Source organism: Microbacterium luticocti DSM 19459 (genome assembly GCF_000422405.1).
GTDB classification, from domain to species: Bacteria; Actinomycetota; Actinomycetes; order Actinomycetales; family Microbacteriaceae; genus Microbacterium; species Microbacterium luticocti.
The window spans coordinates 453,387-510,411 of record NZ_AULS01000001.1 but is presented as its reverse complement, the minus strand read 5'-3'; the positions used below and the strand labels follow the sequence as shown (position 1 = coordinate 510,411).

49 protein-coding genes, 2 tRNA genes and 2 pseudogenes (2 of these 53 only partly in view) are annotated in these 57,025 nt (G+C 71.6%); 38 read left to right on the top strand and 15 right to left on the bottom strand.

From position 1 onward, the window contains the following. Both H577_RS0102560 and H577_RS0102555 read right to left on the bottom strand, forming a co-directional pair. Nucleotides 1-300, bottom strand: partial view of an L-rhamnose mutarotase gene (locus H577_RS0102560; RefSeq protein WP_029144622.1) — the 5' portion only. 30 nt of this gene lie to the left of the window's left edge; only the first 300 of its 330 coding nucleotides appear in the window; the start codon lies at nucleotides 298-300; the stop codon falls past the left edge of the window. Then, nucleotides 297-986: a FadR/GntR family transcriptional regulator gene (locus H577_RS0102555; RefSeq protein ID WP_029144621.1), complete on the bottom strand. Its 690-nt coding sequence runs from the start codon at nucleotides 984-986 to the stop codon at nucleotides 297-299. The genes H577_RS0102560 and H577_RS0102555 overlap by 4 nt, the downstream gene beginning before the upstream one ends. 62 nt (nucleotides 987-1,048) lie before the next feature. On the opposite strand from H577_RS0102555, the gene metG reads away from it, so the two are divergent. Next, nucleotides 1,049-2,626: a methionine--tRNA ligase gene (gene metG / locus H577_RS0102550; protein ID WP_029144620.1), complete on the top strand. Its 1,578-nt coding sequence runs from the start codon at nucleotides 1,049-1,051 to the stop codon at nucleotides 2,624-2,626. After that, on the top strand, nucleotides 2,626-3,513 hold the full coding sequence (locus H577_RS0102545) for a TatD family hydrolase (protein ID WP_029144619.1): 888 nt from the start codon (nucleotides 2,626-2,628) through the stop codon (nucleotides 3,511-3,513). The genes metG and H577_RS0102545 overlap by 1 nt, the downstream gene beginning before the upstream one ends. On the opposite strand, the gene H577_RS0102540 is transcribed toward H577_RS0102545, so the two are convergent. Further along, entirely contained in the window at nucleotides 3,492-3,698 is a 207-nt protein-coding gene (locus H577_RS0102540) for a hypothetical protein (protein WP_029144618.1), read from the bottom strand. The genes H577_RS0102545 and H577_RS0102540 overlap by 22 nt on opposite strands. Before the next feature lie 52 nt (nucleotides 3,699-3,750). Here H577_RS0102540 and rsmA point away from each other — a divergent pair, with 52 nt between their 5' ends. Continuing rightward, the gene (gene rsmA, locus H577_RS14820) at nucleotides 3,751-4,734 is read left to right on the top strand and encodes a 16S rRNA (adenine(1518)-N(6)/adenine(1519)-N(6))-dimethyltransferase RsmA (protein WP_084515741.1); all 984 of its coding nucleotides are present in this window, start codon (nucleotides 3,751-3,753) and stop codon (nucleotides 4,732-4,734) included. Between the two features lie 377 nt (nucleotides 4,735-5,111). Here the strand turns inward: rsmA and H577_RS18030 are convergent. Further along, a pseudogene (locus H577_RS18030) lies at nucleotides 5,112-6,161 on the bottom strand (DUF222 domain-containing protein); the annotation flags it as partial. Between the two features lie 450 nt (nucleotides 6,162-6,611). On the opposite strand from H577_RS18030, the gene H577_RS0102525 reads away from it, so the two are divergent. From H577_RS0102525 to H577_RS17510, 9 genes are all read left to right on the top strand, one after another. Further along, nucleotides 6,612-7,673: an aldo/keto reductase gene (locus H577_RS0102525; RefSeq protein ID WP_029144616.1), complete on the top strand. Its 1,062-nt coding sequence runs from the start codon at nucleotides 6,612-6,614 to the stop codon at nucleotides 7,671-7,673. After that, entirely contained in the window at nucleotides 7,670-8,605 is a 936-nt protein-coding gene (locus tag H577_RS0102520) for a 4-(cytidine 5'-diphospho)-2-C-methyl-D-erythritol kinase (protein WP_029144615.1), read from the top strand. Before H577_RS0102525 ends, H577_RS0102520 begins: the two co-directional genes overlap by 4 nt. A 43-nt stretch (nucleotides 8,606-8,648) precedes the next feature. Next, nucleotides 8,649-9,962, top strand: coding sequence for a GNAT family N-acetyltransferase (locus H577_RS0102515; protein WP_029144614.1), 1,314 nt, complete (start codon nucleotides 8,649-8,651; stop codon nucleotides 9,960-9,962). Between the two features lie 65 nt (nucleotides 9,963-10,027). Next, nucleotides 10,028-10,330, top strand: a complete 303-nt coding sequence (locus H577_RS0102510; protein WP_029144613.1) for a DUF427 domain-containing protein — start codon at nucleotides 10,028-10,030, stop codon at nucleotides 10,328-10,330. A 28-nt stretch (nucleotides 10,331-10,358) separates the two neighbouring features. Further along, nucleotides 10,359-11,186 (top strand): ABC transporter ATP-binding protein, encoded by an 828-nt coding sequence (locus H577_RS0102505; protein WP_029144612.1) that lies wholly within the window; start codon nucleotides 10,359-10,361, stop codon nucleotides 11,184-11,186. After that, a complete protein-coding gene (locus tag H577_RS0102500) occupies nucleotides 11,183-11,860 on the top strand; it encodes an ABC transporter permease (protein ID WP_029144611.1) in 678 nt (225 codons plus the stop codon). Before H577_RS0102505 ends, H577_RS0102500 begins: the two co-directional genes overlap by 4 nt. After that, nucleotides 11,857-12,567, top strand: coding sequence for an ABC transporter permease (locus H577_RS0102495; RefSeq protein WP_029144610.1), 711 nt, complete (start codon nucleotides 11,857-11,859; stop codon nucleotides 12,565-12,567). Before H577_RS0102500 ends, H577_RS0102495 begins: the two co-directional genes overlap by 4 nt. 68 nt (nucleotides 12,568-12,635) lie before the next feature. Then, nucleotides 12,636-13,544: an ABC transporter substrate-binding protein gene (locus H577_RS0102490; protein WP_029144609.1), complete on the top strand. Its 909-nt coding sequence runs from the start codon at nucleotides 12,636-12,638 to the stop codon at nucleotides 13,542-13,544. 22 nt (nucleotides 13,545-13,566) lie between these two features. Then, nucleotides 13,567-13,722, top strand: coding sequence for a hypothetical protein (locus tag H577_RS17510; RefSeq protein ID WP_156876527.1), 156 nt, complete (start codon nucleotides 13,567-13,569; stop codon nucleotides 13,720-13,722). 61 nt (nucleotides 13,723-13,783) lie between these two features. On the opposite strand, the gene H577_RS0102480 is transcribed toward H577_RS17510, so the two are convergent. Together H577_RS0102480 and H577_RS14815 are read right to left on the bottom strand one after the other, a co-directional pair. Beyond that, nucleotides 13,784-15,619, bottom strand: coding sequence for an ABC-F family ATP-binding cassette domain-containing protein (locus tag H577_RS0102480; protein ID WP_029144608.1), 1,836 nt, complete (start codon nucleotides 15,617-15,619; stop codon nucleotides 13,784-13,786). Between the two features lie 22 nt (nucleotides 15,620-15,641). Continuing rightward, nucleotides 15,642-15,824 (bottom strand): hypothetical protein, encoded by a 183-nt coding sequence (locus H577_RS14815; protein WP_036283308.1) that lies wholly within the window; start codon nucleotides 15,822-15,824, stop codon nucleotides 15,642-15,644. A gap of 62 nt (nucleotides 15,825-15,886) precedes the next feature. Between H577_RS14815 and H577_RS14810 the strand changes: the two genes are divergently transcribed. Continuing rightward, entirely contained in the window at nucleotides 15,887-16,507 is a 621-nt protein-coding gene (locus H577_RS14810) for a flavin reductase family protein (RefSeq protein WP_051191624.1), read from the top strand. A gap of 73 nt (nucleotides 16,508-16,580) precedes the next feature. Here H577_RS14810 and H577_RS0102465 read toward each other — a convergent pair whose 3' ends face one another. Continuing rightward, nucleotides 16,581-17,078 (bottom strand): MarR family winged helix-turn-helix transcriptional regulator, encoded by a 498-nt coding sequence (locus H577_RS0102465; RefSeq protein ID WP_029144607.1) that lies wholly within the window; start codon nucleotides 17,076-17,078, stop codon nucleotides 16,581-16,583. Between the two features lie 70 nt (nucleotides 17,079-17,148). Here H577_RS0102465 and H577_RS0102460 point away from each other — a divergent pair. The 4 genes from H577_RS0102460 to H577_RS0102445 all read left to right on the top strand — a co-directional run bounded on the left by H577_RS0102460 (nucleotide 17,149) and on the right by H577_RS0102445 (nucleotide 21,263). Further along, a tRNA-Gln gene (locus H577_RS0102460) sits at nucleotides 17,149-17,220 on the top strand. Nucleotide 17,221: 1 nt separating this feature from the next. Next, complete coding sequence (gene glmU, locus H577_RS0102455) at nucleotides 17,222-18,682, top strand: bifunctional UDP-N-acetylglucosamine diphosphorylase/glucosamine-1-phosphate N-acetyltransferase GlmU (RefSeq protein WP_029144606.1); 1,461 nt, start codon at nucleotides 17,222-17,224, stop codon at nucleotides 18,680-18,682. After that, nucleotides 18,657-19,691 (top strand): ribose-phosphate diphosphokinase, encoded by a 1,035-nt coding sequence (locus H577_RS0102450; protein WP_029144605.1) that lies wholly within the window; start codon nucleotides 18,657-18,659, stop codon nucleotides 19,689-19,691. The genes glmU and H577_RS0102450 overlap by 26 nt, the downstream gene beginning before the upstream one ends. Nucleotides 19,692-19,697: 6 nt before the next feature. Continuing rightward, nucleotides 19,698-21,263, top strand: coding sequence for a flavodoxin reductase (locus H577_RS0102445; protein ID WP_029144604.1), 1,566 nt, complete (start codon nucleotides 19,698-19,700; stop codon nucleotides 21,261-21,263). Here the strand turns inward: H577_RS0102445 and H577_RS0102440 are convergent. The 3 genes from H577_RS0102440 to gndA form a co-directional block, all read right to left on the bottom strand. Continuing rightward, a complete protein-coding gene (locus H577_RS0102440) occupies nucleotides 21,257-22,771 on the bottom strand; it encodes an ATP-binding protein (RefSeq protein WP_036283305.1) in 1,515 nt (504 codons plus the stop codon). The genes H577_RS0102445 and H577_RS0102440 overlap by 7 nt on opposite strands. Next, the gene (locus tag H577_RS0102435; RefSeq protein ID WP_245570310.1) at nucleotides 22,768-23,502 is read right to left on the bottom strand and encodes a response regulator transcription factor; all 735 of its coding nucleotides are present in this window, start codon (nucleotides 23,500-23,502) and stop codon (nucleotides 22,768-22,770) included. Before H577_RS0102435 ends, H577_RS0102440 begins: the two co-directional genes overlap by 4 nt. 74 nt (nucleotides 23,503-23,576) lie before the next feature. Further along, nucleotides 23,577-25,043: an NADP-dependent phosphogluconate dehydrogenase gene (gene gndA / locus H577_RS0102430; protein WP_036283302.1), complete on the bottom strand. Its 1,467-nt coding sequence runs from the start codon at nucleotides 25,041-25,043 to the stop codon at nucleotides 23,577-23,579. A 143-nt stretch (nucleotides 25,044-25,186) separates the two neighbouring features. On the opposite strand from gndA, the gene H577_RS0102425 reads away from it, so the two are divergent. Next, the gene (locus H577_RS0102425; RefSeq protein WP_029144600.1) at nucleotides 25,187-26,251 is read left to right on the top strand and encodes a D-2-hydroxyacid dehydrogenase; all 1,065 of its coding nucleotides are present in this window, start codon (nucleotides 25,187-25,189) and stop codon (nucleotides 26,249-26,251) included. 62 nt (nucleotides 26,252-26,313) lie between these two features. Here the strand turns inward: H577_RS0102425 and H577_RS18160 are convergent, their stop codons facing one another. Beyond that, on the bottom strand, nucleotides 26,314-26,436 hold the full coding sequence (locus H577_RS18160) for a hypothetical protein (RefSeq protein ID WP_281166841.1): 123 nt from the start codon (nucleotides 26,434-26,436) through the stop codon (nucleotides 26,314-26,316). A gap of 232 nt (nucleotides 26,437-26,668) precedes the next feature. On the opposite strand from H577_RS18160, the gene H577_RS0102415 reads away from it, so the two are divergent. The 4 genes from H577_RS0102415 (at nucleotide 26,669) to H577_RS0102400 (ending at nucleotide 31,811) form a co-directional block, all read left to right on the top strand. Continuing rightward, on the top strand, nucleotides 26,669-27,277 hold the full coding sequence (locus H577_RS0102415) for a 50S ribosomal protein L25/general stress protein Ctc (protein ID WP_029144599.1): 609 nt from the start codon (nucleotides 26,669-26,671) through the stop codon (nucleotides 27,275-27,277). A gap of 64 nt (nucleotides 27,278-27,341) precedes the next feature. Beyond that, entirely contained in the window at nucleotides 27,342-27,926 is a 585-nt protein-coding gene (pth, locus tag H577_RS0102410; protein ID WP_029144598.1) for an aminoacyl-tRNA hydrolase, read from the top strand. 58 nt (nucleotides 27,927-27,984) lie between these two features. After that, on the top strand, nucleotides 27,985-31,590 hold the full coding sequence (gene mfd / locus H577_RS0102405; RefSeq protein ID WP_029144597.1) for a transcription-repair coupling factor: 3,606 nt from the start codon (nucleotides 27,985-27,987) through the stop codon (nucleotides 31,588-31,590). 35 nt (nucleotides 31,591-31,625) lie between these two features. Further along, nucleotides 31,626-31,811 carry a DUF1918 domain-containing protein gene (locus H577_RS0102400; RefSeq protein ID WP_029144596.1) on the top strand — a complete coding sequence of 62 codons (186 nt, stop codon included), beginning with the start codon at nucleotides 31,626-31,628 and terminating at the stop codon, nucleotides 31,809-31,811. Between the two features lie 71 nt (nucleotides 31,812-31,882). Here the strand turns inward: H577_RS0102400 and gdhA are convergent, their stop codons facing one another. Then, entirely contained in the window at nucleotides 31,883-33,220 is a 1,338-nt protein-coding gene (gene gdhA, locus H577_RS0102395; RefSeq protein ID WP_029144595.1) for an NADP-specific glutamate dehydrogenase, read from the bottom strand. Nucleotides 33,221-33,367: 147 nt separating this feature from the next. Here gdhA and H577_RS0102390 point away from each other — a divergent pair, with 147 nt between their 5' ends. Next, complete coding sequence (locus H577_RS0102390; protein WP_029144594.1) at nucleotides 33,368-33,967, top strand: gamma carbonic anhydrase family protein; 600 nt, start codon at nucleotides 33,368-33,370, stop codon at nucleotides 33,965-33,967. Nucleotides 33,968-33,970: 3 nt separating this feature from the next. Here H577_RS0102390 and H577_RS0102385 read toward each other — a convergent pair whose 3' ends face one another. Then, the gene (locus H577_RS0102385) at nucleotides 33,971-36,640 is read right to left on the bottom strand and encodes a phosphoenolpyruvate carboxylase (protein WP_029144593.1); all 2,670 of its coding nucleotides are present in this window, start codon (nucleotides 36,638-36,640) and stop codon (nucleotides 33,971-33,973) included. A gap of 145 nt (nucleotides 36,641-36,785) precedes the next feature. On the opposite strand from H577_RS0102385, the gene H577_RS0102380 reads away from it, so the two are divergent. The 11 genes and pseudogenes from H577_RS0102380 (at nucleotide 36,786) to H577_RS0102325 (ending at nucleotide 48,232) form a co-directional block, all read left to right on the top strand. Beyond that, the gene (locus tag H577_RS0102380) at nucleotides 36,786-37,928 is read left to right on the top strand and encodes a Na+/H+ antiporter NhaA (RefSeq protein ID WP_029144592.1); all 1,143 of its coding nucleotides are present in this window, start codon (nucleotides 36,786-36,788) and stop codon (nucleotides 37,926-37,928) included. Nucleotides 37,929-38,101: 173 nt separating this feature from the next. After that, nucleotides 38,102-38,761, top strand: a pseudogene (locus H577_RS18025) (MazG nucleotide pyrophosphohydrolase domain-containing protein); the annotation flags it as partial. A 215-nt stretch (nucleotides 38,762-38,976) separates the two neighbouring features. Then, complete coding sequence (locus tag H577_RS0102370) at nucleotides 38,977-40,221, top strand: histidine--tRNA ligase (protein ID WP_029144591.1); 1,245 nt, start codon at nucleotides 38,977-38,979, stop codon at nucleotides 40,219-40,221. 69 nt (nucleotides 40,222-40,290) lie between these two features. Next, nucleotides 40,291-40,641, top strand: a complete 351-nt coding sequence (locus H577_RS0102365; protein WP_029144590.1) for a GntR family transcriptional regulator — start codon at nucleotides 40,291-40,293, stop codon at nucleotides 40,639-40,641. Next, nucleotides 40,638-41,681: a DUF1648 domain-containing protein gene (locus H577_RS0102360; protein WP_029144589.1), complete on the top strand. Its 1,044-nt coding sequence runs from the start codon at nucleotides 40,638-40,640 to the stop codon at nucleotides 41,679-41,681. The genes H577_RS0102365 and H577_RS0102360 overlap by 4 nt, the downstream gene beginning before the upstream one ends. Beyond that, nucleotides 41,678-42,640 carry a CPBP family intramembrane glutamic endopeptidase gene (locus H577_RS14800; RefSeq protein WP_051191622.1) on the top strand — a complete coding sequence of 321 codons (963 nt, stop codon included), beginning with the start codon at nucleotides 41,678-41,680 and terminating at the stop codon, nucleotides 42,638-42,640. The genes H577_RS0102360 and H577_RS14800 overlap by 4 nt, the downstream gene beginning before the upstream one ends. Before the next feature lie 96 nt (nucleotides 42,641-42,736). Then, entirely contained in the window at nucleotides 42,737-44,017 is a 1,281-nt protein-coding gene (gene eno, locus H577_RS0102350; RefSeq protein ID WP_029144588.1) for a phosphopyruvate hydratase, read from the top strand. A gap of 53 nt (nucleotides 44,018-44,070) precedes the next feature. After that, entirely contained in the window at nucleotides 44,071-44,697 is a 627-nt protein-coding gene (locus H577_RS17790; RefSeq protein ID WP_084515738.1) for a septum formation initiator family protein, read from the top strand. A 205-nt stretch (nucleotides 44,698-44,902) separates the two neighbouring features. After that, on the top strand, nucleotides 44,903-45,430 hold the full coding sequence (locus H577_RS0102335) for a DUF501 domain-containing protein (protein ID WP_029144586.1): 528 nt from the start codon (nucleotides 44,903-44,905) through the stop codon (nucleotides 45,428-45,430). Continuing rightward, nucleotides 45,427-46,701 carry a S8 family serine peptidase gene (locus H577_RS0102330; RefSeq protein ID WP_036283298.1) on the top strand — a complete coding sequence of 425 codons (1,275 nt, stop codon included), beginning with the start codon at nucleotides 45,427-45,429 and terminating at the stop codon, nucleotides 46,699-46,701. The genes H577_RS0102335 and H577_RS0102330 overlap by 4 nt, the downstream gene beginning before the upstream one ends. A gap of 34 nt (nucleotides 46,702-46,735) precedes the next feature. Further along, nucleotides 46,736-48,232 (top strand): NAD(P)/FAD-dependent oxidoreductase, encoded by a 1,497-nt coding sequence (locus H577_RS0102325; RefSeq protein WP_156876525.1) that lies wholly within the window; start codon nucleotides 46,736-46,738, stop codon nucleotides 48,230-48,232. Nucleotides 48,233-48,396: 164 nt separating this feature from the next. Here H577_RS0102325 and H577_RS0102320 read toward each other — a convergent pair. Continuing rightward, a tRNA-Leu gene (locus tag H577_RS0102320) sits at nucleotides 48,397-48,469 on the bottom strand. A 129-nt stretch (nucleotides 48,470-48,598) separates the two neighbouring features. On the opposite strand from H577_RS0102320, the gene H577_RS0102315 reads away from it, so the two are divergent. Then, a complete protein-coding gene (locus tag H577_RS0102315; protein WP_029144583.1) occupies nucleotides 48,599-50,218 on the top strand; it encodes an acyl-CoA dehydrogenase family protein in 1,620 nt (539 codons plus the stop codon). 216 nt (nucleotides 50,219-50,434) lie between these two features. Here the strand turns inward: H577_RS0102315 and H577_RS16850 are convergent, their stop codons facing one another. Continuing rightward, nucleotides 50,435-52,063 (bottom strand): helix-turn-helix transcriptional regulator, encoded by a 1,629-nt coding sequence (locus H577_RS16850; RefSeq protein ID WP_051191619.1) that lies wholly within the window; start codon nucleotides 52,061-52,063, stop codon nucleotides 50,435-50,437. A 194-nt stretch (nucleotides 52,064-52,257) separates the two neighbouring features. Between H577_RS16850 and H577_RS14790 the strand changes: the two genes are divergently transcribed. The 3 genes from H577_RS14790 to H577_RS0102295 all read left to right on the top strand — a co-directional run. Next, a complete protein-coding gene (locus H577_RS14790) occupies nucleotides 52,258-54,639 on the top strand; it encodes a M4 family metallopeptidase (RefSeq protein ID WP_051191617.1) in 2,382 nt (793 codons plus the stop codon). Nucleotides 54,640-54,812: 173 nt separating this feature from the next. Next, a complete protein-coding gene (locus tag H577_RS0102300; RefSeq protein WP_029144582.1) occupies nucleotides 54,813-56,051 on the top strand; it encodes an alanine racemase in 1,239 nt (412 codons plus the stop codon). Next, nucleotides 56,048-57,025, top strand: the 5' portion of a protein-coding gene (locus H577_RS0102295) for a D-arabinono-1,4-lactone oxidase (protein WP_029144581.1). Its footprint extends 336 nt past the window's final position; the window shows 978 of its 1,314 coding nt (coding positions 1-978); its start codon is at nucleotides 56,048-56,050; the stop codon falls past the right edge of the window. The genes H577_RS0102300 and H577_RS0102295 overlap by 4 nt, the downstream gene beginning before the upstream one ends.

Genomic DNA, 57,025 nt, shown 5'->3' with positions numbered 1-57,025 from the left:
CACCGTCTCGAGCGGGGCGTACGCGTCCTCGCCGTCGGGGCCGCGGAACCCGGCGACGAAGCGGCCGATGTGCGCCTGCCAGCGCTCGTCGGCCGGGTCGCCTTGGACCACACGCATGGCGGCGTCCCAGTCGTCGCAGTCGACGAGGTGGAACAGCCGGTCACCGCTGCGCCAGATGGTCCAGTCGTGGATGCCGGCCCGCTCGAACAGCGCCGCCAGCTCGTCGGGCACGCGGGCGTGCTCGGTGCGGTAGTCGTCGACGGCACCGGGCGCGATCACCGAGTGCAGTGCGACTCTCATCGCTGCTGCCCGCTCTCGTACGCGTCGCGCAGCCACTGCTCGGTGCCGGCGATGTGGGTCAGCGCCAGCGCCTGGGCGAGATCGGCGTCGCGCAGGCGCAGCGCGTGCAGGATCTGCCGGTGCTCGTCGATGGTGCGGTCGGCGGCGCGGTGCTGGGTGAGACCGCGCCACACCCGCGCCCGCTGGGTGCCGGACTGCATCGACTCGATCAGCCGACTGAGGTACTCGTTGCCGGCCGCCTCGACGATGGCCTGATGGAACGCCAGGTCGTGCGCGACCAGGTCTTCGATGGGCCCGTCGATGTCGGTCTCGTCGACCAGCTGCCCGATGTGCTCGAGCTGTTCGTCACTGAGCCGACCGGCCGCCATGCCGGTGGCGGCGGGTTCCAGGATGCGGCGCACACCGAAGATCTCGAGCACCGAGCGGTCGGAGTGCAGGTCGACCACGAAGCTCAGCGCCTCCATCAACAGCCGCGGCTCCAGGCTCGTCACATACGTGCCGTCGCCGCGACGCACGTCGAGCACGCGGATCACCTCGAGCGCCTTGACCGCCTCCCGCAGCGAACTGCGCGAGACGCCCAGCCGCTCGCCGAGCTCCTTCTCGGGGGGAAGCCGGTCGCCGGGGCGCAGCTGCCCCGACACGATCATCTCTTTGATGCGCAGGATCGCATCGTCGGTCACTGCCATGTGCACATGGTAGCGACTGAAACGAAAGACATCCGACCTCTGGCGCAATCTAGACTCGGGGGGTGACTTCCGCCGGTTCCTTCTACATCACGACGCCGATCTATTACCCGAGTGATCTGCCGCACATCGGGCATGGGTACACCAGCGTCGCGGTCGACACCCTGGCCCGCTGGCACCGCCAGGCGGGGGATGACACCTGGATGCTCACCGGCACCGACGAGCACGGCCAGAAGATGCTGCGGGCGGCCGCGGCGAACAGCGTGACCCCGCAGCAGTGGGTCGACAAGCTGGTCACCGAGAGCTGGTTCCCGTTGCTGCGGACGCTGGATGTCGCCAACGACGACTTCATCCGCACCACGCAGGAGCGCCACGAGCACAACGTGCAGGTGTTCTTCCAGGCCCTGTACGACCGTGGTTACATCTACGCCGGTGAGTACGAGGCGCTGTACTGCGTGGGCTGTGAGGAGTTCAAGCCCGAGTCCGAGATCGTCGACGGCACCGGCCCGTTCGAGGGACTGAAGGTCTGCGCGATCCACTCCAAGCCGCTGGAGCTGCTGCAGGAGAAGAACTACTTCTTCAAGCTCAGCGAGTTCGGCGACCGGCTACTCGAGCTGTACAAGACGCAGCCCGACTTCGTGCGGCCCGAGTCGGCGCGCAACGAGGTCGTCTCGTTCGTCAAGCAGGGGCTGAAGGACCTGTCGATCTCACGGTCGACGTTCGACTGGGGCATCAAGGTGCCGTGGGACCAGTCGCACGTCATCTACGTGTGGGTGGATGCGCTGCTGAACTACATCACCGCGATCGGGTACGGCAGCGACGAAGAGACCTTCGCGCGGCGCTGGCCGGCGTACCACGTGGTGGGCAAGGACATCCTGCGCTTCCACGCCGTGATCTGGCCCGCGCTGCTGATGGCAGCCGGACTCGAGGTGCCGCGGGGCGTGTTCGCACACGGCTGGCTGCTGGTGGGCGGCGAGAAGATGTCGAAGTCGAAGCTGACCGGCATCGCCCCGACCGAGATCACCGACGTGTTCGGTTCGGACGCGTACCGGTTCTACTTCCTGTCGGCGATCCCGTTCGGCCACGACGGGTCGTTCTCGTGGGAGGACCTGTCGGCGCGCTACCAAGCAGAGTTGGCGAACGGGTTCGGCAACCTCGCATCGCGCACCACCGCGATGATCGAGCGGTACTTCGAGGGGATCGTGCCCGCTCCCGGCGAGGACACCGACCGGGATGTCGCGGTGCAGCGCACGGTGGCGGATGCCGCGGCCGCCGCGGACGCGGCCGTGGAGCGGTTCCGCATCGACGAGGCGATCGCGGCGATCTGGACCATCGTCGACGAGCTGAACGCGTACATCACCGACAATGAGCCGTGGGCGCTGGCCAAGGACGACGCGCAGCGGGAGCGGCTGGGCACCGTGCTGTACACGGCCGCGGAGGGGCTGCGGGCGCTGGCGGTGCTGCTGTCGCCGGTGATGCCGATCGCGACCGAGAAGCTGTGGGTGGCGCTGGGCGCCGCCGAGTCGCTCGGTCGACTCGTCGACCAGCCGATCCGCGACGCGGGGCGGTGGGGCATCCTGAAGCCCGGCACATCGGTGAACGGGCTCGCCCCGCTCTTTCCGCGCGTGGAGCAACCGGCCTGATGCCCGACGATCCGTCGACCTATGTCCGGCACCGCGAGAAGGGTTCGCGCGACGTGTCGTATCCGCCGGCGCCCGAGGCGCTGCCGGTGCCGGTGTACGACAATCACTGCCACCTCGAGATCGCGGACGGCGATGAGGGCGGGTTGACGCTTGATGAGCAGCTCGAGCGGGCGCTGGCCGTCGGTATCGCCGGAGTGGTGCAGGCCGGCGGCGACATCGAGTCGAGCAGATGGTCGGCCCAGGCGGCATCCGCTCACCCGCGCGTGCTGGCGGCGGTGGCGATCCACCCGAACGAGGCACCGGCGTATGCCGCCGCCGGCCGGCTCGACGAGGCGATCGCGGTGATCGACGAGCTGGCCGCGCAGCCCCGGGTGCGGGCGATCGGCGAGACCGGGTTGGACTTCTTCCGCACCGGGGAGGACGGCATCCCGGCCCAGATGCGGTCGTTCGAGGCGCACATCGCGCTGGCGAAGGCCCACGGCATCGCGATGCAGATCCACGACCGTGACGCGCATGAGGCGGTGCTGCAGACGCTGGAGCGGGTGGGTGCGCCCGAGCGCACGGTGTTCCACTGCTTCTCGGGCGACGCCGAGATGGCGCGGTACGCCGCCGACCGCGGGTACTACCTGTCGTTCGCGGGCAATGTCACGTTCCGCAACGCGCAGAACCTGCGCGACGCGCTGGCGGTGGCCCCGCCCGAGCGGATCCTCGTCGAGACCGACGCGCCGTTCCTGACACCGACCCCGTTCCGAGGCCGACCGAACGCGCCGTATCTGGTGCCGGTGACGGTGCGGTTCATGGCCGCCGAACTCGGTGTCGATCTCGACGAGCTGTGCGCACAGCTGGCCGCGAACACGCTCGCCGTCTACGGCGCGTTCGAAGACTGAGCGGTGCCGGGCTGGGCGGCCTTCGGCGGCCCGAAGAGCGTCTCGGTCTGATCGGGCTCCATGCCCTTGGTCTCGGGGATGCGCCACATCTCGGGGGTGGGGTTGCTGGTCCACGACGACGCCAGCAGCCAGCGGAAGTCCCGGCCCAGACGGCGGGGCGCGACCAGGTCGCCGAGTGAGGGCACCGGATGATCCTGGCGACCGGTCGGCACCGCACGCGGATGGGACAATGGCCCGATGACCGTCTCACTCCTGGGCGCCGCCGAGATCCGCGCCCTGGCCGCCGAGCTCGAGGTGACCCCGACCAAGAAGCTCGGGCAGAACTTCGTCGTCGACGCGAACACGGTGCGGCGCATCGTGCAGGTCGCAGGGGTGCGTGACGGCGAGCACGTGGTCGAGGTCGGTCCGGGACTGGGGTCGCTGACCCTGGCGATCCTGCAGGCGGGTGCCCGCGTCACCGCGGTGGAGATCGATCATCGCCTGGCGGCGCGGTTGCCCGGCACCGCGGCATCCCACGGTGTCGCCGACGGGGCACTCACGGTGATGGATGCCGACGCGCTGCGCGTGCGGTCGCTGCCGGGCGACCCGTCGGTGCTGGTGGCGAACCTGCCGTACAACGTGTCGGTGCCGGTGCTGCTGCACTTTCTCGAGACGTTCGATCACCTGCGCCGCGGTGTGGTCATGGTGCAGGCCGAGGTGGGGGAGCGGTTGGCGGCCGCGCCGGGGTCGAAGGTGTACGGCGCACCGAGCGTCAAGGCCGCCTGGTACGGTGCGTGGCGGCTGGCCGGGCACGTGTCACGGCAGGTGTTCTGGCCCGTGCCGAACGTCGACAGCGTGCTGGTCGGCTTCGTCCGCGATCCGCAGCCACGGGGCACCGCCGGCGAGCGACGTCGTGTGTTCGAGGTGGTCGATGCGGCGTTCGGTCAACGCCGCAAGATGCTCCGCCAGGCGCTCGCGCCGGTGCTAGGCGGCTCGTCGGCCACCGCGTCCGAGGTGCTCGAGCGTGCCGGCGTCGCGCCGACGCTGCGGGGGGAACAGCTCACCATCGACGACTTCATCGCGATCGCCCGTCAGAACGGCGGGTCGTCGTCGGCGGCGTCCGCAGAGGCGGGATCGTCAGCGGATGCCGGGCCGTCAGCGGATGCCGGGCCGTCAGCGGATGCGACGTTACCTCCGCCTCGCGTTGCCGACGCGACGTCGGGTCGTTCTGCCACGGGGTAGCCGGCGGCGCCGTCAGCGCATGCGGTGCCGTCAGCGGACGCCGTACCGCCCGTCTCCGCCGGCGCCTGACCATCACGCGCTTCGGCGCGGGCGAGCGCGGCCTGCACGCGCGCGTCGAGTCCGGCATCGGGGTTCACGGTGCCGTGCCCGGTGGGGAATTCGAGTCTGATGGTGCCGTCATCCCGTCGGTGATGTCGGATCAGCGTGACATCCTTCGGGGCATGATCGGGATCACAGAGCGGATCGAGGTTCGCCAAATCGGTCGCACCCCGGCCGGGGCCGTGGAAGGCGCAGTGGTGGTCGATGTCGGCGGTGATCGCCAGTCGGTCGCATCCGTCGCGTGCGCAGGTGCCGTGCACCAGGGTGAGCCAGGTGCGCTGTGCTTCGGTGGCCCGGCGGGAGCGGCGGTCCATGTCGAGGATCACTCCGGTGACCGGATCGGTGATCACCCGGGTGAACGAACCCGCCTCGAGCAGCAGTTGCCGGGCCGTCGCATCGTCGATCGGCCCCTCACCGGGGATGAGGCACTCGCGGTTGAGGTCGAGTCCGACCCGGCCCGACCGGTGCGGGCGCACACTCGCCTGCGCCTCGGGCGTGAGACGGTCGAGAGGAACGGTCACGAACACCTTGGTCGTGACGAAGCCGCCGAAGGCCGCGCCGGTGAGCAGATCGGCGGCCGCGTCGGCGCGGATCTGCTCGGCCGTGCGCCCGTCGCGCTCGGCCGTCGTCATCGCCTTTGCCGTCGCCGTCAGCGCGCGGTCGACGGCGTGCGCGCGATGTGAGGGCATCAACACATGCACCCACGACATCTGGTCGGGGACGTCTTCGACGTAGGCGATCCGCTGCGCGAAGGCTTCGGCGTGCCGCTGTGTGCGGGTGCGCGAGGTGAGTCGGTCGGCGACGGTACGGGCCCTGCGGCGCACCGACGACGCCGACGCGTGCAGAGCCACCTGCGTCATGATCCGGTCGAACTCGTCGACGAGATCCGGATGCTCGGCGAACGCACCGAGCTGCGCGAGCAGACCGTCGACGTGCGCGACCGAGAGGAGCCCCTCGCGCGCCGCCTGCCACGCCCGGGGGAGTTCGGCGCGGGCCCGCCGCGCTGTGCCGGCGAGCGAGCGCACCTGGTGCTCGGTCAGGCTCAGTCGCGACGCAGCCTCGGTCACCGCGCAGCGCACCGCCAGCTCGGCGTCGCCGCCGAGCGGAGGGATGCTGTACCGGCGGATCGGGGTGTCGGCATCGAGGTCGATGTTCACGTACACCTCGGGATGCCGCCGCGCATAGTCGAGCGCCTCGGCCAGCGCCTCGCACCGCCGGGCGTCGCGCCGGTTCGTCTCATACTGATCGGCCTCGGCATCCTGGAACAGGGCGTTCAGCACGAACGCGTCATCGACGCGTTCGGCGGGCTCGCCCTCGAGAAGTTCCATACCTCTAGACTAGCAGATAGATTCGAAAAGACAACCCCGAAGTGCGAAAATACGAGGAGAATCTTCTCTGTGCGACGTGAAGGGAGCAGGCAGAGCCGCCGCGAGCTGCGTACATTCGAACGAGGCAACCCAGCGTCGCACCTGCGTCCACGCCCGAGCGCTTCGCGCTGATCCACCGCCTGCTACTGCCGTCGTCCAGCCGAGCACCTGCGTTCACGCCCGAGCGCACCACCCTGATCCACGGCCTGCCGCCGCCGTCGTCCAGGCGAGCACCCGCGCCACTTCGCTCACCACCTGGTGGGCACGGCCCGCCACCGCAGTCGTGCAGGCGAGCACCCGCGTCACGTCCCCCACCACCTGGTGGGCACGGCCTGCCACTGCCGTCGGCCAGGCGAGCACCCGTGTCACGACCCTCACCACCTGGCGGGCACCGCCCGCTAGCCTGGAGGGGTGAGCGACCGTTTCCAGAGCGATCTCGACGACATCCACCGCCCCTACACCGCCGCAGCCGACCGATACACCGGAACCGAGTACCGGCAAGTGGGCACCTCCGGCCTCTACCTGCCGCCGATCTCGTTGGGGCTGTGGTGGAACTTCGGCGACAACATCCCCTTCGACCGGCAGCGGGAACTGCTGCGGCACGCGTTCGACGCGGGGATCACCCATTTCGACCTGGCGAACAACTACGGACCGCCGTACGGATCGGCCGAGACCAACTTCGGCCGCATGATGCGCGAGGACTTCCGGCCGTACCGCGACGAACTGATCATCTCGTCGAAGGCCGGCTGGGACATGTGGCCCGGCCCCTACGGCGACCTGGGCAGTCGCAAGTACATCCTGGCCAGCGCCGACCAGTCACTGCGGCGCATGGGACTGGACTACGTCGACATCTTCTACTCGCACCGTGTCGACCCGGTCACCCCCGTCGAGGAGACCATCGGGGCGCTGGACACCCTGGTGCGCCAGGGCAAAGCCCTGTATGTGGGCATCTCGTCGTACAGCGCCGAACGCACCGCCGCGGCCAAGGCGGTCGCCCGGAGCCTGGGCACCCCGCTGGTGATCCACCAGCCGGCGTACTCGATCCTGAACCGCTGGGTCGAGGACGGACTGACCGGCGTGCTGCGGCAGGAGGGGATGGGCGCGATCGCGTTCACCCCGCTCGCGCAGGGTCTGCTCACCTCGAAGTACCTCGGCGACGGCACCGCCGAGCGCGCCCAGCAGCGTTCGTCCCTGCCGGAAGGCCGGCTGTCGGAGAAGGCACTGGCCGCGCTGCGCGGCCTCGACGTGATCGCGAAGGAGCGCGGCCAGACCCTCGCGCAGATGGCGCTGCAGTGGGTGCTGCGTGAGCCGGTCGTCGCCTCGGCGCTGATCGGGGCGTCGCGCCCGGCTCAGCTCGACGAGAACCTCGGCGCGCTGAACGGTCCGGCCTTCGTCACCGAAGAGATCGAGCGCATCGACGCACTGAGCGACTCGATCGACGTCGACCTGTGGGCGGAGTCCTCGACACTGTGAGCGAAGCCGTCCTGCTCGAGCGCGTGCACGCGCGCGCGCCCGGCAAGATCAACGTCTTCTTCGAGGTGGGCCCGCCCGGTGCGGACGGGTACCACGAGGTCGCCTCCGCCTACCAGGCGGTGTCGGCCTATGAAGACGTCTGGGCCACCGCATCCGACGGATTCACCGTCGAGGTGACCGGTACCGTCGACGTCAGCGGCGTTCCACTCGACGACGGCAACCTGGCCGTGCGTGCGGCGCGGCTGCTGGCCGAGCACATCGGCTACGACGGCGGCGTGCACCTGCGCGTGCACAAGGGCGTGCCGGTCGCCGGCGGCATGGGCGGCGGGTCGGCGGATGCCGCAGCCGCACTCGTCGCCTGCGACGCGCTGTGGGGCGCCGGGCTGTCGACCCACGAGCTGCAACGGCTGGGAGCACGGTTGGGCGCCGACGTGCCGTTCGCCCTGCTGGGCGGCACCGCCGTCGGCACCGGACGCGGTGAGCAGTTGAGCCCGGCGCTGGCGCGCGGCCGGTTCGACTGGGTGCTGGTGATCAGCGACGAGGGGCTGTCGACCCCCGAGGTGTACGCCGAGCTCGACGAGTACCGTTCCGGCCCCGGGGCGCACGTGCCCCGCGCGCCTGCGCGGCCCGCGGTGTTCCCGCCGGTGCTGCAGGCGCTGCGCCAGGGCGACGCCCGCATGCTCGGCGCCACCGCGCACAACGATCTCACCGACGCGGCGCTGCGGCGCCGGCCCGAGCTGGACGACATCATCAACCTCGGCCTGGACGAGGGTGCCCTCACCGGCATCGTCTCCGGCTCGGGCCCCACCCTGGCGTTCCTCGCCGACGACGAACAGGCCGCGCTCGCCCTGCAGGTGACCTTCAGCGCAGCCGGCCACCAGACGCTGCACGTGCACGGTCCCGTGCCCGGCGCCCACCTGCTGACGAGCTGAATCCGCGCCCGCGCGGTTGCCGCATCCCACCCGGAAGGACCCCATGGACACCGATCCGATCCGCCACCACGACGGCCCGGTCGACCCGGCCGCCGCGGCAACCCTCGCCGCGACCGGACTGCAGCTGCGCACGGTCGCGAACGACGGCCCCGGGTTCGCCGGCTGGTCGCAGGCGGCCGCCCGGGGCTTTCTCGACCCGGAGCGCACGCCCGCGCAGGTGGATGCGTCCGCGGCATCCGGTCGGCACCGCCGGCTGATCGGCGTGTTCGACCCCGACAGCCCGCTCGAGGACGTGCCGGTCGGCACGTTCGCGACGTGGCTCACCGAACTGACCGTGCCCGGTGGCCGCACCGTGCCGATGCTGGCGGTCAGCGCGGTCACCGTCGCGCCCACCCACCGCGGTCGCGGCATCGCGCGCGCGATGATGGAGGGCGAGCTGCGCCACGCCGCCCGATCGGGCGTGCCGGTGGCGGGCCTGACCGCCAGCGAGTCGACCCTGTACGGGCGGTACGGGTTCGCCCCCGCCGCATGGGCGGCGACCTGGCGCATCGAGGCGCGCCGTGCCGGCTGGGTCGGGCCCGACGCGCCCGGCCGCGTCGACTTCGTCTCGCGCGAGGTCGCGCGCCACGTGCTGCCGCTGCTGCACGAGCGCATCCGGCCGCACCGGCCCGGTGAGATCGCGGTGCCGGACGGAGTCTGGGACCGGCTGGCGGGGGTGAACCCCGCAGCCGAGAACCCCGGCCGCATCCGCGCCGTGCAGTACACCGACGTCACCGGTCAGGCCCGCGGCATCCTGCTGTACACGGCGACCGAGAACGAGGACGACTACACGAAATCGTCGGTGCACGTGGTGTATCTGCTGGCCGAAGACCGCGACGCCTACGCCGCGCTGTGGCGGTACGTGCTCGAGTTGCCCCTGATCGGCACCGTGACCGCGCGCGAACTCGCCGTCGACGAGCCGCTGCTGTGGATGATCGCCGACCAGCGCGCCGCGCAGATCACGCTCGCCGACCACCACTGGATCCGGCTGCTCGACGTGCCCGCCGCTCTCGCGGCGCGGGGATACGACACGCCCGGCGCGCTCGCCGTCGACATCGACGATCCACTCGGGCTGACCGGCGGCCGGTGGCTGCTCGAGTCCGCCGGCGGCGAGGGGCGGGTACGTCCCGACGACGGCCCCGACGCCGGCGATGTGCCGCTCGTGCGCGCCGGTGTCGCGGAGTTGTCGGCCGTGTACCTCGGCGGCGTCTGCCCGGCCGCACTCGCCGCCGCCGGGCGGATCGAGGCGACGGATGCCACGGCCGCGGCACACCTGTTCGCCGCACGGGACGCACCCCGGCTCAGCATCTGGTACTGACCGGTGTCTCAGGGCTGGGCTACCCTCGAAGGCACGCGAAAAACGAGCGGCACGGAGGCACGACCATGAAGGCACGACTCGGTGAGACCACCATCGCCCAGGCGGACGAGGCCGATCTGATCCGCATCGAGGGCAATTGGTACTTCCCCCCGGAATCCGTCGACTTCGACCTGCTGCAGACCAGTGACACGCCGTACACCTGCCCGTGGAAGGGGGAGTGCCAGTACTACTCGGTGAAGGTCGGCAACGAGGTGCTGAAGGACCGGGCGTGGGCGTACCCGACGCCGTATCCCAGCGCCATCGACAAGGTGGGGCGGAATTTCTCCGGGTACGTCGCGTTCTGGAAAGAAGTCGAGGTCGTCGACTGAGCCCCGCACGCGACGGACGGAGAACCGGATGATCGAGTTCCGCGGCGTGCAGAAGCGCTTCGCCGACGGCACCGAGGCCGTCCGCGACTTCGATCTGGTCATCCCCGCGCACCGGACCACCGTGTTCGTCGGGTCGAGCGGCTGCGGCAAGACGACGCTGCTGCGCATGATCAACCGGATGGTCGATCCCACCGGCGGCGTGATCGAGATCGACGGCGACGACATCGCCTCGCGCCCCGCGGTCGCCCTGCGGCGCAGCATCGGCTACGTCATGCAGAACTCCGGGCTGCTGCCCCACCTGACCGTCGAAGACAACATCGCGATCGTGCCGGTGCTGCAGGGCACGAAGAAGAAGGATGCCCGGGCCCGGGCGCGCGAGCTGATGCACACCGTGGGCCTCGACGAGCAGATGGCGACCCGCTACCCGAGCCAGCTCTCGGGCGGCCAGCAGCAGCGGGTGGGCGTCGCGCGGGGGCTGGCCGCCGACCCGAACATCCTGCTGATGGACGAGCCGTTCGGCGCCGTCGACCCGATCGTGCGCGCCGAGTTGCAGCAGGAGCTGATGCGGCTGCAGAGCGAGATCGGCAAGACCATCGTGTTCGTCACGCACGACGTCGACGAGGCGTTCCTGCTCGGCGACCAGGTCGTGCTGCTGCAGGTCGGGGCCCAGATCGCCCAGGTCGGCACGCCCAGCGAGATCATCGAGGCGCCCGCGAGCGACTTCGTGTCGAGCTTCATCGGCGCCGAACGCGGCCGCCGGGCACTGCGCCTGAAGCAGACCTCGCGCGGCACCGTGGTCGTCGACGCGCAGGGGCGCACCCAGGGCGCCCTCGTCGAGGACGGAGACGGCGGGTGAGCTGGATCGCCGACAATCTCGGATCGATCCTCGACCTGTCGCTCGTGCACGTGCGGCAGAGCGCGATCCCGATCGTGCTCGCCTTCGTGATCTCGATCCCGCTCGGCTGGGCGGCGTGGCGGTACCGGCTGCTGCACGGCCCGATCCTCGTGGTCACCGGGCTGCTCTACACGATCCCGTCGCTGGCACTCCTGATCCTGCTGCCGCTGTTTCTCGGCATCAGCGTGCTCAGCGACGTGAACCTCATCGTCGCGCTGACCCTGTACGGCATCGCGCTCATGGTGCGGGCCGTCGCCGACGGACTCGCGTCGGTCGACGCCGACGTACGGCTCGCGTCGGTGGCGATGGGGTACGGGCCGCTGCGCCGGTTCTGGACGGTGGATCTGCCGTTGGCGGGTCCGGTGATCCTGGCCGGCCTGCGGGTGATGGCCTCGAGCACGATCGGGCTCGCCACCGTCGGGATCCTGGTCGGCGTCACGAACCTCGGCTACTTCTTCACGAACGGCCTGCAGCGGCGCATCCTCGTCGAAGTGTTCACCGGCATCGTGGCGGTGATCGTGATCGCCGTCGTCGTCGACCTGCTGTTGGTGCTGGCCGGGCGCCTGCTCATGCCGTGGGCACGGGCATCCCGGCGCCCGCGGCGCGCGGCGCGGCTTGCGGAGGCGACGGCATGAACTACCTCGTCGACGCGATCCGCTGGATCCTCTCCGGTGATCTGTCGGGCACCGACCCGATTCCGGTCGGCCTCGGTGTGCATCTGCTGTTCACCGCCGTGTCGGTGGCCGCAGCCGCCGTGGTCGCGGTGCCGATCGGCTGGCTGATCGGGCACACCGGCCGCGGACGCGACATCGCCGTCGCGATCTCGGGGGCGGCGCGCGCGATCCCGTCGTTCGGGTTGTTCATCCTGCTCGTGCTGCTGATGGGCGTGATCCACAAACCCGAGGCGGCGGTGGTGACGTTCGTCGTGCTGGGCATCCCGTCGATCCTCGCCGGCGCGTACTCCGGCTTCGAGGCGATCGACCGTTCCGTCATCGACGCCGGGTATGCGATGGGAATGACGCCCTGGCAGGTGTTGTGGCGCATCGAGGTGCCGTTGGGGATGCCGCTGCTGGTCGCCGGCATCCGCTCCGCCGTGCTGCAGGTCGTCGCCACGGTGACCATCGCCGCGTACGTCGGCATCGGCGGGCTCGGCCAGTACATCATCACCGGGCTGCCGCTCGGCCGGTTCGACATGGTGCTGGCAGGGGCCCTGCTCGTCGCGGCGCTGGCACTGGTGCTCGACGGGCTGTTCGCGCTGTTGCAGCGTGTCGTGGTGCCACGGGGCGTGCGGGCGCGTCCCGCGCGGCCGCGGCATCCCGCCCCCGAACCGCAGACCGCATGAGACCGACCCAACCCGACCCCGACAGTCCCCACAGAACCCCGACAGTCCCCAACAGAAGGAGAAGCACCATGATCACCGCGAAGAAGACCATCGCCGTCGCTGCCGCGATCGTCGGTGCGGCGCTGGCCCTCGGCGGCTGCGCGTCGAGCAACCCCCTCGACAAGCCGTCCGGCGGCAGCAGCGGGGATTCGTCCGCGATCGTCGTGGGCTCGCAGAGCTATCCGTCCAACGAGATCATCGCCGAGACCTACGCGCAGGCGCTCGAGGGCGCCGGACTGAAGGTGCAGCGCAAGTTCAACATCGGCCAGCGGGATGCCTACATGAAGGCGATCGAGGACGGCGAGGTGCAGGTGTTCCCGGAGTACACCGGCAACCTGCTGCAGTGGCTCGACAAGACCGCCACCGCCACCACGCCCGATGACGTCTACGCGGCACTGCAGAAGGCGATGCCCGCCGGGCTCACCGTGCTCGACAAAGCGACCGCCACCGACCAGGACTCGTACACGGTCACCAAGGCGTTCGCCGACAAATACCACCTCGTCTCGATCGCCGATCTCGCGAACGTCACCGAGCCGCTCGTGCTCGGCGGAAACGCGGAGCTGGCCGATCGCCCGTACGGCCCGAAGGGGCTGAAGAAGGTCTACGGCATCGACATCGGGTTCAAGGGCACCGGTGACACCACGTTGGAGGACCTGCTTGCCGGCACCGTGAACGTGGCCGACATCTACACCTCGCAGCCCGAGATCAAGACGAAGGACCTCGTCGTGCTGCAGGACCCGAAGGGCATGATCCTCGCATCCAACGTGGTGCCGGTGGTGAACAAGGATGTCGAGGCCAAGGTCGCCGACGTGATCAACGCCGTGCAGGCCAAGCTCACCCCGGAGGCCCTGGTCGACATGAACGTGCAGAACACCGTCGACCAGAAGTCCGCCGCCGACATCGCCAAGAAGTTCCTCGCCGACAACGGGCTGAAATAGGTCATCCACAGATTCCGGACGGATGACCCCGTCCGACTTCGTGGCCCGCGAGCTCACGCAGCTCGTGCGGTACCGCTCCAACGCCGAGATCGGCGCGGCGTCGCGTGCGCACGGCGACGCGCTCGACCCCGACGAGATCGTGCGTCTCGTGCACGAAGGGCGAGAGGATCGTGACTGAGGCGACCACCGACTCGCGCGCGCGGCGCGGCGCTACTGCGACGTCCGGCCGATCTGACCGCTCACTCCAACTGCTCGGAGAGCTCCAGCCAGCGCTCCTCGAGCCGGGCCGTCTCGTCGGTCAGTGCGTCCCGATCGCGCTGCAGGGCGAGCAGTGCGGTGTAGTCGTCGTGCGCGGCGGCCAGCCGATCGTCGAGTCGCCCGATCTCGCCCTGCAGCTTCTGCAAGCGCCGGTCGATCGCCGACAGTTCCTTCTGCGCGGCGCGCCGGTCGGCACCCGAGAGCCCGTCAGGCTCGCGGACCGGGGCACTCCCGGACGAGTCACCCGGTTTCGCCCGCTCGAGGACGGGGAGCGCCGCGCGGAGCTTCAGGTACTCGTCGACGCCGCCCGGCAGGTGACGCAACCGCCCGGCACCGTCGGCACCGGCGAGAATCCCGTACTGCTGGTCGGTGACCCGTTCCACGAAGTACCGGTCGTGCGAGACCACCAGGAGCGTCCCCGGCCACGAGTCGAGCAGTTCCTCCATCGCCGCGAGCATGTCGGTGTCGAGGTCGTTCGTCGGCTCGTCCAGGATGAGCACGTTCGGTTGGCTCAGCAGGACGAGCAGCAGCTGCAACCGCCGCTTCTGCCCGCCCGACAGGTCCTTCACCGGCGTCGACAGCTGCGCCGACGAGAACCCCATCCGTTCCAGCAGCTGCCCCGGCGTCAACTCGGCCGCCTTCGACCCGGTGCCGAACGTGTACGTGGTGCGGAGCTTGTCGAGCACGATCCGCACCGGCTTGTCGAGGTGTTCGGTCAGCTCGTCCATCCGCTGTGACAGGGTCGCGACCTGCACGGTCTTGCCGCGCTTCACACGTCCGCCGGTAGGCGCCACAGTGCCGGCCACCAGGCCCAGCAGCGTCGATTTGCCGGCGCCGTTGACCCCGAGGATGCCGGTGCGCTCCCCGGGTGCGATGCGCCACTCGACCCGGTGCAGCACCTCGTGCGGCGTGCCGGTGTCGGGGTCGGGGTAGGCGACGGATGCCTCGAGCAGATCGACGACGTCCTTGCCCAGGCGTGCGGTGGCCAGCGCGCGCAGCGCCACCTCGTCGCGCAGTGGCGGGACGTCGGCGATCAGTGCGTTCGCCGCGTCGATGCGGAACTTCGGCTTCGAGGTGCGTGCCGGCGCGCCCCGGCGCAGCCACGCCAGCTCGCGACGGGCGAGGTTCTGCCGGCGTGCCTCGATCGCCGCCGCCTGCCGGTCGCGCTCCACGCGCTGCAGGATGTACGCGGCGTACCCGCCCTCGAACGGCTCGACCGTCCGGTCGTGCACCTCCCAGGTGTCGGTGCACACCTCGTCGAGGAACCACCGGTCGTGCGTGACCACCAGCAGTGCCCCGGTGCCCGCGGTCCACCGTGTCTTCACGTGCCGCGCCAGCCAGGCGATGCCTTCCACATCGAGGTGGTTGGTGGGCTCGTCCAGGGCGATCACGTCGAGGTCCTGCGCGAGCAGTGCAGCCAGTGCGACCCGGCGTCGCTGCCCGCCCGACAGCGTCCCGATCCGGCCGTCCCACGGCAGGTCGGTCACCAGCCCCGCCAGCACGTCGCGCACGCGGGGCTCGCCCGCCCACACGTGCTCGGGCGCGTCGCCGACGATCGCGTGGCCGACGGTGTCGTCGTCGTCCAGGGCGTCATGCTGCTCGAGCACGCCGATGCGCAGCCCGCCGCGCATCGTGACCTGCCCGGAATCGGGCTCGAGCCGGCCGGTCAGCATCGCGAGCAGGCTCGACTTGCCGTCGCCGTTGCGGCCGACGATGCCGATGCGGTCGCCGGCGTCCACGCCCAGCGACACCTCGTCGAACACGACCCGGGTCGGGTATTCCAGGTGCAGGGCCTGGGCCCCGAGAAGATGTGCCATAACCGTTCCAGGCTAGGGCAGGTCAGTCGTCGCCCTCGCGACGGGTGCCGCCGCACCGCCAGCACGCGGTGCCCGGCGGGCCCTCGATGAACGCGCCGCACTCGGCGCACAGGCTCGGCAGCCAGCAGGCGGCGTCGCCTGCGGGCTCGGCGGGCGTGCCGTCGACGGATGCCTCCGGCTGCGGCATCCACGCATCATCGGTCATGCTCCCATCATGCCCCCGTCATCTCGCGTCAGGTCCGGTGCGCCGGCTGATACGTTCGGGCCATGGCACACGTCGTCGCGAACCCGCACGTCCTCTACGTCGGAACGCCCGCCCTGCTGGTGGCCTCGACGAACGCCGACGGGTCGCCGAACCTCGCGCCCGCCTCGTCGTCGTGGGCGCTGGGACGGATGCTGTGCCTGGGAATCGAGGCCGACGGTCAGACCGCGCTGAACATGGCCGCGCGTGCCGGCATCACCGTGAATTATCCATCGGCGCCGCTGTGGCCCGCGCTGGTGCGGCTGTCGCACCTGACCGGGCGCAGCCCGGTGCCCGAGGCCAAGCGCGACCGGTACACCTACGAGCACGACAAGTTCGCCGCCGCCCGGCTCACGCCGCAGCGCTCCGACCTCGTCGACGCCCCGCGGGTGCGCGAATGCGCGCTGCAGTTCGAGGCCATGGTGCGGCGCATGACCCCGGGACTGGACCGGTCGTACTTCATGGTCGAGGCCGAGGTGGTGCGCGTGCACGCCGACGAGGCGATCGTGCAGGACGGCACCGGCGAGATCGACCCGCGCGCCTGGCATCCGCTGGTGTACGCGTTCCGTCACTTCTTCGACCGGGGCGCCGAGGCCGGGTGGCTGCCCTCGAGCCGGATCGCCGAGCATCCGCCGGTCATCGACTGACGCGCCTGATCCGCCATCGCCCGCCGCGGCGCGCCGTCGGTTACGCGCCGCCGCGCCGCCGGCGGCACCGCAGTCAGGTGTCGAAGCCGAGGCTGAGCTTGCGCAGCAGCCCCGCCAGCCGTTCTCGGTCGGTGCGGCTCAGGCCCGACAGCAGGGTCGCCTCGGCATCCACCAGGCGCGTGATCGCGGCATCCACCCGCGTCTTGCCGTCGCCGGTGAGCACGACCAGGATGCTGCGCCCATCCGCCGGATCCGCCTCCCGGTGCACGAGCCGGCGCCCGACGAGCCGGTCGATGCGGTTCGTCATGGTGCCGCTGGAGACCAGGGTCTGCTGCAGCAGCTGCTTCGGGGTCAGCCGGAACGGCTCGCCGGCCCGCCGCAGTGCCGAGAGCACATCCCACTCCCACGGCTCCAGCTCGCTGCGCCGGAATGCTTCGCGACGGGCGCGGTCCAGGTGCCGCGAGAGCCGGTCCACGCGCGAGAGCACCTCCAGCGGCGAGAAGTCCAGATCGGGACGCTGCGAGACCCACGCCCGGACGATACGGTCGACTTCGTCGGTGGGGGCGGTCACGACCTCATTATCGGCCAGTCGGCGTGCCCGGCGCGATCTGGCAGACTTGATCGGGCCGCGGATGCGGCGGTCCGCCGTGGTGTAATGGCAGCACGACAGCCTTTGGAGCTGTGAGGTCTAGGTTCGAGTCCTGGCGGCGGAGCATGACAGACAACCAGCTCGCCATCGTCATCCTCGCGGCCGGCCAGGGCACGCGCATGAAATCGTCGCTGCCGAAGGTGCTGCACCGCATCGGCGGGCGCTCGCTGGTCGGGCATGTGCTCGACACGGCTGCCCGTCTGCACCCGGCCGACACGGTCGTGGTGGTGCGGCACGAACGCGACCTCGTGGTCGCCGAGGTGACGGATGCCTCACCCACGGCGCGCATCGTCGACCAGGACGAGACCCCGGGCACCGGCCGGGCCGTGCAGCAGGCCCTCGAGGCGCTGGCAGGTTTCGGCGGCGACGTGCTGGTGCTTTCGGGCGATGTGCCGCTGCTGGAGGCGAGCACCCTCGCCGAGCTGCTGAACGCCCACCGCGGCAGCGGCGCCGCGGCCACGGTGCTCAGCGCCACCGTCGACGACCCGCACGGCTACGGCCGGGTGGTGCGCGGCGCCGACGGCGGGGTGCAGCGGATCGTCGAGCAGAAGGACGCCGCCGCGCACGAGGCCGCCATCTGCGAGATCAACGCCGGCGTGTACGTGTTCCGCATCGACGCGCTGCGCGCCGAGCTGCCCGCGGTCGGCACCGACAACGCACAGGGCGAGATGTACCTCACCGACGTGGTCGCCCTGCTGTGTGCGCGGCACGAACCGGTGCAGGCGCTGCCGGCGCCGGATGCCGCGGCCGCGCTGGGCGTCAACGACCGGGTGCAACTGTCCGAGGCGGCGCGCGTGCTCAACGCACGCACCGTGCGGCGCTGGCAGCTGGACGGCGCCACGATCATGGATCCCGCCACCACCTGGATCGACGTGACCGCCACGCTCGCGCCCGATGTCACCGTCCTGCCGAACACGCACATCCTGCGGGCCACCACCGTCGCCGAAGGCGCCGTCGTCGGACCCGACACCAGCCTCGTGGACTGCGAGGTGGGGGAGCGCGCGGTCGTGCGCCGCACCGACGCCACCCTCGCCGTGATCGGCGCCGACGCGAACGTCGGCCCGTTCGCCTACCTGCGGCCGGGCACGCAGCTGGCCGACGGCGGCAAGATCGGCACGTTCGTTGAGACCAAGAACGCGACCATCGGCGCCGGCAGCAAGGTGCCGCACCTGTCGTACATCGGCGACACCACGATCGGGCGCGGCGTGAACCTGGGCGCGGGCGCCATCACCGCCAACTACGACGATCTCACCAAGCACCGCACCGAGATCGGCGACGAGGTGCACACCGGCTCACACAACGTGTTCGTCGCGCCGGTTAGGATCGGAGATGGCGCGAAGACCGGGGCGGGTGCCGTCGTCCGAAAGGATGTGCCCGCCGGAGCCCTGGCCTTGAGCGTGGCACCCCAGCGCAACATCGAGGGGTGGGTCGAGAAGAACCGACCGGGCACGAAGGCGGCTGACGTCGCTGCGCGCGCACGGTCCGCACAGAAGGCGGGCGATGAGCCACAAGGACAAGAAGGTTGATCTCGATCGCGACCGGGGCATAGCGCCCGGACTGGTCGCCAAGACCAAGAAGCGCCTGGTGGTGGCATCCGGGCGTTCGCACCCCGCCCTCGCCGCCGACGTCGCCGCGGCTCTGGGCACCGAGCTGGTGCCCACCGAACACCGCACGTTCGCCTCGGGTGAGATCCTCACCCGGTTCGAGGTGTCGGTGCGCGGCTGCGACGTGTTCCTGGTGCAGTCGTTCGGCCCGCCGGTGAACGAGTGGCTGATGGAGCTGCTGATCATGTTGGATGCCGCCAAGCGCGCATCCGCGAAGCGGATCACCGTCGTGGCGCCGTACTACCCGTACTCGCGGCAGGACAAGAAGGGTCGCGGCCGCGAGCCGATCAGCGCCCGCCTGGTCGCCGACCTGCTGCGCACCGCCGGTGCCGACCGGGTGATGAGCGTCGATCTGCACGCCGCCCAGATCCAGGGCTTCTTCGACGGGCCCGTCGACCACCTGTTCGCCAAGCCGGTGCTGCTCGACCACTTCGTGCGCACCCTCTCCGACGAGGACCGCGCCAAGCTCACCGTCGTCTCGCCCGACACCGGCCGGGTGCGGGTGGCCGACCAGTGGTCCGATTCGCTCGGGGCGCCGCTGGCCATCATCCACAAACGGCGCGACCCGAACGTGGCCAACCAGGTCACCGTGAACGAGATCGTCGGTCGGGTCGACGGACGGGTGTGCCTGCTGGTGGACGACATGATCGACACCGGCGGCACCATCCTCAAGGCCGCGCAGGCGCTCAAAGACAACGGTGCCGAACGGGTGATCGTCGCCGCCACGCACGCGGTGTTCAGCGACCCGGCGACCGAGCGGCTGCAGGACGAGGCGATCGACGAGGTGGTCGTCACCGACACCATCCCGCTGCCGCCCGAGAAGCTGTTCCCGGGTCTGCGCATCCTGCCGATCGCCCCGCTTCTGGCACGGGCGATCCACGAGGTGTTCGTCGACGGCTCGGTGACCAGCATGTTCGACGGCGCGGCCTGATCGGTCGTGCTCGCGTCACTGACGTCGCTGTGGAACCGCGGCTTCGCGGTCCTCGGCAAGATCTCGATGTACCGCCTGGCGCTGTACGCGCTGGGCGTGCTCACCGTCATCGCCCTGGGGCTCTCGCTGGCGGGCCTCGCCGGTCCGGGGCCGGGAGAGCTGCTGGCCGGCGGTGCGGTGCTGGTCGTGGTGTGCACGGCGGTGGATGCCGCCGCGCAGCGCCTGCTGCGTCTGCCGTGGCGTGTCGAGTCGTCGCTGATCACCGCCGCGATCCTGCTGTTCGTGCTGCGGCCCTCGGCCGACCCGATCGGGCTGTGCGGCATCGCGATCGCCGCGGCCGTGGCATCCGCCTCGAAATACGTCCTCGCGTGGCGGGGACGTCACGTGTTCAACCCGGCCGCGGTGGGTGCGACCGTGCTGACGCTGATCAGCGCGGGCACCGGCGCGGTGGCCCTGGGCGGCTCGTCGTGGTGGGTGGGGTCGCCGCAGTTCGGTCCGGTCGTGCTGTTGCTGGGCGTGGTGGTGCTGTGGCGCACCGAGAAGCTGCGGGTGATCGCCCTGTTCTGGGTGATCGCGCTGGTCACCGGCACGGTGGCGGTCGCGCTGGCGTACCGGGATGCCGGCGTGGACGTGGACGTGTGGCAGATCGTGTGGCAGCAGCTGTGGTCGTCGCCGCTGCTGTTTCTGGGCGCGTTCATGCTGTCGGAGCCGTTGACCCTGCCGCCGCGGCGCTGGCAGCAGCTGACGGTGGCGGCCGTGGTGGGTGTGCTTGTGGGCTGGGCGCCGCTGATCGGCTCCTCCGCGGTGAGCCTGGGCGCCGAGCGGGCGCTGCTGGTGGGCAACCTGCTCGCGTTCGCGTTCGCCGTGCGTGCCGCGGTGCGGCTGGTGTTCTCGGGCCGGCGTGAGATCACCCCGACGGTCGAGGAGCTGACCTTCCGCGCCGGTCGGGGGTTCTCGTTCACCGCCGGCCAGTTCCTCGAGCTCGACGTGCCGCACCGCCGTCCCGACGCGCGCGGCACCCGGCGGGAGTTCTCCATCGCCTCGGCACCCGACGATCTGCCCGAGGTGCGCATCGCGTTCCGGCGCGGATCGCAGTCGACCTACAAGAAGGCGCTGGCTGCGGTGAGCCCGGGAACGGCGCTGGCGGTGACCGGCGTGTGGGGTGACTTCGTGCTGCCGCGGCATCCCGCCGGGCGCCTGCTCATGGTCGCCGCCGGCATCGGCGTGACCCCGTTCGTGTCGCAGCTGCGCCACCTGACCGCGATCGGTCAGCAGCGCGACATCGTCGTGGTGTATGTGGCCTCGGATGCCTCGGAGCTGGCGTTCCGCGATGACCTGGCAGCCGCCGGGGTGCGGGTGGTGGTGTTCACCCGTGACCGTCCGGCCGACCTGCCCGCGCACTGGGAGTGGGCCGGCGGCGTGCGGCTGGATGCGGCGGGCCTGCAGCGGTTCGTCCCCGACCTGGCGCAGCGGCACGCCTACGTCTCGGGCCCGGCGGGGCTGATCGCCGACCTGGCGCCTGCGCTCGAGCGGGCCCGCTCGATCACCACCGACGCGTTCAGCGGTTACTGAGCCGGTACGGCTGCGGCATCCGTCGCCGGTGTCTCGGCCGGGTCGGCGGGGCGGGCCGGCAGCCGCACCTCGAACGTGGTGTCGCCGGGGGTGCTGTGCACGGTGATCGTGCCGTGGTGCGCGTGCACGATCGCGCGCGCGATCGACAGGCCCAGGCCCGTGCCGCCGGTGTGCCGGGCCCGCGACCGGTCGCCGCGGGCGAACCGTTCGAACAGCTCGGCGGCGACCGCGGGGTCGACGCCGGGGCCGTCGTCGTGCACACGCAGCACCGCATCGGCTCCGTCCCGGGCGACGGTGGTGGTCACCGTCGTGCCGGCGGGGGTGTGCGTCCGGGCGTTGGCGAGCAGGTTCGCGGCGACCTGGTGCAACCGGGCGGCATCGCCGGCGATCACCACCGGCACCTCGGGCACGTCCACGATCCAGTGGTGCCCGCCGCCGGCCGCCTGGGCGTCGCCGGTCGCCTCGACCGCCAGGCGGGTGAGGTCGACGGTGCCGAACACGAGCTCCTGGCCCTCGTCGAGCCGGGCCAGCAGCAGCAGGTCTTCGACCAGCGCGGTCATCCGCAGGCTCTGCGCCTGGATGCGCTCCAGCGCCTGCTCGGTGGTCTCGCTCAGCGACGGGTCGCGCAGCGACAGCTCCGAGTAACCGCGGATCGAGGCGAGCGGGGTGCGCAGTTCGTGGCTGGCGTCGGCGACGAACGCGCGCATCCGCTCCTCGTTGCGCTGGCGCGCCTGCAGCGACGTGCCGACGTGGTCGAGCAGGGTGTTCAGCGCGGCACCCACCCGGCCGATCTCGGTGCGCTCGTCGACCTGGTCGGCGGGAACCCGCTCCGAGATCGACACGTCGCCCTGCGCCATCGGCAGCCGTGCCACCCGGGTGGCGGTGTCGGCCACCGCCCGCAGCGGCTGCAGACCGTGCCGGATCACCACCGCGATGGCGGCGGCCAGCAACAGCAGGCCGCCCAGGGTCACCAGCGCGACCGTGGTGAGGATCTGCGCGATGGTCTCGTCGACCTCGCTCAGCGGCAGGCCGCCGGCGAGGGCGTAGGCGTCGCCCACGCTGCCCTTGTGCAGTCGGTACGGTCCCAGCGAGTCCACCGACACCGTCGCGGTCAGTTCGTGCTGCAGGCTCGTCGCGACCTGCTCGACCTGACGGCTCGACAGGGGCCGCACCACCCCGGTGGTGTCGACGTAGGCGCCGTCGGGCGCGCCGCCGGCGGCCTGCACGACCAGCAGGAACCCGGGTTGGCGGGGGGAGTTCTGCAGGGTCTGGTAGGCCACCATCGAACCGGCGGCGATGGTGGTGGGCGGCAGGCCGCGCTGCACCACGACACCGGTCACGTCGCGCACCTTGGTGTCGAGGTTCTGCTGCAGGATGCCGCCGAGGATCGCGCTCGTGGCCAGGGCGACCGCCGCCAGGATGAGGGCGACGATGCCGATCACCGTCGCCATCAGCCGGGTCTGCAGACTCAGCCGGCCTCGGCCGGCCGACGGCGCGGGTGCGGTCACTGGGGTGCTTTGATCATGTAGCCGACGCCGCGCACGGTGTGGATCAACGGCTCTTCGCCCTGGTCGATCTTCTTGCGCAGGTACGAGATGTACAGCTCGACGACGCTGGACCGGCCGCCGAAGTCGTAGTTCCAGACCCGGTCGAGGATCTGTGCCTTCGACACCACGCGGCGCTGGTTGCGCATCAGGTAGCGCAGCAGTTCGAACTCGGTCGCGGTCAGTTCGATCGACCGCCCCGCGCGGTCGACCTCGTGGCTGTCTTCGTTCAGTGAGAGGTCGCCCACCCGCAGGATCGGCTCGGCCTCGACCGCCTGGGCGGTGCCGGCGCGGCGCATCAGGCCGCGCAGCCGGGCGACCACCTCTTCGAGGCTGAACGGTTTGGTGACGTAGTCATCGCCGCCGGCGGTGAGCCCGGCCACCCGGTCGCCGACGGAGTCCTTCGCGGTCAGGAACAGCACCGGTACGTTGTTGCCGCTGTGCCGCAGCCGCTGCAGCACGCTCATGCCGTCGAGGTCGGGCATCATGATGTCGAGCACCATCGCGTCCGGCGTGTAGTCGCGGGCGGCCTGCAGCGCCTCGAACCCGCTGGCGGCGGTGCGCACGTCCCAGCCCTCCATGCGCAGGGCCATCGACAGCAGGTCGGTGAGCATCTGCTCGTCGTCGACGACGAGGATGCGGGGGGCCGCGCCGTCGGCGCGGTGCAGGGCAGTGCCGGAAGCGGTCATCGTCATGCCCTCGATTCTCGTCGGTCGACTGTGAGGTCCCTATGGACCAGCCTATGCGCCGCCTGTGAGTTTGGACAGGACTAGTGGGTGTCTTCGGCGGTGACCTCGGTGCGGTCGCCCGACCACAGCGTGTGGAACGTGCCCTCCCGGTCGATGCGCCGGTAGGTGTGCGCGCCGAAGAAGTCGCGCTGGCCCTGGATGAGCGCGGCCGGCAGTCGGTCGGCGCGCAGCCCGTCGTAGTAGGCCAGCGACGACGAGAACGCGGGCGACGGGATGCCGGCGGCTGCCGCGTCGGCGACCACGCGCCGCCAGGCGGACTGGGCGCGGCCGAGCGCCGCCACGAAGTACGGCGCGGTCAGCAGCACCTGCAGGTCGGGGGTCTGTGCGTACGCATCGGCGATGCGATTGAGGAACTGGGCGCGGATGATGCAGCCGCCGCGCCAGATGCGGGCGACCGCCCCCAGGTCGATGTTCCAGCCGTACTGTGCGGCGCCGGCGCGGATCTCGTCGAAGCCCTGCGAGTAGGCGACGATCTTCGAGGCGAACAGGGCCTGCCGTACGTCTTCGATGAACGCGGCCGGGTCGTCGACCTGCAGCGTCTGCGCCGGCCCCGGCAGGTGCGCGGCGACGGTGCGCTGCTCGGGGTGGCTGGACAGCGACCGGGCGAACACCGCCTCGGCGATGCCCGAGACCGGAACGCCGAGGTCGATGGCGGTCTGCACCGTCCAGCCGCCGGTGCCCTTGGCGCCGGCCTGGTCGACGATGACGTCGACCAGCGGACGCGAGGTCGCGGCATCCTGCTGTCGCAGCACCTCGGCGGTGATCTCGATGAGGTACGACTCCAGCTCGCCGCGGTTCCACTCGGCGAACACGTCGGCGATCTGCGCAGGGGTGTACCCGGTGCCGCGGCGGATGAGGTCGTACGCCTCGGCGATCAGCTGCATGTCGGCGTACTCGATGCCGTTGTGCACCATCTTGACGAAGTGGCCGGCGCCGTCGTGGCCGACGTGGGTGACGCACGGCTCACCCTCGGCGACCGCGGCGATCGAGCGCAGGATCGGCCCGAGGGTCACCCACGACTCGTCCGAGCCGCCCGGCATCAGCGACGGGCCGAGCAGGGCCCCCTCCTCGCCGCCCGAGACGCCCATGCCGACGAAGTTGATGCCGGCCTCGCGCACCGCCTTCTCGCGGCGGATGGTGTCGGTGAACAGGGCGTTGCCGCCGTCGACGATGATGTCGCCGGGCTCGAAGACGCTGACCAGCTCGTCGATCACGGCGTCGGTGGCCGCGCCGGCCTTGACCATGATGACGGCGGTGCGGGGCACGGTCAGCGCGGCGGCGAACTCCTGGTACGAGAAGGTCGGCACGAACCCGGCCTCGGGGTGCGCGGCCAGCAGCTCGTCGGTCTTGGCCCGGCTGCGGTTGTAGACGGCCACCGTGTTGCCCTCGCGCGAGGCGAGGTTGCGGGCGAGGTTCGAGCCCATCACCGCCAGACCGATGACGCCGATGTTGGCCGTGGGCTTCGCGCTCGACTCGGACACGCACACTCCTTGAGGACGGGATTCGGGTTCGGTCTCAGCGTACCCGGCGGCACGAGCGGTGTGTCAGGACGTCACCGCTCGGCGACGAACCGGCGGGCGACCGCGATGTCGCGCTCGCCGAGGCCCCTGTACGGGCCTACAGTGTCGTCATGGCCGACCGGACGAACCCCGAAACCCTGCGCGTGGCCGTCGCCGTGCCGCTTCGCGAAGACCTGTGCCGGCTGATCGAGACGCTCGAGCCGCGTATCGAGTTGATCCATGACGCGAGCCTGACGCCGCCGATGCGGGGGCCGGCGGACTGGTCGGGCGATCCCGATTACACGCGCACGCCCGCCCAGCAGCGTGCCTTCGAGGCGATGGTGGACGGCGCCGATGCGCTGTTCGGCATCCCCGACGTCGACCCGGCGGCGTTGGCGCGCACCGTCGCCGCGAATCCGCGGCTGCGCTGGGTGATGACCACGGCCGCCGGCGGCGGAAGCCAGGTCAAGGCCGCGGGTCTGGAGCGGGCGGCGCTCGAGCGCATCGTCTTCACGACCAGCGCCGGCGTGCACGGCGGTCCGCTCGCGGAGTTCGCGGTGTTCGGGGTGCTCGCCGGTGCCAAAGACCTGCCGCGGCTGCAGGCCGATCAGCGCGAGCGGCGTTGGCCGGATCGGTGGGAGATGCGCCAACTCGACGAGCTCACGGTGCTCGTGGTCGGCCTCGGCGGCATCGGCGCGGAATGCGCCCGCCGGTTCGACGCGCTCGGCGCCCGGGTCTGGGGGACCACACGCTCGGGTACCCCGGTGGACGGCGTCGACCGGCTCGTGCACATGGACGAACTGGCCGAGGTCGCGGGCGAGGTCGACGCCATCGTGGTGACCCTGCCCGGCACCGACCAGACGCACCACCTGATCGGCGAGGACGTGCTCGCCCGGGTACGCCCGGGGACCATCCTGGCCAGCGTCGGCCGCGGCACCGTGGTGGACGAGGCGGCGCTGCGCCGCGCCCTGGACGACGGCCGGATCGGGTTCGCGGCGCTGGACGTGTTCGAGACCGAGCCGCTGCCGCACGACTCGCCGCTGTGGACGCACCCACGGGTTCTGGTCAGCCCCCATACCGCTGCACTCAGCGACAAGGAGGAGGAGCGGATCGCCCGCCGCTTCGCCGAGAACGCCACACGCCTGCTCGACGGCAAGCCGTTGCGCGCCGTGGTCGATACGGTCGAGTTCTACTGAGCGGTCATGCAGCGGCTCGTGCCGCAGCCCGACACATGCGGCCGGCCCGGCGGCGCCGCGGGTCAGTGCTTGCGGTAGTTCTGCCGGCCCAGGTGCCAGAACGAGGCGACCACACCCACGACGCCGAGCACGACCACCAGGCCCACATACCCCAGCAGCAGGTCCGAGGCGAGCTGTGCGTTCATGTGTTCCTCCTGGTCACGGGGCAGACGTCGTCTTCATGCTACCGGGTCGCCTGGTAGACTCGGACCCGCAACTTCGGCGAGGGATGCCGCGCCCCGCGGCGCGCATCCGTGATCGACGCGGTGACGCAGGCCCTGCGGCTTTGTTCACGCACAGTTCACGCACGCGCGTTCGAGTTGAACACAGACCCCGACACACAGGACCTGCCACCGGCGGTCCGCAAGGAGAACACACATGTCCGAGGACACCAAGGTCGTCGCCGAGCTGCGCGAGAACTTCGGCAAGGGCTTCGCCCGCCGTCTGCGCGCCGCCGGCAAGATCCCCGCCGTCATCTACGGCCACGGCACCGACCCGGTGCACGTCGCCCTGCCCGGCCACCAGGTCTCGCTGCTCGTGCGCCGCGCCAACGCGCTGCTCGAGCTCGACCTGAACGGTACCGAGCACCTCACCCTCGTCAAGGATGTGCAGAAGGATCCGGTGCGCCAGATCATCGAGCACATCGACCTGCTGGTCGTGAAGAAGGGCGAGAAGATCCAGGTCGAGGTGCCCGTCGTGCTCGTGGGCGAGTCGGCCCCCGGCACCATGGTCAACCTCGACACCACGACGCTGCGGCTCGAGGTCGAGGCCACGCACATCCCCGAGCACATCGAGGTCAGCGTCGAGGGCCGTGAAGAGGGCGAGCACATCACCGCCGGTGCCATCGCGCTGCCCAAGGGCGCCGCGCTCACCGACGACCCCGAGCTGCTGATCGTCGCGGTCTCGGTTCCGGCCGCCGCCGAGGCCGAGGCCGAGACCGAGGAGGCGCCCGCCGAGGCCGCCGCCGCGGAGCCCGCCGCCGAGTGATCGTCGTCACGTCGAGGGGGTGCGCGTGGCGTACCCCCTCGACGCGTTCCGGGGAGGAGATCGGATGCCGCAGACCTGGCTGGTGGTCGGCCTGGGCAACCCCGGGCCGCAGTACGAGCTGACCCGCCACAACGTCGGCCAGATGGTCGTCGACGAGCTGGCACGCCGCCGCGGCGAGGGCTTCCGCACGCACAAGGCCAACGCCCGGGTGGCCGAGACCTGGCTGCGCCCGGGCGGACCGAAGATCGTGCTGGCCAAACCGCACACGTTCATGAACGTGTCGGGCGGCCCGGTCGCGGGCCTCGCCCGCTTCTACGGCATCGACCCGGCGCACATCATCGTCGTGCACGACGAGCTCGACATCCCGTTCGACGCCATCCGACTGAAGACCGGCGGTGGGCACGGCGGGCACAACGGCGTGCGCGATGTGGCCAAGGCGCTGGGCACACCCGACTTCACGCGGGTGCGGGTCGGCATCGGACGCCCGCCGGGGCGTCAGGACCCGGCCGACTGGGTGCTCGCACCCTTCTCGGGCACCGACCGCGCCGGATTGCCGGTGCTGGTGGCCGACGCGGCCGACGCGGTCGAGCAGGTCATCGACGAGGGCCTGCTCGCCGCGCAGCAGCGTCACCACGCCCCCCGGGCGTGACGGTGCGCCCGGGCGCCGGCGCGGCAGGCGTGTCCGCGCCGCCGCGTAGACTCCTGGAGTGACAGTTCCCGGGATCGCGCGCGCCCTCGCGCAGGCCGAAACCGTGCGGGACGCGCTGGCTGCGGCATCCGTGGACACCGACCTGTCTCTGGTCGAAGGACTCGACGCGCCCGTGCTCGCCGCGCTCGTCGAACGCCGCCGCGAGGCCGGTCGACCGCCGGCGCTGCTGGTGATCACGCCCACGGGGCGGCGGGCGGATGCCATCGGCCCGGCGTTGCAGGCGTTGATGCCGGGCGCCGCCGTGCTGCACTTTCCCGCGTGGGAGACCCTGCCGCATGAGCGGCTGAGCCCCAGCGCCGAGACCGTCGGGCGGCGCCTGGAGGTGCTGCGTCGGGCGCGGGAGTGGGCGCAGTCCGATCCGGACCTGCGCGCACCGCTCGTGGTCACCGCCTCGGTGCGCGCCGCACTGCAGCCGCTGGCGGCCGGGCTCGACGAGGCCGAGCCGCTGGTGCTGCGCGCCGGGGCGCGCACCCACGAGCTGCGCGAGATCGCCGCGATGCTCGTGGAGCGCGCCTACCACCGGGTCGACATGGTGTCGCGGCGCGGCGAGTTCGCCGTCCGCGGCGGCATCCTCGATGTGTTCCCGCCGACCGCCGACCACCCGTTCCGCGTCGAGTTCTTCGGCGACGAGGTCGACCAGATTCGGGCGTTCTCGGTCGCCGACCAGCGTAGCCTGCCCGGCGACGTGCGCGAGGTGCGGCTGCTTCCCAGCCGCGAACTGCTGCTCACCGAGGCGGTGCGAGACCGCGCCCGCGAGCTCGCCGAACGGTCACCGGCACTGCGGGGCATGCTCGAGAAGATGGCCGAGGGCATCCCCGCCGAGGGCATGGAGTCACTCACTCCCGCGCTCGTGGACGAACTGGTCACGCTCGTGGACTACCTGCCGCACGGAACCGCGGTCGCCGTCGTCGACCCCGAGCGCGCGGTCACCCGGGCGCTCACCCTCGCCGAGACCAACCGCGAGTTCCTCGAGGCGGCCTGGAGCGCCGCGACCGCCGGGGGACAGGTGCCCGTCGACCTCGGCTCGGGTGACTTCGTCACGCTGCGCGACCTGCACGAGGCCGCCGCCGCGCGCAGTGGCGTGTGGTGGACACTCAGCGCGTTCGACTCCGGTGCCGCCGACGCCGCCGACGAGGGGCTGACCGCGGCGGACGGCGCGGTGCGTGTGCCCGGCCGGCCGGTGCCCTCGTTCCAGGGCAACATCGACGGCGCCAGCGCACACGTGGGCGAGCTGCTCGCCCAGGGCTACCGGGTGATCGTGGCGACGTCGGGGGCGGGACTGGCCGATCGTGCGCGTGACGTGCTCGCCGAGCGGGGGTTCGCCGCCCGCCGCGTCGACGAGGTGCTCGAGGCCCCCGAGCCGCAGGTCGCGCACGTGGTGGTCGCGAGCCTGGAACGCGGGTTCGTGTGCGAGCCGGCGCGGTTGGCGGTGCTCACCGAGTCGGAGTTCTACGGCCGCACCGTCGGCACCGACACCCGCGGGGTGCGCAAGCTCGCCTCACGCCGGCGTGGCGTCGTCGACCCGTTGCAGTTGAAGGCGGGCGACTACGTCGTGCACGCCACCCACGGCATCGGCCGGTTCGTGGAGCTCACCCAGCGCGAGGTGTCCAGCGGCGGACGCAACCCGGTCAAGAGCACCCGCGAGTATCTGGTGTTGGAGTACGCGCCCAGCAAGCGCGGCTACCCCGGCGACAAGCTGTACGTGCCCACCGATCAGCTCGACCTGCTGTCGCGCTATGTCGGGGGCGAGGCGCCCGCCCTGTCGAAGATGGGCGGCAGCGATTGGGCGCAGGCCAAGGGGCGCGCCCGCAAGGCGGTGCGCGACATCGCCGTCGAGCTCGTCAAGCTCTACTCGGCGCGGATGGCGTCCAAAGGGCACGCGTTCGGGCCCGACACGCCATGGCAGCGCGAGCTGGAGGAGGCGTTCCCGTTCGCCGAGACGCCCGACCAGCTGCAGACGATCGACGAGATCAAGGCCGACATGGAAAAGCCCGTCCCCATGGACCGGCTGCTGTCGGGCGACGTCGGGTTCGGCAAGACCGAGGTGGCGGTGCGGGCCGCGTTCAAGGCGATCCAGGACGGCAAGCAGGTCGCCATGCTCGTGCCCACCACGCTGCTGGTCAAGCAGCACCTGGAGACGTTCACCGAACGGTTCGCGGGGTTCCCCGTGCAGGTGCGCCCACTGTCACGGTTCCAGACCGACAAGCAGGCACGGGACACACTGGCGGGCCTTGCCGACGGCACCGTCGACATGGTGATCGGCACGCACCGCATCCTCACCGAGAAGGTGGTCTTCCGCGACCTCGGACTGCTGGTCATCGACGAGGAGCAGCGGTTCGGCGTCGAGCACAAGGACGCCCTGAAAAAGCTCAAGGTCGGTGTCGACATCCTCGCGATGAGCGCCACCCCCATCCCGCGCACCCTCGAGATGGCGGTCACCGGCATCCGTGAGATGTCGACGCTGCAGACCCCGCCCGAAGACCGGCATCCGATCCTCTCGTACGTCGGCCCCCGCAACGACAAGCAGATCGCCGCGGCGATCCGGCGCGAACTGCTGCGCGAGGGCCAGGTGTTCTACGTGCACAACCGGGTGCAGTCGATCCAGCGGGTGGCCGCACACCTGGCCGAGCTGGTGCCCGAGGCGCGCATCGCCGTGGCGCACGGCCAGATGGGGGAGCACCAGCTCGAGCAGGTCGTCGACGACTTCTGGGAGCGCCGCGCCGACGTGCTGGTGTGCACCACCATCGTCGAGACCGGCCTGGACATCTCGAACGCGAACACGATCGTCATCGACCGGGCCGACAAGTACGGGCTCAGCCAGCTGCACCAGCTGCGCGGCCGCGTCGGCCGGGGCCGGGAACGGGCGTACGCGTACTTCCTGTACGACGAGAACAAGCCGTTGAGCGAGACGGCGGCCGACCGGCTCGAGACCATCGCCGTGAACAACGACCTGGGCTCGGGCATGCAGGTGGCGCTGAAGGACCTCGAACTGCGCGGGGCGGGCAACCTGCTGGGCGCGGAGCAGGCCGGGCACATCGCCGGGGTCGGGTTCGACCTGTACCTGCGCATGATCGGCGAGGCGGTGTCGTCGTTCCGCGGGGAGCAGACCGAGGGGCCCGCCGAGCTGCGGCTCGAACTGCCGGTGCAGGCGCGCATCCCCGAGTCGTACATCGACAGCGAACGGCTGCGGCTCGAGGCCTACCAGAAGCTCTCGGCCGCGGCATCCGCCACTGCCACCGACGAGGCGATCGACCTCGTGGTCGACGAGCTGCGCGACCGGTACGGTGAGCTGCCGGCCGAGGTCGAGGGCCTGGTCGCGATGGCCCGGCTGCGGCGGCGCGCCGCGCAGGCCGGGCTGTCGGATGTGGTGGCGATGGGTCCGAACCTGCGGGTCGCGCCGGCGAACCTGCCCGACTCGATGCGGGTGCGGCTGCAACGGCTGCACCCGAAGGCGAAGCTCGTCGCCGGCGGCGAGGCGATGGTGGTGCCGCTGCCGACCTCCGACGGCGACCGCGCCGGCGATGCCGAGCTCATCGCGTGGGTGCGACAGCTGCTCGACCAGCTGTTCCCGCTGCCGGCACACACCCCCTCGCCCGCAGCGTGACGCCGTCGTATCGTAAAGACGGAGGTGTTTCGACGATGAGTACCGCGGTAGGGGATCGTGTGCGCATCCACGGCCGCACCGTTGATGCGGCCGAGCGGATCGGTGAGGTGATCGAGATCCGGGGCACCGGTGACGCGCCGTTGCTGGTGGTGCGGTTCGACGACGGGCACGAGGCGGTCTTGGCGCCCGGCACGGACTGCGAGATCACGCACGCCGACTGAGGCGCGAACGCACCGACGGCGGGCGCTTTCGCCCGGCGCGGCGCGAGCGGGCGCGGCGTGAGCCGAGCGCGTCAGATGACGCCCTGGGCGAGCATCGCCGCCGCGACGCGCTCGAAGCCGGCGCAGTTGGCGCCGACCACATAGTCGCCCTCGTGTCCGTAGCGACGGGCGGCGGTGAAGGATGCCGCGTGCACGTCGCGCATGATGCCGCGCAGGCGGTGCTCGCTGTCGGCGAAGCTCCACTTCTCGCGCCCCGCGTTCTGGGTCATCTCCAACGCCGAGGTGGCCACCCCGCCCGCGTTCACCGCCTTGCCGGGCCCGAACAGCACGCCGGCGGACTGGAACTGCTCGACCGCGTCGGGGGTGGAGGGCATGTTCGCCCCCTCCGCCACCGCGCGCACGCCGTTCTCGACCAGGGCCCGTGCATCCAACGCGTCGATCTCGTTCTGCGTCGCCGAGGGGATCGCGACATCCATCGGCACCTCCCACGGCTTCGCGCCCTCCACGAAGCGGGCGCCGGGTCGGCGCGCCGCGTACTCCGAGATGCGCACCCGCTCGACCTCTTTGAGCTGCCGCAGCAGGTCGACGTCGATGCCGGCCTCGTCGATGACGTAGCCCGACGAATCGGATGCGGTGATGGGCAGCCCACCGAGCTGGCGGGCCTTGTCGATCGCGTAGATCGCGACATTGCCCGATCCCGACACGCCCACGCGCTTGCCCTCGAGCGTCTCGCCGTGCACCGCGAGCATCTCCTGTACGAAGAACACCGCGCCGTAACCGGTCGCTTCGGTACGCACCTCGGCGCCACCCCATCCGGTGCCCTTGCCGGTGAGCACGCCCGACTCGTGTCGGTTGACCAGCCGCCGGTACTGCCCGAACAGGTAGCCGATCTCGCGTCCGCCGACGCCGATGTCGCCGGCGGGCACGTCGGTGTGCTCGCCGATGTGCCGGTACAGCTCGGTCATGAACGCCTGACAGAACCGCATCACCTCGGCGTCGCTGCGCCCGTGCGGGTCGAAGTCGCTGCCGCCCTTGGCGCCGCCGATGCCCTGGCCGGTGAGCGCGTTCTTGAAGATCTGCTCGAACCCGAGGAACTTGACGATCGACAGGTTCACCGAGGGGTGGAAGCGCAGCCCGCCCTTGTAGGGACCGAGCGCGGAGTTGAACTGGATGCGGTAGCCGCGGTTGACGTGCAGCGACCCGTCGTCGTCGGTCCAGGGCACGCGGAACATGATCTGCCGCTCCGGTTCGACGATCCGGTCCAGGATTCCGGCATCCACGAATTCGGGATGCTCGTCGAGCACCGGCCCGATCGAGTCCAGCACCTCGTGCACGGCCTGCAGGAACTCCGGCTCGTGCGGGTTACGGGCCACGACGGCGTCATAGACGGAGGCGACGGAGGACGGCAGAGCAGTGAGAGTCGTGGTCACGGGGAAGACTTTCTGGCCGGATACGAGTGCGGACACGCACGGGGCGTGAACCTGCTCACTCTACCGGCGCTACGCTGGCGCTCAGGCGGACCGTCGTAACAAACCACCGCGACACAGGGAGCGCACATGCTGTTCGAACACCTCCAGGCCGCACCCCGGATCGACCCGTCCGCGGTCATCGCCCCAACCGCGGTGGTCAGCGGCGACGTCACCATCGGACCGGACTGCCAGGTGCTGCACGGCGCCGTGATCACCTCCGAGGGCGGGCCGATCACCCTGGGCGCGAGCGTCATCGTGATGGAGAACGCGCTGATCCGTGCCAGTGCCACCAACCCGGTGCACATCGGCGACCACACGCTGGTGGGTCCGATGGCGAGCATCTCGGGCGCGGTCATCGGCGACGAGGTGTTCCTGGCCACCGGCATCCGCGTCTTCAACGGCGCACACATCGACGACGGATGCGAGGTGCGCATCAACGCCGTCGTGCACCTGCGCACCCACCTGCCCGAGCGCACCGTGGTGCCGATCGGCTGGGTGGCCGTGGGCGACCCGGCGCAGATCCTGCCCGCCGGCGAGCACGAGCGCATCTGGGCCGAACAGCAGGAACTCGACTTTCCCGGCTACGTGTTCGGACTGGACCGCGAGACCCCCGACCTCATGGTGCAGCTGACCGAACGGTACGGCCGCAGCCTCGCCCGCCACGCCGACGACCGGCGGGTGGACTGACCCTCACCCGGTGTTCTGCAGTCCGGCCGAGACGCCGCTGACCGCCAGCAGCAGCAGCCGCTCCTGATCGGGATCGGGCTCCGTCCCGTCCTGCGCCCGCAGCGCGCGCAGCGCCCGCAGCTGCAGCAGTGAGAGCGCGTCGACGTACGGGGCGCGCAGGGTGACCGCGCGCTGCAGGATCGGCTTGTCGGCCAGCAGGTCGTCGACGTCTTTGACCAGCGCCACCCATCGGCGGGTGAGGGCCATCTCCTCCAGCACCAGTGCGGCCAGGTCGTCGCGGTCGCCGAGCGCGAGGTAACGGCCGGCGATGCGCTCGTCGGTCTTGGCCAGGCTCATCGCCACGTTGTCGATCATGGTGCGCAGCAGCGGCCAGTCCCGGTATGCCTCGCGCAGCCGCGACACGTCGCCGACGGCGTGCAGCGCGGTGCCCAGCCCGAACCAGCCGGCCAGGTTGATGCGGGCCTGCGACCACGAGAACACCCACGGGATCGCCCGCAGATCCTCGAGCGACGACACCGACAGGCCACGACGGGCCGGGCGCGAACCGAGGGCGAGCCGGCCGATCTCCTCCATCGGGGTCACCGTCGCGAACCACCCGGCGAAGCCGTCGGCGTGCACGAGCTCGAAGAACCGGGCGCGGGATGCGGCATCCATCGCCTGGGCGACGTCGGCGAAGCGGTGCGAGGCCTCGCTGTTGCGGCGCTGCACCGACGGCGCCCAAGCGAGCAGGGTGGCGGCCGCGACCTGGTCGATGTGCCGCATCGCGATCGCCGGCTCGCCGTAGCGGGCGAAGATCACCTCGCCCTGCTCGGTGAGCTTGAACCGGCCGTCGACCGAGTGCGGCGGCTGCGCGAGGATCGCGCTGTTGGCCGGTCCGCCGCCGCGGCCGAGCGCGCCGCCGCGGCCGTGGAACAGGGTGAGCACGATGTGCTCGCGCTGCGCCCACGCGGCGATCCGCTCCTGCGCCTCGTACAGCGCCAGGGTCGCCGCGACCGGGCCGACGTCCTTCGACGAGTCCGAATAGCCGAGCATGACCTCGAGCCGGTTGCCGGTCTGGGCGAGCCTGTCACGGAACTCGGGACGGGTGACGACCTCGGCGAGCACATCGGGGGCCGCCTGCAGGTCGGCGAACGTCTCGAACAGCCCGATGACGTCGAGCACCGGCGCCGGCGAACCGTCCGCCGTCGCGTACGCGGCCAGGCGGTGCACCGCGACCAGGTCGTCGGCCGACCGCGTGAACGACACGATGTAGCGTCCCGCCGCGGCGCGCCCGTGCCGTTGCTGGATCTGCGCGATCGCCCGGAACGTGGCCAACACCTCGTCGGTCTGCGCGCTGCGCGGCGCACCGGCGTCGAGCTCGGCGAGCACCGCCGCGTGCACGGCCGAGTGCTGGCGCACCTCGAGCTCGGCGAGGTGGAAGCCGAACGTCTGCACCTGCCAGATCAGCTGCTGCAGGTGCCCGTACGCGGCGCGCTGGGCGCCGGCGGCGACCAGCGACTCCTGCACGATGCGCAGGTCGGCCAGCAGCGCATCCGGGTCGGGATAGGCGAGGTCGGCGTTGCGGGCCCGGGTGGCGGCGATCCGCCGGGCGATCATCAGCAGCACGCGGCGGTGCGGTTCGTCGGGGGAGCTCTGCGCCACGAGCTCGGCGGTCTGCCCGTCGAGGTCGCGGTACCGCTGCCAGAGCGCGGTCAGGGCGTCGCCGGGCGGCGTGTCGGCGGCATCCAGTGTCAGCGTGCGACCCACCCGCTCGGCCGCCTGCTCGAGGGCGCGCAGCGCGTGGTCGCCGGCGATCGCCGCCGCGGTGCGGGTGACCGCCGCGGTGACGAAGGGGTTGCCGTCGCGGTCGCCGCCCACCCAGGTGCCCAGCCGCACGAATGGCGGCACCTGCGGCGCGGCCCGTCCGGCCCGGCCGGCCTGCAGCGCGTCGTCGGCGCGGCGGTAGACGTGCGGCACCCCGGTGAACAGGGTCTCGTCGAACACGCTGGTGACCGTGCTCACCTCGTCCACCGGCGACGGCTTGGCGGGGCGCAGCGGCGCGGTGCGCCACAGGATGTCGATCTCTTCGAGCATGCGCCGGTGTGCACGACGCCGGTCGGCGCCGTCGGGCACGGCGGCATCGTGCGTGTCGAGCAGGGCGGCCAGGCGCCGGATGCTGGAGGACACGGCACGTCGGCGGGCCTCGGTCGGGTGCGCGGTGAACACCGGATGAAAGCGCAGACCGGCCAGATGCTCGCGCGCCCGCGCCTCGCCGATCTCGGCCGACAGCCGCACGAACGCGGCGGCCACCGAGTCGCCGGCGTCCTCACGGTCGGGTCGGCCGTCGCGCTCGCGCAGCACCCGGACGCGCTGATGCTCCTCGGCGAGGTTCGCGAGGTGGAAATAGCAGGTGAACGCGCGTGCCACCTCGTCGGCTCGGGCGACCGAGAACGACTCGGCGATCTGCACCGCCTGTTCGAACGCGTCGGCGGTGCCCTCGGTGCGCGCCCGGATCGTGGCGACCCGGAGCCGTTCGACGTCGTCGTACAGGCCCGGCGAGCCGGACTCGCGCAGTACCTGGCCGAGCAGCTCGCCGAGCAGCCGCACGTCGGCACGCATGCGCTCGGGCAGCTCGTCGGCCGACTCGTACCGGCCGACGAGGGCGATCGCCTCGGTGGGGGTGGGTTCGCGCATCCATTTACGCTAGCGGCGCCGGGCGTCGCGTTCGTGCCGCGTTACCGGCCGGCGTCCGGGCTCGCCCGATACGATGGGGCGTGGTGTGCCGGGAAGTCTGGTCGGCGCGCGTCGGAGTTCCGACGCGTCGATCATCGGAGGTGCCATGACCCTGCTGCGCTCTGCGCGTTTTCCGGCTGTCCTGTTGCTGGCGGCGGCCGCGTGCGGTCTGTTGCTGGCCAACACTCCCGCCGCCGACGCGGCGTTCGCGGTGCAGCACGTCCACCTGGGCATCCCGGGCACCCCGTTCTGGCTCGACGTCGGCGAGTGGATCGCCGACGGACTGCTCGCGGTGTTCTTCTTCGTGGTGGCGGTGGAGCTGCAGTTCGAGCTGACCGCCGGTGAGCTGCGCAGCGCCCGCCGCGCCGTGCTGCCGGCGATCGCGGCGGCCGGCGGCGTGATCGTGCCCATCGCGCTGTACCTGGTGGTCGCGGTACCCGGTGACGCGGCGGCGGGTTGGCCGGTGCCCACCGCGACCGACATCGCGTTCGCGCTGGGTGTGCTGGCGGTGTTCGGCAAGGGGCTCCCGTCCGGTCTGCGGGTGTTCCTGCTCGCTCTGGCGATCCTCGACGACATCATCGGCATCGTCTTCATCGCCGTGCTGTTCGCCCACGACGTCCAGTTCGGGATGCTCGTCGTCGGTGTGGTGCTGGTCGCGGTCTTCGGCGTGCTCAGCCGCATGCTGGGCGGACGCGGCAGCCGCACGATCGCTGTGGTCATGGTGGTGGTGGCGGTGGCCGCGTGGGCGGCGGTGCTGGCCTCGGGCGTGCACGCCACGATCGCGGGCGTGATGCTGGGCCTGGCGATCGCGCAGCGGCCCGGCCTGCGCGCCCGGCACGCGCTCGAGCCGTGGGTGAACGGGCTGATCCTGCCGGTGTTCGCGCTCTCGGCCGCGCTCGTGGCGATCCCGTCCGTGGGCGGCGGCCTGTCAGCGGCGTTCTGGGGCATCCTCATCGCGCTGCCGGTGGGCAAGATCGTGGGGATCGCCGGTGCAGGCTGGATCGCGCAGCGCGCGCTGCGCGTGCCGGCCGCGTCGCGTCTGGCCATGGGCGACCTGGTCGCCGCCGGAGCACTGGGCGGAATCGGGTTCACGGTGTCGCTGTTGCTGGCGAACCTCGCGTTCGCGGCGACGCCGCTCGTGGGCGACGAGGCCGTGCTGGGCGTGCTGGGCGGATCGGTGATCTCGCTCGTGCTCGCGGCGGTGGTGGTGTCGTGGCGGGCGCGCCACCACCGGAGGGCTGCGGCATGATCGGGCCGAAGGCATCCGGGCGCGGGCCGGAGGCATCCGGTGGGTCCGGGCGGGAGGCATCCGGCGCGCTCGGGCCTGAGGCATCCGGCGGGCTCCGGCCGGAGGCATCCGGAGCGACCGGGCCCGAGGCATCCGGTGCACGAGGCGACCGGCTGCGCGAGGCCGCCCAGGTGATGCGCGCGGTGCGCGAGCGCTGCGTGTGGACGGCGCAGATCACCCACCGCGACCTGGTGCCGTATCTGATCGAAGAGAGCGCCGAGCTCATCGACGCGGTCGAGACCGGTACGAGGGCCGAGCTGCGCGAAGAGCTCGGCGACCTGCTGTGGCAGGTGCTGTTCCATGCCGAGATCGCGGCCCGCGACCCGGACGACCCGTTCGACATCGACGATGTGGCCGCGGGCCTGGCCGGCAAGATGGTGCGTCGCCATCCGCACGTGTTCGGCGACGCCGTCGCCCGCACCCCCGACGAGGTGCTGGTGTTGTGGAACGCGGCCAAGGCCGCCGAGAAGCACGAGCGCCGCTCGGTACTGGACGGCGTGAGCGAGCGGATGCCGTCGCTCGCACTCGCACAGAAGCTGCTCGCGCGCGTGGCGGCGCTGCCCGAGACAGCGAGAATCGCGATCCCGGCCGAGAATCGCCGCGATGCAGCGATTGTCGACCGCGATGCCGATTCTGGGATCGGCGCGGTCGACGAACCGGCCACCGAGGTCGAGCTCGGCGACGCGCTGCTGGCCCTGGTCGCGCTCGCGCGCGAACGCGGGTGGGACGCCGAGCGGGCGCTGCGCGAGCGGTTGCGCGCGCTGACCGACGCAGTGCGTGACGCCGAGGCATCCGTCACCGGTGCAGCGGGGGAGTCGCCCGGCGCCGACGCGGCGGCCGGGGTATCCAGCGCCGATCCGGAGGTCGAGGCATCCGTCGCCGCCCGCGACCCCGAGGCATCCGTCACCGGCGGGGCGGGGGAGTCGCCCGGCGCCGAGCCTGCGGCCGAGGCATCCGCCGGCGACCTGGAAGAATAGCGGTCGTGCCCTCCGTGAACCCGCCGCGCGGCATGCGCGACTTCCTGCCCGCCGACAAGGCCCGCCGCGAGCGTGTGCTCGCCGTCATCCGCGAGCGCTACCGCGCCCACGGCTTCGACGAGATCGAGACGCCGGTGATGGAGGAGTACGGCCGGCTGCACGCCGGCATCGGCGGCGACAACGAGAAGCTCGCGTACAACGTGCTGCGCCGTGGGCTCGACGCCGACGCGATCCGCAAGGCCGCCGACGATCCCGCGCGACTGACCGATCTGGGACTGCGCTACGACCTCACCGTGCCGCTGGCCCGGTTCTACGCCAGTCACCGCGCCGAACTGCCGGCGGTGTTCCGGTCGATCCAGATCGCGCCGGTGTGGCGCGCCGAGCGGCCGCAGAAGGGCCGCTATCGCCAGTTCGTGCAGTGCGACATCGACATCATCGGCGACGCATCCGCGCGCGCCGAGGCCGAGCTGGCGATCGCGACGCTCGACACGCTCGACGCGCTCGGCCTTCACGGCGGCGGCATCCGCATCAACGACAGGCGGCTGCTGGACTGGATGCTGGCGGGCTTCGGGTTCGCCGACGCCGAACGGGCGGGCGTGCTGATCACGATCGACAAACTCGACAAGATCGGCCCCGACGGGGTGGCCGCCGAGCTGCGCGAGCGCGGGGCGACGGCGGCTGCGGTGGACGCGTTCGAGGCGTTCCTGCGCCGGAGGCAGGCCGAGGCCGGCGTCGGGTTCGGCGAAGCGCAGATTCGCGCGGCCCTGCCCGAACAGGCGCCCGACGACGTGGTGGCGCACCTGGCCGGCATCGGCGAGGCGGTGGCGGCCGCCCGCGGCGAGGTGCCGCTGGTGTTCGATCCGTTCCTGGTGCGCGGTATGGGCTACTACACCGGCACGATCCTCGAGCTCGCGCACCCGAGCGTGACCTACTCGCTCGGTGGCGGCGGCCGCTACGACGGCATGATCGGGCGGTTCCTCGGCCAGGACGTGCCCGCGGTCGGCTTCTCGATCGGCTTCGAGCGCATCGTCGACCTGGTCGCGCAGACACCGGATGCCGCGGCCGAAGCGATCGTGCTGGTGCACGACCGCGATGTGCCGGTGGCTGAACTGGTCGCCCACAAGGCCCGGCTGGTCGCCGGCGGTGCGCGGGTGCGGCTGGAGACCCGGACGAAGAACCTCACCGGACTGCTCGCCAGGGCCACCGCCGACGGCTACACCGCGTTCGCGACGGTGGCGGCCGGGCAGGCCGAGCTCACCCTCAAGCCGCTGGGCTGACGCCGGCCGCGCAGCCGGCGCGGTGGCGCGGCCCGGCCGCCGTTGTTCTAGTTGCGCTAGAGTCTTGGCATGCTGATCCGGATCGATCCCGCGAGCGGGGCGCCGCTGTTCGCGCAGGTGGCGGCGTCGGTGCGGGCCGAGATCGCCTCGGGCCGGGCCCGCCCGGGTGACCGGCTGCCCGCGGCCCGCGAGGTCGCGGCATCCCTCGGCGTCAACGTGCACACCGTGCTGCGCGCCTACCAGCAGCTGCGCGACGAGGGTCTGGTCGACATGCGGCGCGGGCGCGGCGTGGTGGTGACGGATGCCGCGGGCCCGCTCACCGATCTGGCGCAGGACGTGCGTGCGCTGGTGGCCCGGGCGGCGACGCTGGGCTTCTCGCCGGCCACGCTGGCCGCGCTGGTGCAGGAGGCGCACGCGTGAGCGCGGCGGTGCGACGGGCGCGTCGGGCGTTCGTCTGGGTGGGGGTCGTGCTGCCGGCGGCGATCACGCTGGTCTCGTCGGTGGTCATCGCGATGTGGCTGCCGCAGCTGCCGGACCCGGCCGCGACGCACTGGTCAGGCAACGGCCCGGACGGGTTCGGGCCGGCGTGGACCTTCCTGGTGGTCGGTGCCGGGGTGCCGGCGGCGATGATCGTGCTGTCGACCGTCGTGGTGGCGGTGGCGCACCGGTCCGGCCGCACCGGGCCGCCGTGGTCGCAGACGGCGCGGTTGCTGGGGGCGACGACGCTCGGGCTCAGCGCCATGATGGCGGTCATGATGCTCTCGGCGGTCGGTGTCCAACGAGGGCTGACGGATGCCGCCGAGGCACCCGAGGACGGCGGGTGGGTGCTGGTGGGTTTCGCGGCGATGGCCGCGGCGGGGGTCGCCGGATGGTTCCTGCAGCCGGCGGTGCCGCCTCAGGATGCGGCGCGGCCGGGTGAGAGCGCCCCGCTCGAGCTGGCACCGGACGAGCGTGCGGTGTGGACCGCGGTGGCCACGACCGGGCTTGCGGGCCGGATCGTCTTGGCGGTGGTGGTGCTGATCCCGCTGGTCACCGCCGTGCTGATGTGGGTAGGGGGCGAATCGGCATGGTGGATCACCGCCGTCATCGGAGTGGTGCTGCTCGGGTTGCTGGCGACGATGCTGACGTTCCGGGTGCGCGCGTCGCGGCAGGGCCTGCGGGTGCGATCGGCGGCCGGGTGGCCGCGGTTCGAGGTGCCGTTGGACGACATCGTCGCGGTGCGCACCGTGTCGGTGCACCCGTTCGCCGAGTTCGGCGGGTGGGGGCTGCGCTACGGGATGGACGGCCGGTTCGGAGTGGTGTTGCGCACCGGGGACGGCATCGAGGTGGACCGGCGGGACGGCCGTCGGTTCGTGGTGACGGTCGATGACGCCGGGACGGGCGCGGCGTTGCTGAACGGATTGCGTGAGCGGGAGGCATCCACCCCCGCCGCTGACGACAAGGGGGACAGAACGGAATGAGCGACGAGGTGCGGGGCCGGGTGGCGTGGCCGGCGGTGATCGTGTTCGTGGTGGCGGCGTGCGCGCTGGCATGGCTGATCGCCCTGCCGCTGTGGGTGTCGGGACAGGGGCTGGTGTCGCCGTGGGCCGGTGCCGTGCTTCCGGCGATGATGCTCACGCCGACCGTGGCGATGCTGATCGCGGTGTTCGCCCTGCGCACACCGCGCACGGACCGGCTGCGGTTCTTGGGCATGTGGCCGCTGCGGCCCGCGGGTCGGTTCGTCGGGATGCTCGTCGTCGGGCTGTTCGGCCCGATCGTCGTGGTGGGCGTGACGACGCTGCTGGCCGGGGCGTTCGGACTGGTGCGGCTGGATCTGGTCGGGTTCTCGGGCTTCGCCGAGCAGCTGCGGGCGGCGTTGCCGGAGTCCACGCCGCTGCCGCCGGTGGGGATGCTGGTGGCGGTGCAACTGGCGATGATCCCGTTCGCGGCGCTGTTCAACAGCGTGCTCGCGGCGGGGGAGGAGCTCGGCTGGCGCGGATGGCTGCTGCCGGCGCTGCGGCCACTGGGCACCTGGCCCGCGCTGGTGATCAGCGGCGCGATCTGGGGGTTCTGGCACACGCCGATCATCCTGCTCGGCTACAACTTCGGGCGCACCGACGTGACCGGGGTGCTGTTCATGATCGGCGGGTGCATCGCGTGGGGCGTGCTGCTGGGGTGGCTGCGCTTGCGCAGCGCATCGGTGTGGCCGGCGGTGCTCGCACACGGGTCGCTCAACGCCGTCGGCGGACTGGTGCTGATGCTGCGGGCATCGGGGGCACCGGCGGACCTGGCTCTCGTGGGCCCGCTCGGCGTTGTCGCGTGGGGCGTGCAGGCGGTCGTGGTGGTGGTGCTCGCGGTGACCGGGCAGTTCCGCCGGCAGCCGGCGCCGCGCCCGCCGAAGCAGCCGGCGGCCGGGACGCACGCGCTGCCCGGCAGGTGAGTGCGGCGCCCCGACGTCGCGTCGGGGTGATCGCTAGACTCGGGAGCGGACCGACGACGCTCCGTGATCCACCTCCCCACAACTCAAGGAGTCCCTGTGGCATATATCGAGGCTGTAGGCGCGCGCGAGATCCTCGACTCGCGCGGGAACCCGACCGTCGAGGTGGAGGTGCTGCTGGACGACGGAGTCGTGCAGCGCGCGGCCGTCCCCTCCGGCGCGTCCACCGGTGCGTTCGAGGCCTACGAACTGCGCGACGGCGACAAGGCCCGCTACGGCGGCAAGGGCGTACTCAAGGCCGTCGCCGCGGTGATCGACGAACTCGGCCCGGCCATCGAGGGCGAGGATGCCGCCGACCAGCGCATCATCGACGAGATCCTCATCGCCACCGACGGCACCGAGAACAAGTCCCGCTGCGGCGCGAACGCGATCCTCGGAGTGAGCCTCGCGGTGGCCAAGGCGGCGGCCGACAGTGCCGACCTGCCGCTGTTCCGCTACCTGGGCGGTCCCAACGCGCACGTGCTTCCGGTGCCGCTGTTCAACGTGATCAACGGCGGCGAGCACGCCGACAACGGCATCGACATGCAGGAGTTCTTCCTCGCCCCCATCGGGGCGGCGAGCTTCGCCGAGGCGCTGCGCTGGGGCGCCGAGACCTATCACGTGCTCAAGGGTGAGCTCAAGGCCGCCGGGTTCGCGACCGGACTCGGCGACGAGGGCGGCTTCGCGCCCGACCTGCCCAGCAACCGCGAGGGCCTCGACTTCCTCGTGAAGGCGATCGAGAAGGCCGGGTTCACCCCGGGCGCCGACATCGCCCTGGGCCTGGACGTGGCCGCCACCGAGTTCTTCAACGACGGCGTCTACCGCCTCGAGAACAAGGACTGGACGGCCGCCGAGCTCACCGAGTACTACGAAGGGCTGGTCGACGCCTACCCGATCGTGACGATCGAGGACGCCCTCGCCGAGGACGACTGGGACAACTGGAAGGCGCTCACCGAGCGCTTGGGGCGTCGGGTGCAGCTGGTCGGCGACGACCTGTTCGTCACCAATCCGGAGCGCCTCGCCAAGGGCATCGAGCTCGGCGTGGCCAACTCGCTGCTGGTCAAGGTGAACCAGATCGGCACCCTCACCGAGACGCTCGACGCGGTCGAACTGGCGCACCGCTCCGGCTACACCACGATGTTCTCGCACCGTTCCGGCGAGACCGAAGACACCACGATCGCCGACCTGGTCGTCGCAGTGAACTCGGGTCAGATCAAGAGCGGCGCGCCCGCCCGCAGCGAGCGCGTCGCGAAATACAATCAGCTTCTGCGCATCGAAGAAGAACTGGGCGACGCGGCGGAGTACATCGGCCGCGCGGCGTTCCGGCGCTTCACGAACTGACGCTCACCGGCCGCACCGGCCGGACGAGGGCCGGCCAGACGAGAGGGGGAGCCGTGGCACGACGACCGGCTCCCCCTTCCCGTCCGCCGAAGCCCGGACCGGGCCGGGCCGCGGCATCCACCGACCGAGCGGCCGCCGCATCCACCACCGGCGGCCGGGGTCGGGATGCCACACCCGCAGCGCGGCGCCCGGTCGACGTGCGCGGGTGGTTGGAGGCGTCGCGCATCTCGGGGTTCACCGTGATCATGCTCGGCCTGGTCGTGCTCGGGGTGTTCGTGCTCGTGCCGACGGTGGGCACGTACATCTCGCAGCGTCAGCAGATCGCCGCGCTGGCGCAGTCGGTGCAGGTGACCAAGGACGAGGTCGCCGACCTGCAGCGGCAACGCGCACGCTACAAGGACCCCGCGTACATCACCGCGCAGGCCCGCGAGCGGCTGTACTACGCCAACCCCGGCGAAGTGATCTATCTCGTCGACAACGACCTCGCCGACAGCGACGTGCCGCGCGAGAAGGCGCCGGTCAGCGACAAGCTGCAGGCGACGCAGACCGACTGGATGTCGCAGCTCGTACGCTCGGTCGCCGAGGCCGGGCTCGCCCGCAGCGCCACGGCCCCGTCCGAAGACACGTCCACGCGCACGCCGACACCCAGCCGCACTCCCGGCCCGACCGCGACCCGGTGAGCCGGCCCGCCCGCCGGCCGTACCCCGGTTGTCCGGCCGAGGCTCCAGGCCGGACGTGCCCGGGGCGGTCCGGCCCGGTCTCTGAGCGGGCCGTGCTCCGGTGGTCCGGCCCGACCGCGGTTTCGGCCGCGCGCCTGAGCCCCGCCGCGCGCCCGCGGCCCGAAGATCCAGCCCGGTCACGGCGGCCCCCGCTACCCTGGAGCGCGTGACCACCCCGCCGTTCGCGCCCGTGACCGACGCCGACCTCATCGTGCTGCGCGCCCAGCTCGGCCGGCCCGCGCGCGGGGTCGTGGGCATCGCCGCGCGGTGCGTGTGCGGCAACCCGACCGTGGTCGCCACCGCGCCACGGCTTGACGACGGCACACCGTTCCCGACCTTCTACTACCTCACCCATCCGGCCGCATCGGCCGCGATGTCGCGGCTGGAGGCCGACCACATCATGCGCGAGCTGGGCGAGCAGCTGGCCGCCGACGACCAGATGCAGGCCGCGTACCGGCGCGCCCACGAGGCCTATCTGGCCGATCGCGCGTCCTACGGCGAGGTGCCCGAGATCGACGGCGTGTCGGCCGGTGGCATGCCCACCCGGGTCAAGTGCCTGCACGCCCTGGCCGCACACGCGCTGGCCGCCGGGCCCGGTGTGAACCCGATCGGCGACGCCGCATTGGCCCGCGCGGACTGGTCGCCGCAGCGGTGCGCGTGCGCCGATCCCGGCCCGGGCGGAGCGGCCGGATGAGGCGGATGCTGGCGGCCGCGGTCGCCGGGATCCTCACCGTGCTGGCGTGCACGGCCGCCGCCGAGGTCCCCGAACCCGATTCCAGCGGGGACCCGATCCGCTCGCAGGAATACTGGCTGGCCGACAACGGCATCCAGAAGGCCTGGCAGACCACGAAGGGCGCGGGCGTGCGCATCGCCGTGATCGACACCGGCATCGGGCACGCACCCGAACTCGATCCGGCCGTCGTCGGCGGTACGGACGTGTCGGGGGCGGGCAGCGCCGATGGGCGCACGCCGGTGGGACCCGTCGACGCCAACCACGGCAGCTGGGTGGGCTCGCTGGCGGCGGCCCGCGGCACCGGCGACGACACCGGGATGATCGGGGTGGCTCCCGAGGCCGACCTGCTGTCGATCTCGGTCGGGTTCGGCGCGAGCTCGCAGGTGCCGTTCACCGAGCAGGTGGCCAAGGCGATGCGGTGGGCGGTCGACAACGGCGCCGATGTGATCAACCTCTCGTTCACCACCAACACCCTGGACTGGGACACCAGCTGGGACGACGCGTTCCTCTACGCGTTCGAGCACGACGTCGTGGTCGTGGTCGCGGCCGGCAACCGCGGCAGCGGCACCGCGCGGGTGGGGGCTCCCGCGACCATTCCCGGGGTGCTCACCGTCGCGGGGGTGGACCAGAGCGGACACGCGTCGGTCGAGGCATCCACTCAAGGCATCACCATCGGCGTCTCGGCGCCCAGCGAAGACCTGCTGGGCGTCTCGGCCGACGGCACCGTGGTGCGCTGGGACGGCACCAGTGGCGCCGCGCCGATCGTGTCGGGGATCGCCGCGCTCGTCCGTGCCGCGCACCCCGAGCTGAACGCGGCGAACGTGATCGAGCGGATCACGAAGACCGCACGTCGCCCGCCGGGCGTCAGCGACGTGCCCAGCCCGCTGTACGGGTACGGCATCGTGGATGCCGCGGCCGCGGTGTCGGCATCCGTTCCCCGTGTGGCGGGCGGACCGGCCGACGAACTGAAGGACTGGATCCGGCTGTACCGGCGGGCGCAGGTCGCGCCGGCGCCGCTGCCCAGCGAGAAGCCGGTCGAGGTGCCGCCGCTGCCGCGGGCCGACCCGGTCTCCCGCCCGGTCTCGCCGTTGCTGCCCACCCGGGAACGGGTTATGTACGGCAGCCTCCCGCTGATGGCCGCCACGCTGCCCGCTATACTGATAGGGCTCGGCGTCACCGCTGCTGTCCGACGCATCCGATCGGCACGCGGATCTCGCGCGCCACGCCGCTGAATCCCTAGGAGTTCTCTCAACCGTGAACACCGCCGTGACCACTGCGCCCAAGATCCTCATCGTCGGCGGTGGGTACGCCGGCTTCTACACCGCCTGGAAGCTCGAGAAGCGACTGCGCAAGGGCGAGGCAGAGGTCACCATGGTCGACCCGCTGCCGTACATGACCTACCAGCCGTTCCTGCCCGAGGTGGCCGCCGGCTCGATCGAGCCGCGTCACGCGGTGGTGGCGCACCGCCGGCACCTGAAGCGCACCACGGTGATCACCGCGAAGGTCACCGGCATTGACCACGCGCACAAGACCGCGACCATCACCGGTCCCGACGGGCAGAGCTGGCAGCAGGAGTACGACCAGATCGTGGTGACCGCCGGCGCGGTCTCGCGCACGTTCCCGATTCCGGGCATCGCCGACAACGCGATCGGACTGAAGACCATCGAAGAGGCCGTCGCGGTGCGCGACCGGCTGATGAGCAACTTCGACCGGGCCGCCGCCATGCCGGCCGGGCCCGAGCGTGACCGGCTGCTCACCGTGGTCGTCGTCGGCGGCGGTTTCGCGGGCATCGAGGCGTTCGCCGAGCTGCGGTCACTGGCATCCGCGCTTCTGAAGGACTACCCGCAGCTGAGTTTCGACGACACGCACTTCCACCTGATCGAGGCGATGGGCCGGATCATGCCGGAGGTGTCGCTGAAGACCAGTGAGTGGGTGCTGAAGAACCTCGCCCAGCGCGGCGCGTACGTGCACCTCGACACGCAGGTCACCAGCGCGGTGGGCGGCAACGTCGAGCTGTCGACCGGCGAGACGATCCCCAGCGACCTGATCGTGTGGACCGCGGGCGTCATGGCGAACCCGACGGTGGTGCGCGGTGGCGACCTGCCCGTCGAAGAGCGCGGCCGCATCCGTACCCGTGCCGACCTGCGGGTCGGCACCGAGGACGAGGCGGTCGAGGGCGCCTGGGCGGCCGGTGACGTGTCGGCGGTGCCCGACCTGACCGGCGGCGGCGTGGGCGGGTACTGCGTGCCCAACGCGCAGCACGCGGTGCGTCAGGCGAAGCTGCTGGCGAAGAACCTCGTCGCGGTGCTGCGCGGTGAACTGCCCAAGCAGTACGTGCACAAGAACCTGGGCGCCGTGGCGGGCCTGGGCCTGTACAACGGCGTGTTCCAGTCCGGCAACCTCGCGCTGAAGGGCTTCATCGCCTGGCTCGCGCACCGCGGTTACCACGGTCTGGCGATGCCGTCGTGGGAGCGCAAGTGGCGTGTGCTGTGGGGCTGGTGGAACAACTTCTGGCTCGGCCGTGACATCGTGAGCCTCGAGGCCGTGCAGACCCCGAGGGCGGTGTTCGAGCAGTTCGCCGCGCGTCCGCGCCCGCCGCAGCCGGCCGAGGCCGCTCCGGCGAAGGATGCCGCGCCCTCCGCCGACGGCAAGAAGGCGGCCGAGCCTGCCGTCAAGGCGGATGCGGCCAAGCCCGCCGCGAAGGCCAGTGCCGCCGCCAAGCCCGCCGCGAAGGCTGCGAAGAAGGCGTCCGCGTCGGCCTGACGCCGCTGTCGAAAACGCGACACACGACGCCCGCGCCCTGCCCCTCGGGACGCGGGCGTCGTGCTGCCCGGGGCGTGGCCCCGGCGTGGTGTCTGTGCGGCGGTGTCCGACGGTGTGGCGCTTGTTCGGCGGTGTGGCGCCGAGGTGCGGCGGTGGTGTCGGGGTGCCCCCACTGGGATTCGAACCCAGACTGAAGCGATTTTAAGTCGCCTGCCTCTGCCGTTGGGCTATGGGGGCGCGCCCGTCAGCCTAGCGGCCCGCGCTGCGTCCCCACGTGATTCACTGGTGGCGCGGGCCCGACCACGGACCCTGACCGCAGCATCCGACCGTGGCATCCGACAGAGAGTCCGACAGAGAGCAGACCCGATGAGCACGCACAAGGTGACCAACCAGACGCGGCCGCGCAGCGACCTCGACGAGTACGCCGCCAACACCGCGCTCGTCGAGGGAGTCGGCCGCTACCTGCCCGACGCGGCCCAGGCCCGGCTGCACGAGGTCGGCCGGCGGGTCGGTTCGGCCGCGTTCCAGGCCGACGCTGCCCGCGCCAACCGGCGCGAACCGGTGCTGCACACGCACGACCGGTACGGCAACCGCATCGACGAGGTCGACTACGACGAGAGCTACCACCGCATCATCGCCGCCGCGATCGGCGACGGCGCGCACACCTCGGCCTGGGCGCATCCCGGCCCCGGGGCGAACGTCGAGCGCGCCGCCGTGTTCATGCTGTACGCCCAGGTCGAGCCCGGGCACGCCTGTCCCGTCTCGATGTCGCACGCGGCCGTCCCGGTGCTGCGCCAGGCGCCCGACCTGGCCGACCACTGGCTGCCGCGGCTGTACTCCACCCGGTACGACGGACGGCTGGTGCCCGGCAAGACGAGCGCGATCTTCGGCATGGCGATGACCGAGAAGCAGGGCGGCTCGGACGTGCGCGCGAACACCACCACCGCCACCCCCACCGGCGACGGCCGGTACCTGCTGCGCGGCCACAAGTGGTTCTGCAGCGCCCCCATGTCCGACGCGTTCCTCGTGCTGGCGCAGGCGCCCGGCGGCCTCAGCTGCTTTCTCGTGCCGCGACTGCTCGCCGACGGCACACGCAACGGCATCCGTCTGATGCGGCTGAAAGACAAGCTCGGCAACCGTGCCAACGCGTCCAGCGAGGTCGAGTACGAGGATGCCGTCGGCCTGCTCATCGGCGAGGAGGGCCGCGGCGTGCGCACCATCATCGACATGGTCGACCAGACCCGGCTCGACAACGTCTTCGGCGCCACCGCGGGCATGCGTCAGGCCACCGCCGAGGCCGCCTGGCACGTGCGACACCGGCGCGCGTTCGGCGCCACGCTCATCGACCAGCCGGCCATGACCGCGGTGATCGCCGACCTGCAGCTCGAGACCGAGGCGGCCACCGCCGCCGCGCTGCGGCTGGCCCGCGCCCACGACGACGACGCCGACGACGCCGAACGCGCGTTCCGACGCCTGGCGACACCGGTGATGAAGTACTGGGTCTGCAAGCGCGGACCCGGCCACGCCTACGAGGCGCTGGAGTGCCTGGGCGGCAACGGCTACACCGAGGACTTTCCGCTCGCGATGCGTTACCGCGAGCAGCCGGTGATGGCGATCTGGGAGGGATCGGGCAACGTCATCGCGCTCGACGTGCTGCGCGCGATGGCCCGCGAGCCGCAGTGCGTCGAGGCGTTCGACGCCGAACTCGAGACCGCACGTGGCACAGATCCGCGCCTGGATGCCCACCTCGACCGCACCCGGCGCCTGGCGCGCGAGGTCGCCGCCGACCCGCAGCCGGCCACCCGCGCCCGCGAGCTGGTCGCCGCCCTCGCCCTCGCGCTGCAGGGGTCGCTGCTGGTGCGCACCGCTCCGGCCGCGGTGGCCGACGCCTTCACCGCGTCGCGCCTGACCGACGGCGCGACCGGTCACCTGTACGGCGCACTGCCGCCGGGGGTGGATGCCGCGGCCGTCGCCGCGCGCGCCTGACCGGGCCGCGTCGCACCTGCGGCCGTCGCCGCGCGTGCGACCGGGTATGCGCCTGTCCGGGAGTGAAGGCGGTGCGGGGCTCCGTGTGCGTTGCTACCCGCGCGTGAGCGCGCAGTCCGGATCCCGGATGCGGGCCCGACCGAGTGTGATGGCGGTGCGGCCTCAGCGTGCGCCTGACCGGGCCGCGCGCCTGAGGGCGCGAGGGCGGTGCGGGGTTCAGCGTGCGCCGCCGCCGGCGAACAGCTCGCGCAACTCGCCCTTCGAGACGCCGCCGAGCTTGTCCCGCACGTGTTGGATGTGGTTGCGGACGGTGCCGAGCGCGATGCCCAGGCGGTTCGCGATCTCGGGTCCGGTCAACCCCTGCGCTGCCAGCACGGCGATCTCGTGCTCACGATCGGTGAGGCCGGTGTGCACCGCGTGACGCTGCGATGCAGGGATCGCGGCCGGGGCCGATCCGCCCCACTGCCGCCGCTGGCGCACCAGGCCGGCGAGCGTACGGTCGCACTCCCGATCCTCGATCAACTCGATCGCCCGTCGGTGCAGCACCCGTGCCCGCCGGTCACCTGCGGCGACGCGCACGGCGGCGGCCAGCACCCGCGCCGCCGTCGCATGCTCGCCGGCTTCCACGAAGCCGTCCGCAGCCTGCTCGAGCGCGGGAAACGGGTCCTCGCGGCCGAGCAGCACGCGCAGGTACGCGGCGTTCCGGGCCGCGCGCGGTCCGGTCGGCCAGAACTCCCACATGCCGCCGGCATCCAGGACCGCAGCAGCGGCGTCGGCGTCGAGCTCGGCGAGCGCGACCGCCGCGTCGTCCCAGCCGAACCGCGGGCGTGAGTCGGTGAGCCGTTCCAGCGCCGGCACGAGGTCGCGGTGGGGGAGCGGTTCGGAACGGATGCCGCGGACCCGGGCCTGATGTGCACGGGCGAGTACACCCAGCTGCAGGCTCTTCGATTCCAGCAGCGCGACGTCCTCCTCGGGGAACACCTCAGCGGTCCGCTGCGCTTCAGAAGCGGCGATGTTTCGCACCAGGCGCGAGAACGCCGAATACGCGTCGGGGTAGGAGGCGGGGGTACCCAGTGCGCGCAGCGCCTTGTCGTTCCATCCCTGCCGTGCCAGCGCCAACGCGCGCAGCGCGTGCACCAGCCCGGCCTTGGCCGGACCCACCGCATGGTGTGCGGACTGGTCGAGGATCGTGGCGACGGCCGCCGGGCCGTCCCACGCCAGGGCGATCAGCGCGTGGTTGCCCGCCGCGGTCACCAGCAGGTCGGTCTCGAGTGGGTCGGTCGCATCCACCCGGCTCCACAGCTGCTCGAGCTCGGCCATCGCACTCTCGCCGTCGCCGGCGTAGCAGTCCAGCGCGGCCAGGGTGTTGGCCGCCTGGTTGACCAGGCGTCGCTCGCCCAAGCGTTCCCCGATGCGGCGGGCCTCTTCGGCAAGGCGGTGGCGATAGTCCAGCGAGGGGGTCAGCGAGTCGTCGGGGAACGCGACGGACAGCAGCGCCCAGGCCCGTGCGGACTCGTCGCCGGACAGGGTCAGCTCGTGCAGCACCGACCACACCCGGTCGTTGTCGTCGCCCGGGTCGGAGTCGATGAGGATCGCCTGCAGCGGGGCGCGCACCGCCGACGTCGTCGCCTCGTTCACGCACTGCGTCACCAGGGCGATCGCCCGTGGCGCCCGCCCGGTCCAGGCCCCCACGAGCCGGGCGATCCTGGCCACCCGCACCAGGCGGTCGTCGTCGGCGTCCAGGCGCGAGCAGTACTCCTCCAGCGCCTGAAGTGCGAGATCGCCCGCGCCGCGCAGACCGAGCAGCAGTGCCTCGCGGCACACGTCCTCAGCGGAATCGGTCACCGCCCAAGTTTATGTGCACCCTGTGTGTACAGGCGCGTCATGCACGCACGGTTCCGTGACATGCCGCCGGGTCGGGGTCATCACGATTTTGTGCAGTCATTGCACTGTCCCCGGACGCCTGCGCTCGCTTGACTCGCATCACTCGCAGTGACAGCTGCGTCGTCGCGTTATCGACGACTTCAAGGAGGAAATCAATGAAGCGCACCCCATTGCTGACGGCCGCCGTGGTCGCCTGCCTGGCCGGAGGTCTGCTGACCACGGCCGGCGCGGCCGCCGCGGACGAGCCGTCGCCGGATCCGCACGGCAACACACAGGAACGACAACTGGCCACCCCCGTGGCCGGCCCCAAGTCCCTGGTCAAGAGCACCGACGTGAACGACCGGGCCACCTCGGTGCGCCCCGACACCGTCCGCAAGGCGCCCGCGTCGGTGCGGGCACAGGCCGGCAAGGTGCGCACCGACAAGACCGCCGCCAAGGCGGTCGCCAAGGCGCACCTGAAAGAGGTCGCCAAGTACTTCGGCGCCCGCGACAAGGATCTGAAGGCCACAACGGTGGCCGAGGATGCCTCGGGCACGATCGTGCGCGCTGACCAGGTGGTCGACGGAGTACCCGTGTTCGGCGGACAGATCGTGACCGCACTCGACGACAGCGGCGCGCTTCTGTCGGCGTCCGGTCAGGTCACGCTCGCCACCTACGGCACGTTCCCGACCGCGGCCGATCAGGCCGCCGCGCAGAAGAAGGCCAGCTCCCAGGCGGTCAAGGTGGTCGCCGACATGGTGGAAAGCAAGCACCCCGAGCTGAAGGTGACCGCGGCCGACCTGCACGCGTCCGCCCCGGTGAAGAACTGGTTCGACGTCAAGCTGCTCGACCACGGCATCGGCTCATACGCGGTGCCGGCGTACCGGTTCGAGGTGACCGACGGTCCCGACGTGCGCTACACGGCGTTCGTGCATGCCTCCGGTGAGATGCCGTTGCTGGCGTGGGATGAGATCAACGAGGCATCCGACCAGAACCGGGTCGTCTGCGACGCGAACCGCACCCAGGTGGCCGACACCGGGCCGAGCGTGCGCTGCGGCTCGGGCGACCAGCCCTTCGCACCTGCCCGCACCGAGGGTCAGAAGGCGACCGGCGAGGTCGACGTCGACTCGGTGTACGACTTCTTCGGCGACACCGCCGAACTGTACAAGGAGCTGGGGGTGAACCTCACCGACCTGATCGGCTCGGACTACGGTGACGACATCGGCAAGGCGATCCGCGGCACCGTGCGCATCTGCAACGGCGACTGCCCGTACGCGAACGCGTTCTGGAACGGCGAGCAGATGGCCTTCGGCGAAGGCGTCAGCACCGACGACGTCACCGGTCACGAGCTCAGCCACGGTGTCACCGAGCGGATCAGCGGGCTGGCCTACATGTGGGAGTCCGGTGCGATCAACGAGGCGCTCTCGGACATCTTCGGCGAGTTCGTCGATTTGACCAACGGGTCGGCAGACGACACCGCGGCCAACCGCTGGCTGATCGGCGAGGGCTCCTCGCTCGGAGCGATCCGGTCGATGTCCGACCCGACCGCCTTCAAGGACCCCGACAGCACCCAGTCGTCGCTGTGGGCGCTCGATGCGAGCTGGAGCGACAACGGCGGTGTGCACACCAACAGCGGTGTGGCCAACAAGGCCGCCTACCTGACCACCGACGGCGGCACGTTCAACGGGCAGAAGGTCAAGGGCCTGGGCATCGACCGCAGCGAGCGACTGTGGTGGGGCGCCGCCCAGCGGCTGACCACCGGCTCGGCCTACACCGACCTGGCTGAGGCGCTGCGCGCCTCGTGCGATGGCCTGGCCAAGCACGCCAAGAAGACCGGGTTCACCAAGGCCGACTGCGGCCAGGTCGACAAGGTCATCACCGCCACCGCCATGGACCGGGTGCCGGCAGCGGCCGCGGCCAAGCGCGCCCCGCTGTGCGACCCGCAGTTCAGCACGGCCAAGAAGCCGGTCTGGAAGACCAGCTTCACCAAGGGCGAGTCGAACAAGGTCGTCTTCGGCGCCAAGCCGAACAGCACGAACCCCGACGCCTGGTCGTGGGCGTACAGCTCCGACACCCTCGACACGCTCGGCGGCACGTTCTCGAACGACGGCGACGACTCCGCGGTCGCGATGATCACCAAGGATGCCGGGGTCGCCGAGGGGGCGCTCACCATGGCCAAGGGTGTGAAGGTCAAGAAGGCCAACACGTTCCTGCGCTTCGAGCACGCCGACGGGTTCATCTCGGCCTTCTTCGGTCTGGACAACGGCTACGGCAAGGTCGAGTACACCGTCGACGGCGGCAAGACCTGGACCAACGCCGCCGAACTGCCGTGGGTGAACGGCCCGAACGGGCCGGCCAGCGCGGCCGACGACCCCGATGTGATCGGTCCCGTGTTCAAGGGCTCGTCGTTCGGCTGGGCGACCAGCCGGGTCGACCTGACCTCGCTGCGCGGCAAGACCGTCTCCTTCCGCTGGGTGCCGCTGGGCTCGTACGCCTCGTGGCTGCTGCCGGGGACCTGGTACCTCGACAACGCGGCGATGTACGAGTGCGCGAAGTGACCGGCAGCGCCGATCGGCCCGGCGGCGTCAGCGTGCCAGGGGCCTGACCGGCGGTATCACCGGCACCCGTTCGGCCCGGGGACCCGCGAGGGTTCCCGGGCCGAACGGGTCTACGCCCGAGTGCGAGCGGCCTAAGCTGGGGGGAATCGATGTGCGAAGGAGCCTGCGAACCGATGAGCCTCGACCTGCTCGCCGCGTCCGGCACCGACGGCGATCGCGCGTGGGAGCGGCCGTGGGCGTACTGGTCGGCGATGACCGATGCGATCGCCGAGTTGTCTGGCCCGGTCGGCGTCGTGAACGTCGACGCCCTGCGCTACAACGCCCTCGACATGCTCGTGCGCGCCGGTGGGGTGCCCATCCGGGTGGCCAGCAAGTCGGTGCGCGTGAGGCAGATCATTGACGCCACCCTCGCTCTGCCCGGGTACCGCGGCATCCTCGCCTTCACGCTGCTCGAAGCGCTGTGGTTGGCCGCACACGGCCACGATGACGTCGTCGTCGGCTACCCGACCGCCGACCGCGCGGCGATCGCCGCACTGTGCGCCGAGCCCGAGGCGGCCGACCGCATCACGCTCATGGTCGACAGCATCGACCAGCTCGACCTGATCGACGCGGTCGCGTCGCCCGCGGCGCGGCCGACGTTGCGCCTGTGTCTGGAGGCCGACGCCTCGTGGCGCGCGCCTGGGCTCGGTCACATCGGTGTGCGCCGCTCGCCCGTGCACACCGCGGGCGAAGTCGTCGACGTCGCCCGCCGCATCGCCGCCCGGCCGGGCTTTCGGATCGTGGGCCTGATGATGTACGAGGCGCAGATCGCCGGGCAGCCCGACAGTGAGGGCCTTTCCGACCCGGTGATCCGGTGGATGCAGCGCCGCTCGGCCGAGGAGCTGATCGCCCGGCGCGGTGCGATCGTCGACGCGCTGCGTGAGATCGCCCCCCTCGAGTTCGTCAACGGCGGCGGGACCGGGTCGCTCGAGCTGACGGCATCCGACCAGGCCGTCACCGAGCTCACCGCCGGCAGCGGGCTGCTGGCCGGGCATCTGTTCGACCGCTACCGCGTCTTCGACCCGGCCCCGGCGGCCGCATTCGCACTCGAGGTGGTGCGCAAGCCCGCCGACGACATCGTCACCGTGCTCGGTGGCGGCTGGATCGCCTCTGGCCCGCCGCTGGCATCGCGCCAGCCGCTGCCGGTCTGGCCGCAGGGCCTGCACACCCTCGGCCGGGAGGGGGCCGGTGAGGTGCAGACGCCGCTGCAGGGCGAGGCGGCGCGCGGCCTGCGGGTGGGCGACCGGGTCTGGTTCCGGCACGCCAAGAGCGGGGAGCTCGCGGAGCGCATCGACGCATATCGGCTCATCGAATCGGATCGCGTCGTCGGCGAGCTGCCGACGTATCGCGGGGAGGGAAAGGCGTTCCTGTGACACGACCGGGCGGCGAATGGCGCAACTGGGGACGATCGGCCAGGGTCCGGCCACAGCGGGTCGAGTTCCCGAACAGCACCGACGCGGTGCGCCGCGCGGTGCAGGCCGCGGCGCGGCGGGGGCTGGCGGTCAAGGCGGTGGGCGCCGGCCACAGTTTCACCGGGATCGCGGTCGCGCCCGGGGTGCTGCTCGACCTGCGCGAGCTGACCGGTGTGGTCCGCGTCGACCGTGAACGGGAGCGGGTCACCCTGCGTGCCGGCACCCACCTGTACGACATCCCGCGGCTGCTGCGGCCGTACAACCTGGCCATGCAGAACCTCGGCGACATCGACCGGCAGACCATCGCCGGCGCGATCTCGACCGGCACGCACGGCACGGGCTCACGGTTCGGTGGCATCTCCACCCAGGTGGTGGGGGCGGTGATGGTCACCGCGGACGGCGAACTGCTCACCGTCGACGACGAGCACAACCGGGAACTGCTGCCCGCCGTCGCGCTGGGGCTGGGTGCCCTGGGCGTCCTCGTCGAGGTCACCTTGCAGTGCGTTCCCGCCTTCGTGCTGCACGCGGTCGACGAACCCGGACCGCTCGAGCAGACCCTCGACGCGCTGGGACAGCGGGCCGAGGATGCCGACCACTTCGAGTTCTATTGGTTTCCGCACACCGACGTCGGGCTGACCAAGACGAACACGCGACTGCCGGCCACCGCCGGGCGCCACCCGCTGCCGGCGGTGGGACGCTGGATCGACGAAGAGCTGCTGTCGAACGGACTGTACGGCGCGGTGTGCGCCGCCGGCACCGTGGTGCCGGCGCTCGTCCCGCCGTTCTCACGCCTGGCGGTGAAGCTCACCGGCGACCGCGAGTACACCGACTGGTCCGACCGGGTCTACACCCAGCATCGGGGGGTGCGCTTCCGCGAGATGGAGTACGCGCTGCCGGTCGAGAACCTGCGGCCGGCGTTCGACGCGCTGCGTGCG

Coding starts and splice junctions, on each gene's coding strand:
- H577_RS0102555 (WP_029144621.1), bottom strand. CDS start 986: ATGGCAGTGACCGACGATGCGATCCTGCGCATCAAAGAGATGATCGTG.
- H577_RS0102545 (WP_029144619.1), top strand. CDS start 2,626: ATGCCCGACGATCCGTCGACCTATGTCCGGCACCGCGAGAAGGGTTCG.
- rsmA (WP_084515741.1), top strand. CDS start 3,751: ATGACCGTCTCACTCCTGGGCGCCGCCGAGATCCGCGCCCTGGCCGCC.
- H577_RS0102515 (WP_029144614.1), top strand. CDS start 8,649: ATGGACACCGATCCGATCCGCCACCACGACGGCCCGGTCGACCCGGCC.
- H577_RS0102510 (WP_029144613.1), top strand. CDS start 10,028: ATGAAGGCACGACTCGGTGAGACCACCATCGCCCAGGCGGACGAGGCC.
- H577_RS0102505 (WP_029144612.1), top strand. CDS start 10,359: ATGATCGAGTTCCGCGGCGTGCAGAAGCGCTTCGCCGACGGCACCGAG.
- H577_RS0102495 (WP_029144610.1), top strand. CDS start 11,857: ATGAACTACCTCGTCGACGCGATCCGCTGGATCCTCTCCGGTGATCTG.
- H577_RS0102490 (WP_029144609.1), top strand. CDS start 12,636: ATGATCACCGCGAAGAAGACCATCGCCGTCGCTGCCGCGATCGTCGGT.
- H577_RS17510 (WP_156876527.1), top strand. CDS start 13,567: ATGACCCCGTCCGACTTCGTGGCCCGCGAGCTCACGCAGCTCGTGCGG.
- H577_RS0102480 (WP_029144608.1), bottom strand. CDS start 15,619: ATGGCACATCTTCTCGGGGCCCAGGCCCTGCACCTGGAATACCCGACC.
- H577_RS14815 (WP_036283308.1), bottom strand. CDS start 15,824: ATGACCGATGATGCGTGGATGCCGCAGCCGGAGGCATCCGTCGACGGC.
- H577_RS14810 (WP_051191624.1), top strand. CDS start 15,887: ATGGCACACGTCGTCGCGAACCCGCACGTCCTCTACGTCGGAACGCCC.
- glmU (WP_029144606.1), top strand. CDS start 17,222: ATGACAGACAACCAGCTCGCCATCGTCATCCTCGCGGCCGGCCAGGGC.
- H577_RS0102450 (WP_029144605.1), top strand. CDS start 18,657: ATGAGCCACAAGGACAAGAAGGTTGATCTCGATCGCGACCGGGGCATA.
- H577_RS0102435 (WP_245570310.1), bottom strand. CDS start 23,502: ATGACGATGACCGCTTCCGGCACTGCCCTGCACCGCGCCGACGGCGCG.
- H577_RS0102425 (WP_029144600.1), top strand. CDS start 25,187: ATGGCCGACCGGACGAACCCCGAAACCCTGCGCGTGGCCGTCGCCGTG.
- H577_RS18160 (WP_281166841.1), bottom strand. CDS start 26,436: ATGAACGCACAGCTCGCCTCGGACCTGCTGCTGGGGTATGTGGGCCTG.
- H577_RS0102415 (WP_029144599.1), top strand. CDS start 26,669: ATGTCCGAGGACACCAAGGTCGTCGCCGAGCTGCGCGAGAACTTCGGC.
- pth (WP_029144598.1), top strand. CDS start 27,342: ATGCCGCAGACCTGGCTGGTGGTCGGCCTGGGCAACCCCGGGCCGCAG.
- H577_RS0102400 (WP_029144596.1), top strand. CDS start 31,626: ATGAGTACCGCGGTAGGGGATCGTGTGCGCATCCACGGCCGCACCGTT.
- H577_RS0102390 (WP_029144594.1), top strand. CDS start 33,368: ATGCTGTTCGAACACCTCCAGGCCGCACCCCGGATCGACCCGTCCGCG.
- H577_RS0102385 (WP_029144593.1), bottom strand. CDS start 36,640: ATGCGCGAACCCACCCCCACCGAGGCGATCGCCCTCGTCGGCCGGTAC.
- H577_RS0102380 (WP_029144592.1), top strand. CDS start 36,786: ATGACCCTGCTGCGCTCTGCGCGTTTTCCGGCTGTCCTGTTGCTGGCG.
- H577_RS0102370 (WP_029144591.1), top strand. CDS start 38,977: ATGCGCGACTTCCTGCCCGCCGACAAGGCCCGCCGCGAGCGTGTGCTC.
- H577_RS0102365 (WP_029144590.1), top strand. CDS start 40,291: ATGCTGATCCGGATCGATCCCGCGAGCGGGGCGCCGCTGTTCGCGCAG.
- H577_RS14800 (WP_051191622.1), top strand. CDS start 41,678: ATGAGCGACGAGGTGCGGGGCCGGGTGGCGTGGCCGGCGGTGATCGTG.
- H577_RS0102330 (WP_036283298.1), top strand. CDS start 45,427: ATGAGGCGGATGCTGGCGGCCGCGGTCGCCGGGATCCTCACCGTGCTG.
- H577_RS0102315 (WP_029144583.1), top strand. CDS start 48,599: ATGAGCACGCACAAGGTGACCAACCAGACGCGGCCGCGCAGCGACCTC.
- H577_RS14790 (WP_051191617.1), top strand. CDS start 52,258: ATGAAGCGCACCCCATTGCTGACGGCCGCCGTGGTCGCCTGCCTGGCC.
- H577_RS0102300 (WP_029144582.1), top strand. CDS start 54,813: ATGAGCCTCGACCTGCTCGCCGCGTCCGGCACCGACGGCGATCGCGCG.